Origin of the sequence: Sphingomonas sp. CFBP 13733 (assembly GCF_014841795.1) — a bacterium.
In the GTDB taxonomy this organism is placed as follows: Bacteria; Pseudomonadota; Alphaproteobacteria; order Sphingomonadales; family Sphingomonadaceae; genus Sphingomonas; species Sphingomonas aerolata.
Map to the genome: position 1 here is coordinate 283,979 of NZ_JACYUP010000003.1, position 56,266 is coordinate 340,244.

General features: G+C 67.8%; 54 protein-coding genes and 1 tRNA gene (2 of these 55 cut by a window edge). 24 read left to right on the forward strand and 31 right to left on the reverse strand.

From position 1 onward, the window contains the following. From IFT71_RS09835 to IFT71_RS09850, 4 genes are all read left to right on the forward strand, one after another. Nucleotides 1-951: the 3' end of a RelA/SpoT family protein gene (locus IFT71_RS09835; RefSeq protein WP_031394869.1), read on the forward strand. Its footprint begins 1,170 nt before the window's first position; only the last 951 of its 2,121 coding nucleotides appear in the window; the start codon falls outside the window, past its left edge; the stop codon is at nt 949-951. A 517-nt stretch (nt 952-1,468) separates the two neighbouring features. Continuing rightward, nucleotides 1,469-3,280 (forward strand): DUF885 domain-containing protein, encoded by a 1,812-nt coding sequence (locus IFT71_RS09840; protein WP_192140592.1) that lies wholly within the window; start codon nt 1,469-1,471, stop codon nt 3,278-3,280. A 62-nt stretch (nt 3,281-3,342) separates the two neighbouring features. Then, nucleotides 3,343-4,335, forward strand: coding sequence for a glycosyltransferase family 2 protein (locus IFT71_RS09845; RefSeq protein ID WP_192140594.1), 993 nt, complete (start codon nt 3,343-3,345; stop codon nt 4,333-4,335). A gap of 213 nt (nt 4,336-4,548) precedes the next feature. Beyond that, nucleotides 4,549-4,788 carry a hypothetical protein gene (locus IFT71_RS09850; RefSeq protein WP_056406931.1) on the forward strand — a complete coding sequence of 80 codons (240 nt, stop codon included), beginning with the start codon at nt 4,549-4,551 and terminating at the stop codon, nt 4,786-4,788. A 38-nt stretch (nt 4,789-4,826) separates the two neighbouring features. On the opposite strand, the gene IFT71_RS09855 is transcribed toward IFT71_RS09850, so the two are convergent. Together IFT71_RS09855 and IFT71_RS09860 are read right to left on the reverse strand one after the other, a co-directional pair. Beyond that, nucleotides 4,827-5,555 carry a class I SAM-dependent methyltransferase gene (locus IFT71_RS09855; protein WP_183936134.1) on the reverse strand — a complete coding sequence of 243 codons (729 nt, stop codon included), beginning with the start codon at nt 5,553-5,555 and terminating at the stop codon, nt 4,827-4,829. A 16-nt stretch (nt 5,556-5,571) separates the two neighbouring features. Next, the gene (locus tag IFT71_RS09860; protein ID WP_192003263.1) at nt 5,572-5,997 is read right to left on the reverse strand and encodes a GtrA family protein; all 426 of its coding nucleotides are present in this window, start codon (nt 5,995-5,997) and stop codon (nt 5,572-5,574) included. A gap of 91 nt (nt 5,998-6,088) precedes the next feature. Between IFT71_RS09860 and IFT71_RS09865 the strand changes: the two genes are divergently transcribed. Beyond that, on the forward strand, nt 6,089-7,879 hold the full coding sequence (locus IFT71_RS09865) for an AcrB/AcrD/AcrF family protein (protein WP_192140598.1): 1,791 nt from the start codon (nt 6,089-6,091) through the stop codon (nt 7,877-7,879). Nucleotides 7,880-8,186: 307 nt separating this feature from the next. Here IFT71_RS09865 and IFT71_RS09870 read toward each other — a convergent pair whose 3' ends face one another. The 6 genes from IFT71_RS09870 to IFT71_RS09895 form a co-directional block, all read right to left on the reverse strand. Next, nucleotides 8,187-8,807, reverse strand: a complete 621-nt coding sequence (locus IFT71_RS09870; RefSeq protein ID WP_192140600.1) for a MarC family protein — start codon at nt 8,805-8,807, stop codon at nt 8,187-8,189. Next, entirely contained in the window at nt 8,804-9,694 is an 891-nt protein-coding gene (gene folD / locus IFT71_RS09875) for a bifunctional methylenetetrahydrofolate dehydrogenase/methenyltetrahydrofolate cyclohydrolase FolD (RefSeq protein WP_192140602.1), read from the reverse strand. Before folD ends, IFT71_RS09870 begins: the two co-directional genes overlap by 4 nt. Before the next feature lie 10 nt (nt 9,695-9,704). Next, complete coding sequence (locus tag IFT71_RS09880; RefSeq protein WP_192140604.1) at nt 9,705-10,001, reverse strand: DUF167 family protein; 297 nt, start codon at nt 9,999-10,001, stop codon at nt 9,705-9,707. Then, on the reverse strand, nt 9,998-10,300 hold the full coding sequence (locus IFT71_RS09885; protein ID WP_031395935.1) for a YggT family protein: 303 nt from the start codon (nt 10,298-10,300) through the stop codon (nt 9,998-10,000). Before IFT71_RS09885 ends, IFT71_RS09880 begins: the two co-directional genes overlap by 4 nt. Nucleotides 10,301-10,588: 288 nt before the next feature. After that, nucleotides 10,589-11,506, reverse strand: a complete 918-nt coding sequence (argB, locus tag IFT71_RS09890) for an acetylglutamate kinase (RefSeq protein WP_056406920.1) — start codon at nt 11,504-11,506, stop codon at nt 10,589-10,591. Between the two features lie 132 nt (nt 11,507-11,638). Next, the gene (locus IFT71_RS09895) at nt 11,639-12,283 is read right to left on the reverse strand and encodes a queuosine precursor transporter (RefSeq protein WP_031440508.1); all 645 of its coding nucleotides are present in this window, start codon (nt 12,281-12,283) and stop codon (nt 11,639-11,641) included. Between the two features lie 174 nt (nt 12,284-12,457). Between IFT71_RS09895 and IFT71_RS09900 the strand changes: the two genes are divergently transcribed. Further along, nucleotides 12,458-13,723 carry a NupC/NupG family nucleoside CNT transporter gene (locus tag IFT71_RS09900; RefSeq protein ID WP_192140606.1) on the forward strand — a complete coding sequence of 422 codons (1,266 nt, stop codon included), beginning with the start codon at nt 12,458-12,460 and terminating at the stop codon, nt 13,721-13,723. A 249-nt stretch (nt 13,724-13,972) separates the two neighbouring features. On the opposite strand, the gene IFT71_RS09905 is transcribed toward IFT71_RS09900, so the two are convergent. The 3 genes from IFT71_RS09905 to IFT71_RS09915 form a co-directional block, all read right to left on the reverse strand. Further along, complete coding sequence (locus IFT71_RS09905) at nt 13,973-14,527, reverse strand: fasciclin domain-containing protein (RefSeq protein WP_031395557.1); 555 nt, start codon at nt 14,525-14,527, stop codon at nt 13,973-13,975. Between the two features lie 84 nt (nt 14,528-14,611). Beyond that, nucleotides 14,612-15,559: a diaminopimelate epimerase gene (gene dapF, locus IFT71_RS09910; protein WP_192140608.1), complete on the reverse strand. Its 948-nt coding sequence runs from the start codon at nt 15,557-15,559 to the stop codon at nt 14,612-14,614. Next, a complete protein-coding gene (locus IFT71_RS09915; protein WP_244654902.1) occupies nt 15,544-16,107 on the reverse strand; it encodes a DUF6456 domain-containing protein in 564 nt (187 codons plus the stop codon). Before IFT71_RS09915 ends, dapF begins: the two co-directional genes overlap by 16 nt. A 144-nt stretch (nt 16,108-16,251) precedes the next feature. Between IFT71_RS09915 and IFT71_RS09920 the strand changes: the two genes are divergently transcribed. Genes IFT71_RS09920 through IFT71_RS09930 form a run of 3 tightly spaced genes read left to right on the forward strand, consistent with a single transcriptional unit; the run spans nt 16,252 to nt 17,970 of the window. After that, complete coding sequence (locus IFT71_RS09920) at nt 16,252-16,815, forward strand: helix-turn-helix domain-containing protein (protein ID WP_107930744.1); 564 nt, start codon at nt 16,252-16,254, stop codon at nt 16,813-16,815. A gap of 49 nt (nt 16,816-16,864) precedes the next feature. After that, complete coding sequence (locus IFT71_RS09925; RefSeq protein WP_192140610.1) at nt 16,865-17,563, forward strand: EI24 domain-containing protein; 699 nt, start codon at nt 16,865-16,867, stop codon at nt 17,561-17,563. Continuing rightward, entirely contained in the window at nt 17,563-17,970 is a 408-nt protein-coding gene (locus tag IFT71_RS09930) for a hypothetical protein (RefSeq protein WP_192140612.1), read from the forward strand. The genes IFT71_RS09925 and IFT71_RS09930 overlap by 1 nt, the downstream gene beginning before the upstream one ends. Nucleotides 17,971-17,975: 5 nt before the next feature. Here IFT71_RS09930 and IFT71_RS09935 read toward each other — a convergent pair whose 3' ends face one another. Both IFT71_RS09935 and queG read right to left on the reverse strand, forming a co-directional pair. Further along, on the reverse strand, nt 17,976-19,025 hold the full coding sequence (locus IFT71_RS09935; RefSeq protein ID WP_244654858.1) for an MlaA family lipoprotein: 1,050 nt from the start codon (nt 19,023-19,025) through the stop codon (nt 17,976-17,978). Nucleotides 19,026-19,150: 125 nt separating this feature from the next. After that, nucleotides 19,151-20,302 carry a tRNA epoxyqueuosine(34) reductase QueG gene (gene queG, locus IFT71_RS09940; protein WP_192140614.1) on the reverse strand — a complete coding sequence of 384 codons (1,152 nt, stop codon included), beginning with the start codon at nt 20,300-20,302 and terminating at the stop codon, nt 19,151-19,153. Nucleotides 20,303-20,340: 38 nt separating this feature from the next. Between queG and IFT71_RS09945 the strand changes: the two genes are divergently transcribed. The 4 genes from IFT71_RS09945 (at nt 20,341) to msrB (ending at nt 24,398) form a co-directional block, all read left to right on the forward strand. Then, complete coding sequence (locus IFT71_RS09945; protein ID WP_037528830.1) at nt 20,341-21,258, forward strand: ABC transporter ATP-binding protein; 918 nt, start codon at nt 20,341-20,343, stop codon at nt 21,256-21,258. Next, nucleotides 21,255-22,484 (forward strand): ABC transporter permease, encoded by a 1,230-nt coding sequence (locus IFT71_RS09950; RefSeq protein ID WP_192140616.1) that lies wholly within the window; start codon nt 21,255-21,257, stop codon nt 22,482-22,484. The genes IFT71_RS09945 and IFT71_RS09950 overlap by 4 nt, the downstream gene beginning before the upstream one ends. Nucleotides 22,485-22,626: 142 nt before the next feature. Then, on the forward strand, nt 22,627-23,829 hold the full coding sequence (locus tag IFT71_RS09955; protein ID WP_342212648.1) for a cytochrome P450: 1,203 nt from the start codon (nt 22,627-22,629) through the stop codon (nt 23,827-23,829). Nucleotides 23,830-23,891: 62 nt separating this feature from the next. Then, nucleotides 23,892-24,398 carry a peptide-methionine (R)-S-oxide reductase MsrB gene (gene msrB, locus IFT71_RS09960; RefSeq protein WP_192141230.1) on the forward strand — a complete coding sequence of 169 codons (507 nt, stop codon included), beginning with the start codon at nt 23,892-23,894 and terminating at the stop codon, nt 24,396-24,398. A gap of 13 nt (nt 24,399-24,411) precedes the next feature. On the opposite strand, the gene IFT71_RS09965 is transcribed toward msrB, so the two are convergent. Further along, a complete protein-coding gene (locus tag IFT71_RS09965; RefSeq protein WP_192140618.1) occupies nt 24,412-25,026 on the reverse strand; it encodes a CHAP domain-containing protein in 615 nt (204 codons plus the stop codon). 345 nt (nt 25,027-25,371) lie between these two features. Here IFT71_RS09965 and IFT71_RS09970 point away from each other — a divergent pair, with 345 nt between their 5' ends. Continuing rightward, complete coding sequence (locus IFT71_RS09970; protein ID WP_159512323.1) at nt 25,372-26,160, forward strand: SDR family oxidoreductase; 789 nt, start codon at nt 25,372-25,374, stop codon at nt 26,158-26,160. A gap of 160 nt (nt 26,161-26,320) precedes the next feature. Here the strand turns inward: IFT71_RS09970 and IFT71_RS09975 are convergent, their stop codons facing one another. Continuing rightward, complete coding sequence (locus tag IFT71_RS09975; RefSeq protein WP_031394701.1) at nt 26,321-28,579, reverse strand: NADP-dependent malic enzyme; 2,259 nt, start codon at nt 28,577-28,579, stop codon at nt 26,321-26,323. A gap of 151 nt (nt 28,580-28,730) precedes the next feature. On the opposite strand from IFT71_RS09975, the gene mutS reads away from it, so the two are divergent. From mutS to IFT71_RS09990, 3 genes are all read left to right on the forward strand, one after another. Beyond that, entirely contained in the window at nt 28,731-31,310 is a 2,580-nt protein-coding gene (gene mutS, locus IFT71_RS09980; RefSeq protein ID WP_192141232.1) for a DNA mismatch repair protein MutS, read from the forward strand. A 127-nt stretch (nt 31,311-31,437) separates the two neighbouring features. Beyond that, nucleotides 31,438-32,406 (forward strand): cation diffusion facilitator family transporter, encoded by a 969-nt coding sequence (locus tag IFT71_RS09985; RefSeq protein WP_244654859.1) that lies wholly within the window; start codon nt 31,438-31,440, stop codon nt 32,404-32,406. A 52-nt stretch (nt 32,407-32,458) separates the two neighbouring features. Next, nucleotides 32,459-32,887: a glycine zipper 2TM domain-containing protein gene (locus tag IFT71_RS09990; protein WP_192069485.1), complete on the forward strand. Its 429-nt coding sequence runs from the start codon at nt 32,459-32,461 to the stop codon at nt 32,885-32,887. A 78-nt stretch (nt 32,888-32,965) separates the two neighbouring features. Here IFT71_RS09990 and IFT71_RS09995 read toward each other — a convergent pair whose 3' ends face one another. Next, a complete protein-coding gene (locus tag IFT71_RS09995) occupies nt 32,966-33,994 on the reverse strand; it encodes a polyprenyl synthetase family protein (protein WP_192140622.1) in 1,029 nt (342 codons plus the stop codon). A 101-nt stretch (nt 33,995-34,095) separates the two neighbouring features. On the opposite strand from IFT71_RS09995, the gene IFT71_RS10000 reads away from it, so the two are divergent. The 4 genes from IFT71_RS10000 to IFT71_RS10015 all read left to right on the forward strand — a co-directional run bounded on the left by IFT71_RS10000 (nt 34,096) and on the right by IFT71_RS10015 (nt 38,988). Then, nucleotides 34,096-34,374, forward strand: coding sequence for a chorismate mutase (locus tag IFT71_RS10000; RefSeq protein ID WP_031439230.1), 279 nt, complete (start codon nt 34,096-34,098; stop codon nt 34,372-34,374). Nucleotides 34,375-34,514: 140 nt separating this feature from the next. Further along, nucleotides 34,515-35,174, forward strand: a complete 660-nt coding sequence (locus tag IFT71_RS10005) for a dTMP kinase (RefSeq protein ID WP_192140624.1) — start codon at nt 34,515-34,517, stop codon at nt 35,172-35,174. Between the two features lie 21 nt (nt 35,175-35,195). Next, nucleotides 35,196-36,500 carry a nicotinate phosphoribosyltransferase gene (pncB, locus tag IFT71_RS10010; protein WP_192140626.1) on the forward strand — a complete coding sequence of 435 codons (1,305 nt, stop codon included), beginning with the start codon at nt 35,196-35,198 and terminating at the stop codon, nt 36,498-36,500. 52 nt (nt 36,501-36,552) lie between these two features. Further along, entirely contained in the window at nt 36,553-38,988 is a 2,436-nt protein-coding gene (locus tag IFT71_RS10015) for a hypothetical protein (protein WP_192140628.1), read from the forward strand. Nucleotides 38,989-39,010: 22 nt separating this feature from the next. Here the strand turns inward: IFT71_RS10015 and IFT71_RS10020 are convergent, their stop codons facing one another. The 7 genes from IFT71_RS10020 to IFT71_RS10050 form a co-directional block, all read right to left on the reverse strand. Beyond that, complete coding sequence (locus IFT71_RS10020; RefSeq protein ID WP_192140630.1) at nt 39,011-40,330, reverse strand: M20/M25/M40 family metallo-hydrolase; 1,320 nt, start codon at nt 40,328-40,330, stop codon at nt 39,011-39,013. Between the two features lie 66 nt (nt 40,331-40,396). Then, nucleotides 40,397-40,472, reverse strand: a tRNA-Val gene (locus tag IFT71_RS10025). 75 nt (nt 40,473-40,547) lie between these two features. Then, nucleotides 40,548-41,498 carry a hypothetical protein gene (locus tag IFT71_RS10030; RefSeq protein ID WP_192140632.1) on the reverse strand — a complete coding sequence of 317 codons (951 nt, stop codon included), beginning with the start codon at nt 41,496-41,498 and terminating at the stop codon, nt 40,548-40,550. A 100-nt stretch (nt 41,499-41,598) separates the two neighbouring features. Then, on the reverse strand, nt 41,599-43,032 hold the full coding sequence (locus IFT71_RS10035) for an NAD(P)(+) transhydrogenase (Re/Si-specific) subunit beta (RefSeq protein WP_056673591.1): 1,434 nt from the start codon (nt 43,030-43,032) through the stop codon (nt 41,599-41,601). 28 nt (nt 43,033-43,060) lie between these two features. Then, entirely contained in the window at nt 43,061-43,354 is a 294-nt protein-coding gene (locus IFT71_RS10040) for an NAD(P) transhydrogenase subunit alpha (RefSeq protein WP_031394789.1), read from the reverse strand. Between the two features lie 69 nt (nt 43,355-43,423). Then, a complete protein-coding gene (locus IFT71_RS10045) occupies nt 43,424-44,545 on the reverse strand; it encodes an NAD(P) transhydrogenase subunit alpha (RefSeq protein ID WP_056406884.1) in 1,122 nt (373 codons plus the stop codon). Between the two features lie 4 nt (nt 44,546-44,549). Then, nucleotides 44,550-44,672, reverse strand: coding sequence for an aa3-type cytochrome c oxidase subunit IV (locus IFT71_RS10050; protein WP_031396100.1), 123 nt, complete (start codon nt 44,670-44,672; stop codon nt 44,550-44,552). Between the two features lie 207 nt (nt 44,673-44,879). On the opposite strand from IFT71_RS10050, the gene IFT71_RS10055 reads away from it, so the two are divergent. Further along, a complete protein-coding gene (locus tag IFT71_RS10055) occupies nt 44,880-46,295 on the forward strand; it encodes a sigma-54-dependent transcriptional regulator (protein ID WP_031439238.1) in 1,416 nt (471 codons plus the stop codon). A 42-nt stretch (nt 46,296-46,337) separates the two neighbouring features. Here IFT71_RS10055 and IFT71_RS10060 read toward each other — a convergent pair whose 3' ends face one another. From IFT71_RS10060 to glmM, 7 genes are all read right to left on the reverse strand, one after another. Then, nucleotides 46,338-47,222: a bestrophin family protein gene (locus IFT71_RS10060; RefSeq protein WP_031396098.1), complete on the reverse strand. Its 885-nt coding sequence runs from the start codon at nt 47,220-47,222 to the stop codon at nt 46,338-46,340. A gap of 104 nt (nt 47,223-47,326) precedes the next feature. After that, nucleotides 47,327-48,382, reverse strand: coding sequence for a dihydropteroate synthase (folP, locus tag IFT71_RS10065; RefSeq protein ID WP_192140634.1), 1,056 nt, complete (start codon nt 48,380-48,382; stop codon nt 47,327-47,329). Nucleotides 48,383-48,540: 158 nt separating this feature from the next. Further along, complete coding sequence (locus IFT71_RS10070; RefSeq protein WP_056675158.1) at nt 48,541-49,683, reverse strand: site-specific DNA-methyltransferase; 1,143 nt, start codon at nt 49,681-49,683, stop codon at nt 48,541-48,543. A gap of 177 nt (nt 49,684-49,860) precedes the next feature. After that, entirely contained in the window at nt 49,861-50,499 is a 639-nt protein-coding gene (locus tag IFT71_RS10075) for a ribonuclease HII (protein WP_192140636.1), read from the reverse strand. Further along, nucleotides 50,487-51,278: a bifunctional hydroxymethylpyrimidine kinase/phosphomethylpyrimidine kinase gene (thiD, locus tag IFT71_RS10080; RefSeq protein WP_192140638.1), complete on the reverse strand. Its 792-nt coding sequence runs from the start codon at nt 51,276-51,278 to the stop codon at nt 50,487-50,489. Before thiD ends, IFT71_RS10075 begins: the two co-directional genes overlap by 13 nt. Nucleotides 51,279-51,490: 212 nt before the next feature. After that, complete coding sequence (locus IFT71_RS10085) at nt 51,491-51,706, reverse strand: DUF1272 domain-containing protein (RefSeq protein WP_031439763.1); 216 nt, start codon at nt 51,704-51,706, stop codon at nt 51,491-51,493. Next, on the reverse strand, nt 51,706-53,046 hold the full coding sequence (gene glmM / locus IFT71_RS10090) for a phosphoglucosamine mutase (protein WP_192140640.1): 1,341 nt from the start codon (nt 53,044-53,046) through the stop codon (nt 51,706-51,708). Before glmM ends, IFT71_RS10085 begins: the two co-directional genes overlap by 1 nt. Nucleotides 53,047-53,115: 69 nt before the next feature. Between glmM and IFT71_RS10095 the strand changes: the two genes are divergently transcribed. Beyond that, on the forward strand, nt 53,116-54,390 hold the full coding sequence (locus tag IFT71_RS10095; RefSeq protein ID WP_056406869.1) for a dicarboxylate/amino acid:cation symporter: 1,275 nt from the start codon (nt 53,116-53,118) through the stop codon (nt 54,388-54,390). After that, on the forward strand, nt 54,365-55,357 hold the full coding sequence (locus IFT71_RS10100; protein WP_192140642.1) for an aldo/keto reductase: 993 nt from the start codon (nt 54,365-54,367) through the stop codon (nt 55,355-55,357). The genes IFT71_RS10095 and IFT71_RS10100 overlap by 26 nt, the downstream gene beginning before the upstream one ends. 151 nt (nt 55,358-55,508) lie before the next feature. Here IFT71_RS10100 and IFT71_RS10105 read toward each other — a convergent pair whose 3' ends face one another. After that, nucleotides 55,509-56,266: the 3' portion of a peptide MFS transporter gene (locus tag IFT71_RS10105; RefSeq protein WP_183936093.1), read on the reverse strand. It continues 1,036 nt past the right edge of the window; 758 of the gene's 1,794 nt are visible here — the last part of the coding sequence; the start codon falls outside the window, past its right edge — the gene reads right to left on this strand; its stop codon occupies nt 55,509-55,511.

Consider the following 56,266-nt stretch of genomic DNA (forward strand, 5'->3'; position numbering starts at 1 on the left):
TTCGCCTTCACCCCCAAGGGCGAACTGATCCAGCTGCCCAAGGGCGCGACGCCGATCGACTTCGCCTATGCGGTCCACACCGATCTCGGCGACCAGGCGGTCGGCGCGAAGATCGACGGCCGCGTCGTGCCGCTCTCGACCGTGATTGAAAACGGCAACCAGGTGCAGATCCTGCGCTCGAAGGGCCAGTCGCCGCAACCCCACTGGCTCAACGTCGCCACCACCGGCAAGGCGCTCGCCGCGATCCGCCGCCATCTGCGCCACAAGGAACGCGTCGAGCAGGAGGCGCTTGGCCGCACGCTGTTCGACGACATCGCCTCGCGCCTCCCCGCCCCGATCGGCCCCGACGCGACCGAGCCCGCGCTCAAGCGGCTCAAATTCGCCGACGAGGGCGCGCTGATGGTCGCGATCGCGCGCCGCACCGTGTCCGACGAACAGGTGATGGAGGCGCTGATGCCCGGCTCGACCGGCGCCGATCTCGGCCATGCGGTCGCCCCGCAGTCGAGCGCGATCTCGATCAAGGGGCTGACCCCGGGCGTCGCCTATGACCTCGCCACCTGCTGCCACCCGGTGCCGGGCGACCGCATCGTCGGGCTGCGCCGCCCCGATGCGGGGATCGAGGTCCATGCGATCGACTGCCGCGTGCTCGCCGAACTCGCCGAGCGGACCGAGAACGAGACCGACTGGGTCGACGTCGCCTGGGGCGAAAAGACCGAAGGCGCGGTCGCGCGCATCTCGGTGATGGTCAAGAACGAGCCCGGCTCGCTCGGCGTGGTCGCGTCGATCATCGGCACGCACATGGCCAACATCATCAACCTCCGCCTCGACACGCGCGACACCAGCTTCCACACCAACGAGATCGACGTCGAGGTCCACGACATCCAGCAACTCATGCGCCTCATGGCCGGCCTCCGCGCCGCCGACGCCGTCAACACCGTCGAACGCGTGTAAGGGGAAAGCGGCCCGCCCCCCGCCGTCCTCACCCCAGTCCCCGACCCCCTCGCCGTCATCCCCGCGGAGGCGGGGATCCAGACTGGCGACCGCCGGCGATCCATCACCAACCGCATAGCCTATGGATCCCCGCCTCCGCGGGGATGACGGCGCGGGCAGACACTCCCTCACCCCGCCCCCGCCGACGAAGCGCGCGAACGTGCCCCCCACCCCACCGTCATCCTGACGAAAGTCAGGATCCAGAGCCAAGCAGCGCGACGCCCGTAACCCTGGATCCTGGGTCGAGCCCAGGATGACGAAAGGGGAGAGCCACCCCCCCCCGTCATCCCCGCGCAGGCGGGGATCCAGACTGGCGACCGCCGGCGATCCATCACCAAACGCATAGCCTATGGATCCCCGCCTCCGCGGGGATGACGACGCGGCAGGACACGCCCCGCATCCCCCACACGCCCCCCCGCGCTTGCCCCGCACAGATCCCCGGCTACTATCCCCCGCAACACCCCGGGGGACCCATCACATGAACCGTCGCGCCTTCCTCTCGTCCGCGAGCATGCTCGCCACGCTCGCCCTCGTCCCCCGCGCCGCCCTCGCCGCCGGCGCCACCCCCGGCGACGCCAAGCTCGACGCGCTGCTGACTGCGATCTTCGACGCGAACCTCAAATACGCCCCCGAATTCGCCACCCAGCTCGGGCTCGACAAGGGCGCGAACGCCGCGCTGAAAAGCCGGCTCGGCGATTACACCCCCGGCGCGGTCAGGGCGAACCTCGCGCGCACCACCCGCACGATCGCGCAGATCGAGGCCGTCGCCCCCGCCACGCTCTCCGACGCCGGCCGCCTCAACCGCGAGGTGGTGCTCTATTCGCAAAACCAGCAGCGCGCCGCCGCCGAGCGGTTCGGGCTCGGCTCCCCCACCAACCCCTATGTCATCAGCCAGCAGGACGGCGCCTATTTCGACGTCCCCGACTTCCTCGACAGCGCGCACGTCATCAGGACCGCCGCCGACGCCGACGCCTATTGCGCGCGGCTCGACGCGTTCGCGACCGCGCTCGACGGCGACACCGCGACGCAGGCCGAGCGCGCGAAACGCGGCCTCGTCGCCCCCGGCTTCTCGCTCGACCTCGCGCTCGGCCAGATGGCGGCGCTCCGCGCGCCCGCGCCCGCGCAGAGCGGTCTCGTCACCTCGGTCGCGACGCGCAGCAAGGCCGCCGGGCTGACCGGCGACTGGGACCGCCGCGCCACCGCGCTCGTGACGGACAAGGTCTATCCCGCGCTCGACCGCCAGATCGCGCTGGTCAAGCAGCTCCGCACCACGGCCCGCGCCGAGGCCGGTCTCTGGGCGGTCCCCGGCGGCGACGCGATCTACGCCGCCGCGCTCGCCCAGGCGACCACCACCAACTTCACCCCCGACGAGGTCCACAAGCTCGGCCTCGACCAGGTCGCGCAGATCGGCGCCGAACTCGACACCATCCTCAAGGCACAAGGCCTGACCAAGGGCAGCATCGGCGCACGCCTCGCCGCCTTCAACGCCACCCCGGCACAGCTTTATCCCGACACGCCCGCCGGCCGCACCGACCTCATCGCCGGGCTCAACACCGGGCTCGCCGCGATGCAGGCCAAGCTCCCCCAGGCGTTCATAAACCCGCCGTCCGCCCCGCTGCAGATTCGCGCGGTCCCGACCGATATCCAGGACGGCGCCTCGAACGGCTATTACCGGCTCGCCGCGCTCGATGGGTCGCGCCCCGCCATCTACTTCATCAACCTGAAAAGCGTCGCCGACTGGCCCAAATACACGCTCCCCTCGCTCACCTATCACGAGGGCGTGCCGGGGCATCATCTCCAGCTCAGCCTCGTCGCCGGGCTCGACACGCCGCTGCTGCGCAAATTCTCGTTCTTCGGCGCCTATGTCGAGGGCTGGGCGCTCTATGCCGAACAGCTCGCCGACGAGCTCGGCGGCTATGCCGGCCCGATCGAACGCGCCGGCTATCTCCAGTCCTTCCTCTTCCGCGCCGCGCGCCTCGTCGCCGACACCGGCCTCCACGCCAAGCGCTGGACGCGCGAACAGGCGACCGACTATTTCGTCGACACCGTCGGCTTCGCCCGCCCCCGTTCGCAGCGCGAGATCGAGCGTTACTGCACGATGCCGGGCCAGGCCTGCAGCTACAAGCTCGGCCACATCAGCTGGCTCCGCGCCCGCGACACCGCGAAGAAGATCCTCGGCGACAAGTTCGACGTGAAGCAGTTCCACGAAGTCCTGCGCGACGGCGCCGTCCCCCTCACGATCCTCGAACGCCTCGTCGAAGCCCGCGCCACCGCGCTGGCCAAGGCCTGACGCTTAATCCTCCCCCAAGAACAAACGATGACGCCGCGCGCGGGGGCGGCTAGAGAGCGGGGATGCACCGTCCCGCGCTCTCCGTCGTCGTCCCCTGCTACAACGAGGCCGCCTGCCTCGACCTCCTCCACGCGCGCATATCGGGCGCGGCGCAGAGCGCGGTCGGCGAGGATTACGAGATCGTCCTGATCAACGACGGCTCGCGCGACGACAGCTGGTCGGTGATGCAGCGTCTCGCCGCCGCCGATCCGCGGCTCGTCGCGATCAACCTGTCGCGCAACCACGGACATCAGCTCGCGCTCACCGCCGGGCTCGATCTGTGCGCGGGCGAGCAGATCCTGATCATCGACGCCGATCTCCAGGATCCGCCCGAGCTCCTTCCCCAGATGCGCGCCGCGATGGCCGAGCAGCAGGCCGACGTCGTCTACGCCGTCCGCCGCCAGCGCGCGGGCGAGACCGTGTTCAAGAAGGCCACCGCCGCCGCCTTCTACCGGCTGCTGACCAAGATGACCGACACGCCGATCCCGGTCGACACCGGCGATTTCCGGCTGATGAGCCGGCGCGCATTGGACGCGTTCCTGTCCTTGCCCGAACAGGCGCGCTTCATCCGCGGCATGGTCGCCTGGATCGGCTTCCGCCAGATCCCCTTCGCCTATGACCGCGCCGAGCGGCATGCGGGCGAGACCAACTATCCGCTCGCCAAGATGATGCGGCTCGCCTTCGACGCGGTCACCGGCTTCTCGACCGCCCCCCTGCGCTTCGCCAGCCATGCCGGCCTCGCGCTCACCGGCGTCTCGCTGCTGCTGTTCGTCTACATCGCGATCGGCTGGCTCTCGGGCAGCGCGGTGCAGGGCTGGACCTCGACGATGCTGGTGACGGTGTTTCTGGGCGCGGTGCAGATGTTCGTGCTCGGCATGATCGGCGAATATCTCGGCCGGCTCTACGTCGAATCCAAACGCCGCCCGCTCTACATCGTCGCCGACATCGCCGGCCCCATCCAGGGCAAGGCCACCCTAGGCTTCCGCGCCGAACCCCCAGAAACCCCCGTTACTTAAAAAAGCCCCTCCCCTTCAGGGGAGGGGTTGGGGTGGGGCCCCACCCCGCAAGCACCGGCTCGCAAAGTCCCCGTTCGTGCTGAGCGAAGTCGAAGCACCGCCCCCCGGCACCCACCCTCCGACGCCGCTCAGGGCGAACGAACATGGGGCGGCGCGTCGCCCGATTGCGGACAGAAGACCATCGTGACATGTCTTCTCACAGAGGAGATTGGGATGGCGACGGTAACGGCACGGTTGGCGAACAGGCTCCCTCCGCGGCTGCGTATGGCCATGACGCCATTTCTGTCGTTCGCGATCGGTTGGCTCGCACTGACCGGCCTGATCGAGACCGTGCAGAACGGCGACTCTTTCGACCTGGTGAAGCTCGGCGCGCTGATCGTCGGGTGCGTCCTGGCGGCGTTCGTCCGTCCGATCCCGGACAGATATCGGCAATCACCCGACCAGCAGGAGTGATGGAGAGCGCAGACACGGTGTCGCGCTCCCCTCACCCCCTACCCCGGCACCGCCAGCGTCACGATCGAAACCCCCGGCGTCATCGGCACCCGCCCGACCAGATGCCGCTCCAGCCGGAAGATCCGCTCGAACAGCGCATTCAGCGGCTTGGCGGGCGGGGAATCGTCGCTGTCGTCGCGACCCGACAGCCGCCCGGCGATCCGCGCCGCCGCCGCCAGCGGGAACAGCAGCGAGTTGAAATAGCCGAGCTTGTCGGGCTTCAGCCCCGCCGCCGCGATCGCCGTCTTCAGCGTCGCCTTCGAATAGCGCCGGTGGTGATGGTTGACCGTGTCGTGCGCGCTCCACAGCCACTGGTGCGCCGGCACCGCGATCAGGATCTTGCCCCCGGGCGCGAGGCACTGCGCCATCGCCTTCAGCGCCGCGACGTCGTCCTCGATATGCTCGACCACGTCGAGCACCGCGATCAGGTCGTAATGCCCGCGCGGCACCCCCGGCAGCTCGGGCAGCGGCGCCGCCCCGACCGGCTTGCCGAGCCGTGCACTCGCGATCTCGCGCGCCGCCGGGTCGATCTCGATCGCGTCAATCTCGCCGAACCCCGCCAGCATCGGCAGGTTATGCCCCGTCCCGCAGCCGATCTCGAGGATCTTCGCATCCGCCGGCAGGCCGCCATAGCGCGTCAGATAATCCGCCAGGATGTCGCGGCGCGCGCGGTACCACCAATGCGTGGAATCATGCGCGGCCATCCGGTCGTAAACGATGCGGTCCATCAGCAATCGGCCATAATCAAGAGAATACCCAGAAGCGGTTGAGCACGAACGTCACGATCGCGGCAAGGAACACCGCAGGGACCAGCGGCACCCAGGGATGCAGATGGAGGAACGCGGTCCCGACCCAGGTGATCAGCGCGTTGAGCGCGAGCCCGGTCCCCTGCACCAGCACGAACTTGACGTGCTTGGCCCCGCCCGGCTCGGCGGCATGCCCCTTGAAGCTCCACCGACTGTGCAGGAAATAGCCCGCGGTCACCGCCACCGCAAAGGCGAACGGCACCGCCGCGACCGCCTGCTCGGGCGGAAACACGAACTTGGTCAGCGGCAGATAGACGAGCGAATAGATCACGCTCGACAGCCCGCCCGCAATCCCGAAGCGGAAGAGCTGGCCGAGCACGCCGCTCGCCCGCATCTGGTCCATCTGTCGCCTGATCGCCTGCATGCCCGCCTTGTTCTTTACACGCGCGTCGATACAGCGGCGCTCAACGTCACGCCCCGCGCATTAGTCCGCGCGCGGTCAGGAGGAAAGCGTTTTGGATCAGCCCCACCAGTCCCCATGGCAGCGGGGGCGCGACCTGCTCGATCGCCACTGGGTCGCGTTGACGCTGCTGGCATGGCTCGGCGTCGCCGCCTGGTCGCTGGCCGACCGCTGGGGTCAGGTCCGCTGGCTGTCGCTCGGCGATACCGACGACAATATGCGCCTGATGCAGGTCCGCGCATGGCTCGACGGCCAGGGCTGGTACGATCTGCGCCAGTACCGGATGAACCCGCCCGCGGGCTTCGACATCCACTGGAGCCGGATCGTCGACCTGCCGATCGCCGGCCTCATCCTCTTCTTCCGCCTGTTCACCAGCAACAGCTGGGCCGAACGGCTCGCCTGCGGGATCGCGCCGTTGCTGCCGCTGTCGATCGCGATGCTCGGCATCGGCGCGACCGTGCGGCGGCTGATCCACCCGCTCGCCTGGCCGCTCGCGATCCTGTTCCTCGTCGGCGCGACCGCGACGATGCTGATGTACATGCCCGAACGCATCGACCATCACGGCTGGCAGCTCGCGATGCTCAGCCTCACGCTCGCCGGGCTGTGCGACCCGCGCGCGCGACGCGGCGGCGCACTCGTCGGGATCGCGAGCGCGGTGTCGCTGTCGATCGGGCTCGAACTCCTCCCCTATGCCGCGATGGCGGGCGCGATCATCGCCCTGCGCTGGGTCTGGGACCGCGCCGAGGCGCCGCGGCTCGCGGTCTATGCGCTGACCCTGGGTGGCGGCAGCACGCTCGGTTTCGCGCTGTTCGCCTCGAACGCGAACCAGGCGATGCGCTGCGACGCGCTGACGCCCGTCTGGCTCAGCGTCATGATCGCGGCCGGGATGCTCCTCTTCCTGCTCGCGCGCTTCGGCCCGGCATCACGCGGGGTGCGTCTCGCGCTCGCGGTCGCGGCGGGCGCAGCGATCGTGATCGGCTTCGCGCTGATGTTCCCGCAATGCCTCGCCCGGCCCGAGGGCGTCTCGCCCGAGCTTCAGCGCAACTGGCTGAACAATGTCCGCGAGGCCAAACCAATCTACAAGCACAGCTGGCGCACCGGCGTCGCGATCGCGACGCTGCCGGTGATCGGCCTGCTCGGCGCGCTGTTCGCCGCATGGCGCGCACGCCGCCGCCCGAGCGCGATCGGCTGGGTCGCGGTCGCGCTGTTCACCACCTTCGCGGTGCTGATGCTGTTGTGGCAGGTCCGCGCGGGTCCCGCGGCGCAGATGCTCGCGGTCCCCGGCGGCGTCGCGCTCGCCTGGGTGATCGTCCCCCGGCTGCTCGGCCACCGCTCGATGCTGGTGCGCGTGCTCGGCACCGCGGGCGCGCTGGTGATCGTCTCGGGCTTCTTCGTCGGCATCGCGCTCAAATACGTCCCCGTGGGCAAGCCCAAGGGCTATGAAAAGCGCGTCAACATGGCGACCGGCAACTGCCTGCGCACCACCGTGCTGCTCGCGCTGAACAAATACCCCGCGCAGACGATCTTCACCTTCGTCGACATGGGCCCGCGGCTGATCACGATCACGCACCACAACGCGATCGCCGGCCCCTATCACCGCAACGGCGCCGCGATCCTCGACGTCCAGCACGCCTTCGGCCGCACCCCCGACGAAGCCCACGCGATCATCAAACGCCACGGCGCGACCCTGTTGCTGCTCTGCCCCAACGCCGCGGAATCGACCAACTACAAGGCCCGCAGCCCCAACGGCTTCTACGCGCAGATGGCGAAGAACCAGGTCCCGGCATGGCTCACCCCGCTCCCCCTACCGGCAAAATCCCCCCTCCGCCTCTTCAAGGTCGACTAAGGTCCAGGCACCCACGCACGACGGACGCGCACGCGCACGCGCACGCCCACCGTCATCCCCGCCCCCCAACCGTCATCCCCGCCACCAACCGTCATCCCCGCGAAGGCGGGGATCCAGACTGGCAAAGGCTGCGATTCATCGGCAAACGCATAGACTATGGATCCCCGCCTCCGCGGGGATGACGAAGGGGGCTGCGACACCGTCACCACCCCCCGTCATCCTGACGAAAGTCAGGACCCAGAGCCCAGCAGCAGCACCGCCCGAAACCCTGGGTCCCGGGTCCAGCCCGGGATGACGGACAGGGAACCTACCGCAACACCACCGACAACCCATCCAGCACGAACTGCACCGCCAGCGCCGCCAGCAGCACGCCGAGCAGCCGCGTGATCACCGCCTCGATCTTCGCGCCCAGGATCCGCATGATCGGCCCCGCCGCGAGCAGCGCGACCAGCGTCAGCAACAGGATCGTCACCATCGCCGCCAGCACCACCGCCGAGCGCTCGATCCCGCTGTTGCGGCTCATCAGCAGCATCACCGACGCGATCGAACCCGGCCCCGCGATCATCGGCATCGCCATCGGGAAGATCGACACGTCGTCGGCTTCGGGATCGCTCGCGACCTTGGCGGCGCGGTCCTCGCGGCGTTCGGTGCGCTTTTCGAACACCATTTCCAGCGCGATCAGGAACAGCATGATCCCGCCCGCGATCCGGAAGCTCGCGAGACTGATCCCCAGCCCTTTCAGCAACGCCTCGCCGAACAGCGCGAACACGAACAGGATCGCCGCCGACACGCCGACCGCGCGGAACGCCATCGCGCGCTTCTGCGTCGCCGACGCGTTCGCCGACAGCCCGGCATAGATCGGCGCGCAGCCCGGCGGATCGATCACCACGAAGAAGGTGATCAGCGACGAGATATAGAGCTCGATCATGCGCCGGCCCGGTCGAGCGCCGCCTCGTCGATCGCCACGCCTTCGCGTCGCCCGGCGGACACCAGCGTATTGCGCAACAGGCACGCGATCGTCATCGGCCCGACGCCGCCCGGCACCGGCGTGATCGCGCCCGCGACCCCGACCGCGCTCGCGAAATCGACATCGCCGACCAGCCCCGCCTCGGTGCGGTTGATGCCGACGTCGATGACGGTCGCGCCGGGCTTCAGCCAGTCGCCCTTGATCATCTCCGGGATCCCGACCGCGGCGACGACGATGTCCGCGGCGGCGACATGCGCGCGCACGTCGCGTGTCCGGCTGTGCACGACGGTCACGGTGCAGCTCTCGCGCAGCAGCAGCTGCGCCATCGGCTTGCCGACGATGTTCGACCGGCCGACGACCACCGCCTCCATCCCGCTCAGGTTCGGTACGACGCTTTTGAGCAGCATCACGCAGCCGAGCGGCGTGCACGGCACGAACCCCGCCGAGCCCGTCGCGAGCCGCCCCGCATTGATCGGGTGGAATCCGTCGACATCCTTATCGGGATCGATCGCCGCGATCACCGCCTGCTCGTCGATATGCTTGGGCAGCGGCAGCTGGACGAGGATCCCGTCGATCGTCGGATCGGCGTTCAGATCGGCGACCAGCGCGAGCAGCGCCTCGGCCCCGACATCGGCGGGCAGGCGGTGCTCGACGCTCACCATCCCCGCCTCGCGCGTCGCCTTGCCCTTCGACCGGACATAGACGTTGGACGCGGGGTCCTCGCCGACCAGCACCACCGCGAGCCCGGGCGCGCGGCCCGCCGCTGCGGCAAAGGCGGTGACGCCGGTGGCGATACGGGCCCTAAGGCCGGCGGCGAAGGCCTTGCCGTCGATGATGGTCGCACTCATGCCCGCCGTCCTAAAGCGCGGCGGCGATTTCCGCCAGCGCAGGCGTGTCGCCCGCGACATGCAGCCGTTTCAGCCGCGCGGTCTCGCCGGCGACGATAGTGACCGCGCGTTTGGGCACGCCGAAGCTTTTGGCGACCAGCGCGATCAGCGCGGCGTTCGCGGCACCATCGACCGGCGCCGCCGCGAGCCTTGCGGCCAGATGCTCCGGCGTCCCCGCCATCAGCGCATCCCGCCCGCCGCGCGGCGTCACGCGGACCGCGATCGCCAGACCGCCGTCCACCGCACGCCAGGCGGCCGGTTCGCTCACAGCCCGGGGGCGAGCAGGCTCTGTGCGATGTTGGGCACGACGATGTTGGTCAGGATGTACAGGATCAGCAGCACGACGAGCGGCGACAGGTCGAGCGTGCCGAAATCGGGCAGGATCCGCCGGATCGGCCGATAGAGCGGCTCGGTGATCCGCTGCAGCGCCTCCCATACCGACCGGACGACATTGCTCTGCGTGTTGATGATGTTGAACGCGATGAGCCACGACATCACCGCCTGGATCATGATGACCCACCAGACGAGGTTGAGCAGCAACTGGACGATCTGAAGAAGGGCGAGCAAGGCAAGGGTCTCCGCTGGTGTATGCCTTATATAAGGCAGCGGACCGACAACGAGAACCCCGCGCCCTCCAAACAACCCCACCCGTCATCCTGACGAAAGTCAGGACCCAGAGCCAAGCAGCGTCATCCCCCGTAACCCTGGATCCCGGATCAAACCCAGGATGACGAAAAAGGGGGCGACCCTGCCCCCACTCCGTCATCCTGACGAAAGTCAGGATCCAGAGCCAAGCAGCGTCATCCCCGTAACTCTGGATCCCGGATCAAGCCCAGGATGACGGCAGAAAGCCCCCTAACGCGCCCGCCCGTTCGCACTCACCAGCGTCCCGGCCCCCTGCCGCGTGAAAATCTCCAGCAGCATCGCATGCGGCACGCGCCCGTCGATGATCACCGCCGCGTCGACGCCCGACCCGACCGCCGCGACGCACGTCTCGAGCTTGGGGATCATCCCCCCGGTGATCGTCCCGTCGGCACGCAGCTCGGCGATCTTCGCCGGATCCAGATCGGTCAGCAATTCGCCCTGCTTGTCGAGCACGCCGACCACGTCGGTCAGCAGGAAGAACCGCGCCGCGCCCATCGCGGCGGCGATCGCGCCCGCCATCGTGTCGGCGTTGATGTTGTAGGTGTGGCCGTCCGCCCCGATCCCGATCGGCGCGATCACCGGGATGATGTCCGCGGCGATCAGCGTGTCGAGGATCGTCCGGTCGACCGCGATCGGCTCGCCGACGAACCCCAGGTCGACATGCCGCTCGATCCCCTGCAGCTTGTCCGGCTCGCGCCCGTGCCCGACCTTCTGCGCGAGGACGAGGCCGGCGTCCTTCCCCGAAATCCCGACCGCGCGGCCGCCCGCCTGGCCGATCCAGCCGACGATTTCCTTGTTGATCGATCCCGCCAGCACCATTTCGGCGATCTGCGCGGTCTCCTTGTCGGTCACGCGCAGCCCGTCGACGAACCGCGATTCGACCCCCAGCCGCTTCAGCATCGAGCCGATCTGCGGCCCGCCGCCATGCACCACGACCGGGTTGATCCCGACCGCCTTCAACAGCACCATGTCCTCGGCGAAGTCGCGCTGCAGCTCGGGATCGCCCATCGCGTGCCCGCCATATTTCACGACGAAGGTCTTGCCGGCATAACGCTGCAGATAGGGCAGCGCCTCGGTCAGCGTCTCGGCCTTGGCGAGCAGGGCGGGATCGGGCGTATGATCGGTCATCCCGCCCCCTTAGCCAGTTGAGGGAGGGAGTGAAAGCCGCCGGGGGCCCGCCTGCCTCCCTGTTCTCCCGCGAAGGCGGGAGCCCAGTCTGGGTCCCCGCCTTCGCGGGGACACATCAGGTGGCCGGCCCGCTCAAACCCGGTCCAGCCGCCGCCCCAGCCGCACGAAGAACGTGATCGCAAACGGCACCAGCACCACCGACAGCACCACCTTGGTCAGCATCTGCCCCGCCATCAGCTCGACGATCGGCCGCGCGCCGAGGAACGAGATGGTGATGAACAGCACCGTGTCGATCACCTGCGACACGATGCTCGCGATCATCCCGCGCAGCCACACCAGCCGCCCCTCGCCGCCGACCGGCCCCGCCAGCCGCGCGAAGATCAGCACGTTGAGCGTCTGCGAGATCCCGTAGGAGATCAGCCCCGCCATCATCATCCGTGCGCCCTGCCCGACGACGACCGGGAAGGCGTCGACCGCGGGCGGGTACATCCCCGGATCATGCGGCAGCGCGAGCACCAGCTGGATCAGCGCCGCGGACACCAGCAGCGGGATGAACCCCAGCCGCACCAGGAACGTCGCGGTCTTCTGCCCGTGCAGTTCCGAAATCGCGCTGCTGATCACCACCAGCAGCAGGAACGCGAAGATCCCCGCCTCGACCGCGAGCGGCCCGAGCGCGACCTGTTTCACCCCCAGCACGCCGGCGATGCACACCATGCCGCCATAGAGGACAGAGAAAATGAAGAGCGAACGCGGGAACGCGGGAAGGTCTGTGGTCATCGCGCCGGACGCTAGCGAAATGCCGCGCGCCGTCAAATGCCTAGCCCCCATGAAACCGCGCCGCGAAAGCGTGCAGGCGTCAAATGACTGGCGAGCACGGCGTACCCGTGTCATGTCGGCCGCTTGCGCAGCCGGGGGGCCGCGTGTGTCACCGTACCAAAACGCAGGGCGTCCATGGAAAGACTAGTCATCGGCCTTGCAGGCATCGCCGTCATCCTCGGCATCGCGGTGCTGCTGTCGAGCGACCGCCGCGCGATCCGGCTGCGGATCGTCGGCGCCGCCTTCGCGCTCCAGGCGGGCATCGCGATCCTCGTGCTCTATTCAAGCTTCGGCAAGGTCGTGCTCGGCAGCATGTCGGGCGGCGTCGCCAATCTGCTCGGCTATTCGCAAAAGGGCACCGAATTCCTGTTCGGCAAGATGGCGACCCCCGAGATCGGCGGCCAGAGCTTCGCGATCGCAGCCCTCCCCGTCATCATCTTCTTCGCCAGCCTCGTCTCGATCCTCTATTATCTCGGCATCATGCAGTTCGTGGTGCGCTGGGTCGGCGGCGGCATCGAAAAGGTGATCGGCGTGTCGAAGGTCGAATCGCTCTGCGCGGCGGCGAACATCTTCGTCGGCCAGAGCGAATCGCCGCTCGTCATCCGCCCCTATCTCGCCGGGCTCACCCCCGCCCAGCTCTTCACCGTGATGACCAGCGGGATGGCGGGCGTCGCCGGCACGATCCTCGCGGCCTATGCCTCGATGGGCATCCGCATCGACTATCTCCTCGCCGCCAGCTTCATGGCCGCGCCCGGCGGGATCCTGATGGCGAAGATCATCATGCCCGACCGCGTCACGCCGCCCGAGGGCGAACTCGCGCTCGGCGACCTGCCCGGCGAATCCTCCGCGGGCGAACCCATGCCGCAGGCGACGCATGACGAGGAAAAGCCCGCCAACCTGATCATGGCCGCGGCACAGGGCGCACAGACCGGCGTCCGCCTCGCGGTCGCGGTCGGCGCGATGGTGCTCGCCTTCGTCGCACTGGTCGCGCTTGCCAACGGCCTGCTCGGCGGGCTCGGCAACATGATCGGGCTGCCCGGCCTCAGCTTCCAGGGTCTGCTCGGCTATGTCTTCGCGCCGATCATGTTCCTCCTGAACGTGCCGTGGAGCGAGGCGGGGATCGCCGGCGGGCTGTTCGGGCAGAAGATCGTGCTGAACGAATTCGTCGCCTATATCTCGCTCGGCACGCAACCCGGGCTCAGCCCGCGGACGATCGCGGTGATCACCTTCTCGCTGTGCGGCTTCGCCAATTTCTCGTCGATCGCGATCCAGATGGCGGTGACCGGCAGCCTCGCCCCCAACCAGCGCCCGATGATCGCCAAACTCGGCCTCCGCGCCCTCGCCGCCGGCAGCCTAGCGAACCTCATGTCCGCCGCCTTGGCCGGCCTCCTGATCAGCTGAACAAACCCCTCTCCCCCCGGGGGAGAGGGAGGGGCCCACGCGAAGCGTGGGAGGGTGAGGGCACGAGAGGCTCGAGACCGCTCATCCCAACCACCCCTCACCCTCCCGTCGCCTAAAGGCTCCTCCTTCCCTCTCCCCCAGGGGGAGAGGGACCCCAAAACCCCTCTCCCCCCGGGGGAGAGGGAGGGGCCCACGCGCTCTTGCGCGTGGGAGGGTGAGGGCACGCGAGGCTCGAAACCGCTCACCCCCTCACGGCAGCATCACCGTATCGATCACATGGATCAGCCCGTTCGACTGGCGCACATCGGCGATCGTGATCCGTCCCTTGTGCCCCTTGCCGTCCATGATGCCCCAGCCGCTGCCCGACTTCATGAACATCAGCGGCTCGCCCTGCACGGTGGTGTAGCTGGCCGTCCCGCCATCCGCCTTGGCCTTCGCCGCGATGTCGGCGGCCATGATCGTCCCCGGCACGACATGATAGGTCAGCACGCCCGCCAGCTGCGCCTTGTTCTCGGGCTTGAGCAGCGTGTCGACCGTCCCCGCGGGCAGCTTCGCAAACGCGGCATTGGTCGGCGCGAAGACCGTGAACGGCCCCGGCCCCGACAGCGTCTCGACCAGGTCGGCGGCCTTGACCGCGGCGACCAGCGTCGTGTGATCCTTCGAATTGACCGCATTCTCGACGATCGTCTTGGTCGGGTACATCGCGGCGCCGCCGACCATCGGGTTGGTCTGCGCGGCGACCAGCGCGGTGCCGCTGACGGCGACAGCGGCGGCAATGATCGTGGTACGAAACAGGGGGGTCATGACAGTCTCTCCTGATCGGCGCCGATGATCCGGCTGCCGCGGCGAAGATACGGCCACCCCGGCCGCAACGATGCACACGCTTTTTTACATTCCAGTACGCAATGTTTCCCAGGCGGCAATCTCTTCGTCATGCCGCCGCGCGATCACCAGGTCGCGCGCACCCGGCTCGCCCGGATCCAGATCGACCATCACCGACCCGCTCCATTCGACCGTCGCATTGCCCGACAGCGTCACCATGCCGTCCGCCCCCGCCTCGGCGCGGACCAGCCCGCCGCGGTTGAACACCGTCGTCGGCGTGTCGTACGCAATCCGCCCCGTCAGGCATGCGGCAAAGGTCGACGCCGCCATCGCGCTGCCGCAACTGTCGGTCAGCCCGACCCCGCGCTCATGCGTGCGGACGAACAGGTCGGTCCCGCGCAGCTCGACAAAGCTCACATTGGCGCGGTTGGGCAGCCAGTCGGGCGCCGCCTCGCACGCCATGCCGACGCGGACCAGTTCGGCATCGTCGACCGCCTCGACGAACGCCACCAGATGCGGGTTGGGCATCGCCACCGCGGTGAACGCGCGCGTCGAGGGCAGCCCGGCAAGCGCCGTCTCGACGATCTGCCCCGCATCCACGTGCATCGGCCAGGCGGCAACGTCGAGCGACGCCGGCCCCGCGGTCTCGCGCACCGTGAACACCCCCGGCGCAATCTCCGCGTCGCGCACGACCAGCGCGTCGCTCGTCTTCAGCCGCGCGGTCGCGTGCGTCAGCCCGGTCGCGGCGAACCCCGCGCGCGCGACACAGCGCAGTCCGTTGAGGCACGTCTCCGATTCGCTCCCGTCCGAATTGAACATCCGCATCCCGAACGCCCGCCCGTCCTCGTCACCCGCGGTCAGCAGCAGCAGCCCGTCGCCCCCGACCGGCCCCGCGCGATCCGCCAGCGCGCGCGCGACCCGCGCCCAGTCCGCATCGCCCAGCGACAGCGCGCGCGCGTCGATCAGCGGGAAATCGTTGCCGGAGCCATGACATTTGATCAGATCGAAGCGCATGCCGCGCCCTTACCCGCGTCGCCGCGCAAAGGCGAGCCGCCGCCCCTCTCGCGTCCTCCAACGTCCCCGCCCTCATAATGTGTCGCCAGCCGGTCGAGCGCGAGCGTCAGCACCAGCCGCCCCGCGCGCGCCGGCCAGGACAGCGCGCGCTCCGCCGCGGGCAGCCCCTCCCCCGCGCACACCACCCGCCACGCTATATCCGCGAGCCCCGGCCCCGCCGCCGCGATCGCCGCATCGAACCGCCGTTTCGCCGCGATCTGCGCGACGGTCGGGTCGAGCGCGTCGTGCCCGCCGCCATCGACCCGCGGCGTCCAGCGCATCGTCACGCTCGGCGCGATCGACGCGGTCTCGTACGCCGCGCGCAGCCGCTCGCCCGCCGCAAACTGCCGCGCATCGATGAGCCCGCGCGACCGCAGCCAGGTCAGCGGCGACTCCGCGCGGTTGACCGTCACACTCCGCCCGCCCCGCGCGACACCTTCCCTCTGCACTTCCCGGCCAAGGTCCCGCTCAACCACCCTGTCAGCTTCCCTGTCAGGCTCCCGCCGCATGCCCCGCCCGTCGATCGCGACCTCGATCAGATCCTGCATGCGCCGCCCTTTCCATTTGCCGAGTCCCGTTTATCTTGCCATATTCGACGAGAAATTGCAAGAGAAACTAACCTATCTGGTTTGTGCAAGCGACGGAGCCTGTCGATGATCACTGCTATCCGTGCCGTCCGCCGCGCCAAGGGATTGACGCTCGACGACGTCGCAAGGCGTTGTGATCCCCCGACAACCGCGCAGACGATCGGCCGGCTCGAGACGGGGACCCGGACCGTGTCGGTCGGCTGGCTCAACCGGATCGCCGCCGCGCTCGACGTCGCCGCGGTCGATCTGGTGACGATGCCCGAACGCGCCGATCTGCCCGTCGTCGCGATCCTGGATTCGACCGGAATTCAAGCCCCTACCCGCCCAAACCTCGCCACCCCGCCGCAGGTCGAGCCGGGTCAGGTCGCGGTCACGGTGGCCGCCGGCGTCGGCGACTACCGCACGGGCGACGTGCTCTGGTGCACCACGCTCGGCCCCGACGATTTCGAAAGCGCGCTCTACCGCGACGTGCTCGTCCCCCGCCCCGCCGGCCGCTTTGCCTTTGGCCGTCTGGTCGCGCTAACCGACGGCAGCCCCACGCTTATTCCGGTCGGCGACGATGCCGCGCCCCAGCAGATCGAGCGCCCCGTCTGGATCGCCCGCGCCGTCCGCCTGATCCGCACGCTCTGAGTCGCAGCCCAACGTTGACGGCCCGGAGGCGGCGGGCCATCGCTGGCGCATGATCCGCGGCTTTTTCCTCTCGCTCGGCCAGCTCGGCGATCCGCCGGTGCTGCGCGTCTTCGCCAAGTCGATGGCGGTGACATTGCTCGTCTTCGCCGCGCTCGGCCTGCTCATGTGGCTGGGCGCAAAGGCGATTTTCGCCGCCTGGCTCGGCAGCGACCAGGCCGGGATCGCCGCCGCGGTCGCGCTGTTCCTGACCATCCTCGCGGTCTGGATCCTGTTTCGCGCGGTCGCGATCGCGGTCGTCGGCATCTTCGCCGACGATGTCGTCGCTGCGGTCGAGGCGCGGCATTATCCCGCCAGTCTCGCCACCGCGCGGCCCGTGCCGTTCGCGCGCAGCCTCGCCATGGGATTGCGCTCGGCGCTGCGCGTCCTGCTCGTCAACCTGTTGATGGTGCCCGTCTATATCGGCCTGCTCGTCACCGGGGTCGGGACCGCGGCGGCGTTTTTCGTGGTCAATGGCTGGCTGCTCGGGCGCGATCTCGGCGACATGGTCGCGGCGCGCCACATGGACGCCGCGGCGATGCGGGGCTGGCGTGCGACGACGCGGGCGTCGCGGTTCGTGCTGGGTCTTGCGAACACCGCGCTGTTCGTGGTTCCGATTCTCAACATCGCCGCCCCCGTACTGGGCGCGGCGATGGCGACGCATTTTTATCACGGGACGCGCGCAGCGGTGCGCGCCCGGGGGACCAGCTGATGACGAGATCACGTGTCAACGCGTTGAAAGGCTTCGCAATCTCGCGGTCCGCCCCGGGCCTCGCGATCGCCCTAGGGCTCGCGCTCGCGGGCTGCGCCGCACCGGTCGCGACCGCGCCGGTCGGCCGTCCCGCCATCCCCTATACCAGCGTCGGGCTCGAACGCGTGATCGGCCAGACCGCCGCCGGGCTGACCCGGCTGTTCGGCGATCCCGACGCCGATGTCCGCGAGGGCGTGGCGCGCAAGCTCCAGTTCCAGAGCGGAATTTGCGTGCTCGACGCCTATCTCTACCCCGCCGGATCGGGCGAGCCCAAGGTCACCTATATCGACGCGCGCGAACTCGACGGCAGCACGATCGACCGCGCCAGCTGCGTCGCCGCGCTCACCCGCCGCGACGGCGGCCGCTAGGCCGCTCAGGGCCCGGGCGGCGGCACCGTTTCGGTCGCGCCCGCCGCGCCGACCGGGATCCGCGTCGCGGGCAGCGCCGCCTGGCATTCGGGCGGCGGTGCCGGCGGCCGGCGGTGGAGATGATCGATCTCCGCCTGTCGCCGGTGCAGGTAGAAGGCGCGCGACGATGCGTAGGGATCGCCCACATCGTCATGCAAACACTTGAGAGTTTCGTCGAAATCGGCGCGGTGGTCGAGCGCCCCGAGCACGCCGGCCGGCACCGTGTAGCTCGCATCGGTGAACGGCGACCCGATCGCAGTGGGCAGCAGCAACCGGTCGAGCGTCCCGCCGATCAGGTCGCGCACCGTCGTCGGCCCGACCAGCGGCAGGAACAGGAACGGCCCGTTGCCGATGCCGTGATAGCCCAATGTGTTGGCAAATCCGTTCGACCGGCGCGGCAGCCGGAACGGCCGCTTCTTGGCGACGTCGATGACCCCCGCCGCGCCGACCGTCGAATTGATCACGAACCGCCCGACCGTCTCCGCCGCCTTGCCCGGCTTGAACTGCAGCAGGAAGTTCACGAACACGATCGGCTCGCGCAAGTTATAGAGAAAGTTGTGAATACCCTTGCGGATCGGGCTCGGCACCTTGCGCTTGTAGACCCGCGCCACCGGCCCCACGACCGCGCTGTCGACCGCCTGCGTCGCGCCGAACGCCTGGGCATTGACCCCGCGGAGCGGATCCCCCGCATCACGCGACTGCCCGACGACGACGATGTCCTTCTGCGCAGTCGGCTCGGCAGGAACGGGCGCTGGAACCGGGGCGGTCTGGGACGCTGCAACCGGCGCTACGGGCACCACGGGCGACGATACCGGCACCACGGGCGGCGATACTGGCACCACGGGCGGCGATACCGGCACCACGGGCGGCGATACCGGCACGACGGACGATTCGGGTACGCGCTGCTCGTCCGCGACCACCGCTGACGGCGCGACCGGGACCGGCGCGACGGGCAGCGGGTCGACGGCCTGCACCGCCAGCGCGGCGACCATCGTAGCAGTGGAAAATGCCAACATATGCAATCATCGCCCCTTGGACCGCCACCGCTGTCCGCATTGCCCCCGCAAGGCAAGTCTCGAATGCGCGCCCCTACACCGCCGTTTGTGAATAATTTCCCCTGTCGCGGGTCACTTGGCCCGCGTCAGCTTAAGTTCGCCCGGTCCCATTCCGCGCGGACGCCGTCGTCATTTTCGCCGCCACGACGATCCGCTTTCTCGGCCGCGAATCGCACCGCGTCGAGTCGTGACAAGGCCCATACCGCCGTCCCGCGCACCACCGGCGCCGGATCGCCCAGCAACGCCGCGACGCCCTCCGACAAGGCCGGATCGCCGCTATTCCCCGCCGCGATCAACGCGTTGCGGACCATCTTGTCGCGCCCGATCCGCTTGATCGGCGATCCCGCAAAGACCTGGCGGAACCCCGCATCGTCGAGCGCGATCAGGTCGGCGATCTCGGGCGCAACCAGCTCGGCGCGCGGCGCAAACGCAAGATTGGCGTTCGCGGCGGCAGCGAACTTGTTCCACGGGCACACCGCCAGGCAATCGTCGCAGCCATAGATGCGGTTGCCGATACCCGCCCGGAATTCCTCAGGAATTACCCCCGCATGCTCGATCGTCAGATACGAGATGCAACGCCGCGCATCGAGCTTGTAGGGCGCCGGGAACGCATCGGTCGGGCACGCGCGCTGGCACGCGTCACAGCTCCCGCACAGATCCCGACCCGCGGCATCGCCCTTCAGCTCGAGGGTCGTGTAGATCGCGCCGAGGAACAGCCAGCTGCCCTCTGTCCGGCTGACCAGATTGGTGTGCTTGCCCTGCCACCCAAGCCCCGCCGCCTCCGCGAGCGGCTTCTCCATCACCGGGGCGGTGTCGACGAACACCTTGAGATCGAACGGGTAATCCAGACCAACCGCGTCGCTCGCCAGCCACCGGCCGAGCGCCTTCAGCTGCCGTTTGATGACGTCGTGATAATCCGCGCCCTGCGCATAGACCGAGATCCGGCCGACCTCGCCCTGCTCCGCCAGCCGCAGCGGATCGTCCTTCGGCGCATAGCTCATGCCCAGCGCGATCACGCTGCGCACCGCGGGCCACAGCCCGGCGGGGCTCGCCCGCTGCGCGCGCCGCTCCTCCATCCAGATCATGTCGCCATGCCGCCCTTCGGCCAGCCACTGCTGCAGCCGTTCGCCCGCCAGCGGCGCCGCATCCGCGCGCGCGATCCCGCACGCCGCAAAGCCCAGTTCGGCCGCCTTGGCCTTCACGCGTGATTCGAGGTCGGATGGCTTGTCGTCGGGCACGTCCGCCCGCTACCACAGCCGCTCGGCTTGAAGGAAGTTTGCGCGTGGGCGAGGAATGGGCGGTCAAGGCCAGCGGGCTGGTCAAGCGCTTCGGCGACCGGCGGGTGGTCGACGGCGTCGACATCGCCGTGCCGACCGGCGCGATCTACGGCGTGCTCGGCCCCAACGGCGCGGGCAAGACCACGACGCTGCGCATGCTGCTCGGGATCATCGAGCCCGATGAAGGCCACCGCACGCTGCTGGGCTTCGACAGCCCGCGCGACGCCTCGGATCATGTCGGCTATCTGCCGGAGGAACGGGGACTTTATCCCGCGATGAAGGCGCGCGAGGCGATCGCGTTCATGGGCGCGCTGCGCGGTCTCGACTGGAAGACCGGACGTGCGCGCGCGGTCACGCTGATGGAGGGGGCGGGGCTCGGCCATGCGGTCGACGAGAAGATCCGCAAATTGTCGAAGGGCATGGCGCAGCTCGTCCAGCTGCTCGGCTCGGTCGTGCATCAGCCCGATCTGCTCGTGCTCGACGAACCCTTTTCCGGGCTCGATCCGGTCAACCAGGAACGTCTTGAAAAGCTTATCCTTGTCGAGCGCGATCGCGGCGCGACGATCCTGTTCTCGACGCATATCATGAGCCATGCGGAACGGCTGTGCGACCGGCTGGCGATCATCGCCGGCGGCAAGCGCCGGTTCGAAGGCACCGTCGACGACGCGCGCGGCGTCCTGCCCCAGCGCGTTCACTACACCCCGCACCGTCCCGACCCCGCGATCCGCGGCGTGCTGCCCCCCGATGCGCTGCCCGATCGCGACGGCTGGCGGTTCGAACTTCCGGGCGGCGGGATCGAGACGCTGCTGGTCCGGCTGATCGACGCGGGATACGGCATTTCCGGGCTCTCGATCGAACGCCCCGGGCTGCACGAGGCGTTCGTGCGAATCGTCGGCCAGCAGGAGGCGCAGCCATGACCCGCTTCCGCCGCACGCTGCGCCAGACCTTCACCATCGCCCGCCGCGATTTCACCGCAACCGTCTTCACCCCGATCTTCCTGCTCTTCCTGTTCGCGCCGCTGATCATGGGCGCCTTCGGGGCGGTCGGCGGGCTCGGCGCAGCCAGCGTCACCGACGGCGCGCAGGACAAGGCGCAGATCATCGCGATCCTCCCCGCCGCCGAGTCGCGCATGATGGCCGAGGCGGATACGCGGCTGCGCGGCATCTTCCGGCCAGGCGAGGGACCACCCGACCTGACCACGCAGCCGGCCGCCGCCGATCCGGCGGCACAGGCGCGCAACGCCTTCGACCGCAACGATATCGACGCCGCCGCAGTGCTTTACGGCCCGCTCGCGGCGCCACAGATCCTCTATGGTCCACGCGGCGACCGCGCGGCTGGCTATCTCGCGACGCTCGCGCAGACGACGCTCGCGGCGCAACAGGCGGGCGGCACGCTGCCCCCCATCGACGTGACCAAGACCCGGATCACGCGGTCGCGCGGCTCGGTCGGCGGCCAGCATCAGTCCGCCTTCTTCGCGGTGTTCGGGATCTTCTTCCTGACGCTGTTCCTCTCCGGCCAGGTCGTCGGGACGATGGCCGAGGAGCGCAACAACAAGGTGATCGAGGTGCTCGCCGCCGCGGTCCCGCTCGAATCGGTATTCTTCGGCAAGCTGATCGGCATGTTCGGCGTCGCGGTGCTGTTCGTCGCCTTCTGGGGAACCGTCGTCGGACAGGTCACGACATTGCTTCCCGCAGGCGCGGCGGCGGCGATCGGCGATCTCCGTCCCGCAGTCGGCGGCCCAATGTTCGCGCTGCTGTTCGCGGGCTATTTCACCATGGCCTATCTGCTTCTGGGATCAGTGTTTCTCGGCGTCGGCGCGCAGGCCTCGACGATGCGCGAGATCCAGATGCTGTCGCTGCCGATCACGATCCTTCAGGTCGCGATGTTCGGCCTCTCGTCCGCCGCGGTCTCGCGCCCCGGCAGCTGGATCGCGACGCTCGCCGAGCTCTTCCCGCTTTCCTCGCCCTTCGCGATGGCCGGGCACGCGGCCAATGCGCCCGAGCTTTGGCCGCACGTCGCGGCGCTGGCCTGGCAGGCCTTGTGGGTGACGATCTTCATCGTCGTTGGCGCACGACTGTTCCGCCGCGGCGTGCTCCAGTCGGGCAGCGCGCGGCCCTTCTGGCGCCGCGCGAAACCCCACTGACACAGGTTGTTGACATCGCTGTCAGTACTTGGTCTCCTGCCCGAAAACAGGAGAGTGATGGGTGGCGACGCTTGCAGGCGAAATCACGACGGCTCCGCTTGGCGGCCCCGTAACCACCGGGGCGGCAACCGGAAAACCCCCGATCGACCCGCTCGATGTCAGTCGCGCGGACCTCTACCGCGACGATGTCTGGCACGCGCCCTTCCGCCATCTTCGCGCGCATGCCCCGGTCCACCATGTCGCGAGCTCGGATTACGGCCCCTATTGGTCGGTCTCGAACTACCGGGGGATCGTCGAGGTCGAGTCGCTGCCCGACCTCTACTCCTCCGAAGCCGGCGGCATCACGCTCGCCGATTTCGATCGCGATCGCGACGTTCGCATGCCGATGTTCATCGCGCGCGATCGCCCGATCCACACCAGCCAGCGCCGCACGGTGGCGCCCGCCTTCACCCCGAGCGAGATGACCCGCATGGCGCCCGACATCCGCCGGCGCACCGCGGAGATCCTCGACGTGCTCGACTGGAACACGCCGTTCGACTGGGTCGACCGCGTCGCAATCGAACTGACGACGCAGATGCTGGCGATCCTGTTCGATTTCCCGTGGGAGGATCGGCGCAAGCTGACCCTGTGGTCGGACTGGGCCGGCGACATCGAACTCGTCAAGAACGAGGAGACGCGCAAGCAGCGGCTCGCGCATATGTTTGATTGCGGGGCCTATTTCCAGACGCTCTGGAACGCCAAGATCGACCGGCCGCCGACCCCCGACCTGATCTCGATGATGATCCATTCGGATGCGATGGCGCATATGGAGCATCACGAATTCATCGGAAACCTGATCCTCCTGATCGTCGGGGGCAACGACACGACCCGCAATTCGATGTCGGCGCTGGCCTATGGCCTCGACGCATTTCCCGACGCCCGCGCCATGCTGGAAGCGGATCCGGCGCTCATTCCCAACGCCGTGAGCGAGATTCTCCGCTGGCAGACGCCGCTCGCGCACATGCGGCGCACCGCAACGCAGGATACCGAATTACAGGGGCAGCCGATCAAGGCCGGCGACAAGCTCGCCCTGTGGTATCTCTCGGCGAATCGCGACGAAAGCGTGTTCGGCGACGATGCCGACGCGATCCGCGTCGATCGCCCCAATGCGCGCCGTCATCTCGCCTTCGGCCACGGCATCCACCGCTGCGTCGGGGCGAGGCTCGCCGAGATGCAGCTCGCGATCCTGCTCGAGGAGATGGCGAAGCGCCGCATGCGGATCAACGTGGTCGGCCCGCCGACCCGCGTCGCCGCGTGCTTCGTCCACGGCTATCGTTCGCTCCCGGTCGAGATCAGCCGCTACTGACTTTCATCGCCCGCCTCTGCGCGCATCCTGTTCGCGGCAAAGTTCGTACTTATATCATGACCATGACACACACACCGTCCGATCGCCGCACGTTCCTCACGCTCGCCGGCGCCGGCGCGGCGGGCTTTGCCCTCTGGGGCTGCTCGTCGCAGTCCGCTCAGGCTGCCGAACGCTTCGAGGTCACGCTGAGCGATGCACAGTGGCGCAAGAAGCTGTCACCCGACGCGTATGACGTGCTGCGCAAGGAAGGAACCGAGCGGCCCTATTCGAGCCCGCTCAACGGCGAACATCGCGCGGGGATCTTTTCGTGTGCCGGCTGCGCGCTGCCCGCCTTTTCGTCGAAGACCAAGTTCGAGAGCGGGACGGGATGGCCGAGCTTCTGGCAGCCCTTGCCCAATGCCGTGCGGACCCGGGTCGATTCGACGCTCGGGATGGCGCGGACCGAGGTGCATTGCCGACGCTGCGGCGGGCATCTCGGCCATGTGTTCGACGACGGCCCCAAGCCGACGGGAAAGCGCTATTGCATGAACGGCGATGCGCTGACGTTCCGGGCGATGGCGGCCCGGTAATCGCTTAACTGGTTCAGCCCGCGTCGTTTACGAGCGTGAAGATGCCGCGCGGGTCGGTCGGGCCATGCTGCACCGTGGCGAGCTGGGCGGCGTTGGCACGCTGCGTTGCGCTGGGCACGCTGACCATCTGGAGCGACGGCTGCGCGGGGGCGTCGAGCATCTCGCCGCGCGGTGCATGGCCTGAATAGATGAAGCCCTTGGTCGGATAGGCCGAGGTACCGAGATCGCCCTGCGGCCCGTACCAGACCTTGACCATGCTCCAGTCGCCCGCGTCGGACACGTCGATCGCGCGGACATTGGTTTCGATCGCACCGCGACGCGACCAGTTGGCATGGGTCAGGAGCACTTCGCGGTCGCTGACGACCTTCGAGACCATCGCGACATGGCCGACGCGCATCCGCGAGGTCGGCGAGAAGGCGAGGACGGCACCGGCCTTTGGTGCATGGCCACGCTCGTAGCGGCCCTCGGCCTGGCTCCACCAGGTGTTGGCATTGCCGCGGATCTCGATGCCCGACACCGAGCGGGCAAAGGTCACGCACTGCCAGAACTGGGCCGCTGCCGGTGTGGCCGTCATCAGGCTGCACGATACCACCAGCGCAAAACGCGCTGCTAACGCCTTGAAATTCATCGAGACCCCCCGGTCAAAACCCGTTCGTCACAGTCTGGCTACGGGAGTGCGGATTTAATTGAAAGGCGTCGCGGAACCATATCCGACGAAGCGTGTTGCCGCGCCGACGAGCCCCTTTTTGGCCCGGCCACGCTGCCCCCTTGCCCGCTGCTCTGCCGTCGATGCCGCGGACACGCGCATGCAGGCAGGGATCCTTGTCCCGCACGGATCAAAAGAGCGCACGATCGCCGGCTTTGCGATGACAGTACGGCGCACCACCTCGTCAAACCATGCCGATTCGAAAAACGGGTTTGCGGCGCAGGCCGCGCGGCGATACCAGTCGCAAAAATCTCTGGAGGATGCCGCATGGATACGACCACCCTGTTCCGTCTCGACGGCCGCGTCGCGCTGATCACCGGCGGCAGCCGCGGCATCGGCAAGATGATCGCGGCGGGCTTCATCGCGCAGGGCGCGAAGGTCTATATCTCGTCGCGCAAGGCGGATGTCTGCGAAGCCGCCGCGGCCGAACTCGGCCCCAACTGCATCGCGCTGCCGCAGGACGTCTCGACCGTCGCCGGTTGCAAGGCACTCGCGGCGCAGTTCGCCGAGCACGAGAGCCGGCTCGACATCCTCGTCAACAATGCGGGTGCGGCCTGGGGCGTGCCGTTCGAGGAGTTTTCGGAAGTTGGCTGGGACAAGGTCATGGACCTCAACGTCAAATCGCCCTTCTTCCTGACCCAGGCGCTTCACGCAGCGCTCAAGGCGTCAGGATCGCGCGATCGGCCGGCCAAGGTCATCAACATCACCTCGATCGACGGCCAGCGCCTAAACCCGTGGGAAACTTACAGCTATCACGCGTCGAAATCGGCGCTGATCTACCTGACCAAGCGCATGGCCGCGCGGCTCGTGACCGATTCGATCAACGTCACCTCGATCGCCCCCGGCGCGTTCGCCAGCGACATGAACAAGGCGGCCCGCGATCACGGCGACGCGGTTGCGCAAGGGATCCCCGCTAAGCGGGTCGGCGTCGACGAGGACATGGCCGGCGCCGCGATCTACCTCGCGAGCCGCGCCGGCGATTACGTGATCGGCGAAACCATTACCGTCGACGGCGGCCTCGTCCACGCCTCGCTAGGCACCAGCATCGACGCCTAAGCAAAGCCCCTCCCCCCCCGGGGGAGAGGGAGGGGCCCGCCGCGAAGCGGTGGGAGGGTGAGGGGCGGTTGGGACGCGCCGTCCGAGCCTCAAAACCCTCACCCTTCCCACGGCAAGTGCCGCGGGCCCCTTCCCTCTCCCCCAAGGGGAGAGGGAGAGTTCACCGAGCAATCCCACCCGCCGCGAGCACCGCCAGCGTCACCAACTCGCTCGCCGTGCTTGTCATCGGCGCAACCTGCACCGGCTTCTCCATGCCGATCAACATCGGCCCGATCACCGAATCGCCACCCAGCTCGCGCAGCAGCTTGGCCGAGATATGCGCCGACTGAAGACCCGGCATGATCAGCACGTTCGCCGGCCCCGACAGCCGCGCGAACGGATAGTTCGCCAGCTGCTTCGGGTTGAGCGCCACGTCCGGCGCCATCTCGCCCTCATATTCGAACCCGACCTGACGACCGTCGAGCACGGTCACCGCGTCGCGGATATTGTCGAGCCACTCGCCCTTCGGATTGCCGAAGTTCGAATAACTCAGGAACGCGACGCGCGGCTCATGCCCCATGCGACGTGCGACCGCCGCGGTCTGCTCGGCGAAATCGGCGAGCTGTTCGGCGGTCGGACGTTCGTTGACCGTGGTGTCGGCGATGAACACCGTGTGGCTCTGCCCGACAAGCAGATGGATACCGAACGGCGTCTTGCCCGCGGCCGGATCGATCACGCGGTAGATCTGGCGCATCGTCTCGCCATAGGTACGCGTGATGCCGGTGATCATCGCATCGCCCTCGCCGAGCTGCAGCAGCAGCGCACCGAAGATGTTGCGATCCTGGTTCACCATCCGCTCGCAGTCGCGCCGCAGATACCCACGACGCTGGAGCCGGGCGTAGAGCAGCTCGACCATCTTTGGCACGAGCGGCGAGACGCGGCTGTTGTGCAGCTCGAAGCTCTCGGGGTCGGTGACGCCCAGCGCGCGCAACCGGTCGGGCACGTCGTCGCGGCCGACCAGCACCGGCGTACCATAGCCGCCCTCCTTGAACGCGATCGCCGCCCGCAGCACGACCTCTTCCTCGCCCTCGGCGAAGATGACGCGCTTGGGATGCGCCCGCGCGCCCTCATAGGCCATCGATAGCACCGAGGTGGTCGGGTTGAGACGCGCGCGCAGCGACTGGCGATACGCCTCGATGTCCAGGATCGGCTTGGTCGCGACGCCCGATGCCATCGCCGCCTTGGCGACCGCGACGGGAACGACCTCCATCAGCCGCGGATCGAACGGCGCAGGGATGATATAGGCGGGGCCAAAGCTGTGGCTGACGCCATAGGCCAGCGCGACCTCCTCGGGCACACGCTCGCGCGCCAGCTCGGCGATCGCATTGGCCGCGGCGATCTTCATCGCGTCGTTGATCCCCGTCGCGCGGACGTCGAGCGCACCGCGGAAGATGAACGGGAAGCACAGCACGTTGTTGACCTGGTTCGGATAATCCGACCGTCCCGTCGCGACGATCGCGTCGGGGCGCGCAGCCATCGCCAGTTCGGGGCGGATTTCGGGCTCGGGATTGGCCATCGCGAAGATGATCGGCGCGGCCGCCATGTCCTTGACCATCTCGGGCTTGAGCGCGCCTGCCGCCGACAGGCCGAGGAACACGTCCGCGCCGACCAGCGCCTCGGTCAGCGTCCGCGCGCTGCTGGTCGTGGCATGTGCCGACTGCCACTGGTTCACATCGTCGCGACCCTGGTAGATCACGCCGGTACGGTCGCACATGATGACGTTGTCGGGCCGTACGCCCATCGCCTTCATCAGCTCGGTGCACGCGATCGCCGCCGCGCCCGCGCCGTTGACGACCAGCTTGATGTCGCCAAGCTTGCGCCCGGTCACGAGGCAGGCGTTGATCAGCCCGGCTGCACAGATGATCGCCGTGCCGTGCTGATCATCATGAAATACGGGGATATTCATCCGCTCGCGCAGCGTCTGCTCGATGATGAAGCATTCTGGCGCCTTGATGTCCTCGAGGTTGATGCCGCCGAAAGTCGGCTCCATCAGCTCGACCGCGTCGATGAAGCGATCGACATCCTCGGTCTTCAGTTCGATGTCGATCGAATCGACGTCGGCGAAGCGCTTGAAGAGTACCGCCTTGCCCTCCATCACCGGCTTCGACGCAAGCGCGCCGAGATTGCCCATGCCGAGGATCGCGGTCCCGTTCGAGATCACCGCGACCAGATTGCCCTTGGCGGTATAGTCATAGGCGGTCGAGGGATCGTCGGCGATCGCCTGCACCGGAATCGCCACGCCGGGCGAATAGGCGAGCGCGAGGTCGCGCTGCGTCGCCATCGGTTTGGACGCAATGATCTCGAGCTTCCCGGGACGGCCTTCCGAATGGAACAGCAGCGCTTCGCGTTCGGAGAACTGGAGATTATTGTCGTCGGACATAAGCGGGGCCTCGGGGGTATCTGCAGGGGGAGCCCCTGCCTTTACGGAACGCGTGGCTGTTCGTCACCCCTTGGGAACCCTTCGCAGTGCTATTGGACGTGCGGACGGTTTTCGCTACCCCGCGCCGATGTCCACTCCCGCCGCTACCCCGATGATGACGCAGTATCTCGGCCTCAAGGCCGAGGCGCAGGATTGCCTGCTGTTCTACCGCATGGGCGATTTTTTCGAGCTGTTCATGGACGATGCGCGCATCGCCGCGGCGGTGCTCGACATCGCGCTGACCGCCCGCGGCGAGCATGAGGGCAAGCCGATCCCGATGTGCGGCGTACCAGTCCACGCGGCCACCGCCTATCTCCAGCGACTGATCAAGGCCGGGCACCGCGTCGCGATCGCCGAACAGGTCGAGAGCCCGGCCGAGGCGAAGGCGCGCGGCGGATCGAAGGCGCTGGTCGCCCGCGCGATCGTGCGCGTCGTGACCGCGGGCACGCTGACCGAGGAAGCCTTGCTCGACGCGCGCAGCGACAATTGGTGCGTGGCGATCGGTGAAGCCGGGGGATCCGTCGCGATTGCCGCGGCCGACGTGTCCACCGGCCGGTTCGAGGTCATCGACGTCGCCGATGACGCGATCGGGGCCGAACTTGCGCGACTTGCCGCGGCCGAGATCGTCGTCGCCGAGGCGAGCGGTTTCGCAGAGGCCGCCACGACGCTGCGCCCCAGGAGCGATTTCGATAGCGGTGCGGGCGAGGCACGGCTCAAGCGGATCTACGGCGTCGCGACCCTCGACGGCTTCGGACAGTTCGGGCGGGCCGCACTGGCCGCGGCGGGCGGTCTGATCGCGTATCTCGAACATAATGCGAAGGGCGCGCTGCCCTTCCTGCGGCCGCCGCGAATCGGGCGGGCAGCACAGGTGATGGCGATCGACGCCGCGACGCGGGAAAGCCTCGAACTGACCTGCACCACCGGCGGCGTCCGCAAGGGAAGCCTGCTCGACGCGGTCGATCGTACCGTCACCGGTGCCGGTGCGCGGCTTCTCGGTGCCGATCTCGGAGCGCCCCTGATGGACAAGGCCGCGATCGACGCGCGGCTCGACCTTGTCCGGCTGTTCCATGACGATCAGGCGCTGCGCGAACGGTTGCGCGCGACGCTGCGCGCGCTGCCGGACATCGGCCGGGCGCTCGGCCGCCTCGCCGCGGGTCGAGGATCACCGCGCGATCTTGGCCAGTTGCGCGACGGTCTCGACGGCGCCTGGAACCTGGGGGAGCGGCTCGATGCACTTACCGATCCGCCGCGCCTGCTCAGCGACGTCGCACCGCTGTTGCGCGGGCATGGCAGCCTGATCGACCTACTCAAGCGTGCGCTGGTACCATCGCCACCGATCGAAGCGTCTGACGGGGGGTATATCGCGGCGGGATATGACGCCGCCCTCGACGACCTGCGCGATACCGGCGCTGGGGGACGCCGCGCGATCGCCGCACTGGAGGCCGAGTTTCGCACCTCGACCGGCGTGTCCGCGCTCAAGATCCGGCACAATGGCGTGCTCGGCTATCATGTCGAAGTCCCTGCACGGGCTGCCGATTCGCTGATGAAGCCCGACAGCGGTTTCACACACCGCCAGACGCTCGCAGGTGTCGTACGCTTCAACACGCCCGCGCTGCACGATGTCGCAACGAAGGTGTCGCAGGCGGGTGCGCATGCCACGGCAGCGGAGTCGGCCCATCTCGAGGATCTTACCGCACGGGCGCTCGCCGGCCGCGAGGCAATTGCCGCGACCGCCGACGCGCTCGCTCGGCTCGATGTCGCAGCCGCTCTGGCCGAGCGCGCGGCCGAGGGGCAGTGGTCGCGCCCGATCCTGGTCGACCATGCCTGTTTCGAGATCGAGGGAGGCCGGCACCCGGTCGTCGAGGCCGCCGTCGCCAAGTCTGGCGACCGGTTCGTCGCCAACGACTGCAACCTGTCGGAATCCTCGCGACTGTGGCTCGTCACGGGCCCGAACATGGGCGGCAAATCGACCTTCCTGCGCCAGAACGCACTGATCGCGGTCCTGGCGCAGGCCGGAAGCTATGTGCCGGCGACCAAGGCCACGCTGGGTCTCGTCGACCGATTGTTCAGTCGCGTCGGCGCGTCGGACAATCTCGCGCGCGGCCGCTCGACCTTCATGGTCGAAATGGTCGAAACCGCCGCCATCCTCGCACAGGCGACGCCGCGGAGCTTCGTGATCCTCGACGAGGTCGGTCGTGGCACCTCCACCTATGACGGCCTCGCGATCGCCTGGGCCGTGGTCGAGGCGATCCATGAGGACAATCGGTGCCGCTGTCTGTTCGCGACGCATTATCATGAGTTGACCCGGCTCGCCGAACGCTGCGAGGCGCTGTCGCTGCATCATGTGCGCGCGCGCGAGTGGAAGGGCGAACTCGTCCTGCTCCACGAACTCGCCGACGGGCCGGCGGATCGCAGCTACGGCCTGGCCGTCGCGCGCCTCGCTGGCATGCCGCCGGTCACTGTGCAGCGTGCGAAAGCGGTGCTTGCCAAACTGGAAGCCGGGCGTGCCAAAACTGGCGGTCTGGCGGCGGGGCTGGATGATCTTCCGCTGTTCGCGGCCGCCGCGCAGATCGAGGAGGTGGCCTGCGACGTGCTGCGCGAAGACCTGGCGAAGCTCGACATCGATGCGATGAGCCCACGCGACGCGCTCGACGCGCTCTACCGGTTGAAGGCGCTCGCGACCGAGGGCTGAGCGCAAACCCGGCGAAAACCACAGTATCGTCGATACTTGCCCCCGGTCTGCAATCCCATCGCGCGGCGTCCTAGTATCACATGCAATACGAATGCTACGCGCCGGCCGAATCATTGGAGCATGGGCTTTGAGCGGACACGGGCACGGGCATGCGGGACACGGGCACGGGCATGCACACGGGCATGCGGGACATGGCCACGGACATGCACACAGCCATGCGCCGGCATCGTTCGACCGCGCGTTTGCGATCGGGATCGGGCTCAACGTGGCGTTTGTCGCGGTTGAAGCCTTGGTCGGATTGCGGATCGACTCGGTTTCGCTGCTCGCGGACGCCGGGCATAATCTATCCGATGTACTTGGCTTGGTCGTCGCCTGGGGGGGGACGATGCTCGCGCGAACCGAGCCGACCAAGCGCTTTACCTATGGGCTGAAGGGGTCGACGATCCTTGCCGCGTTGACCAATGCGCTGCTGTTGCTCGTCGCGCTCGGGGCGATCCTGCTCGAGGCGACACAGCGTTTCGCAGACCCAACGCCCACGGCGGGCCTGACCGTATCGATGGTGGCCGGGATCGGCATCGCGGTGAATGCGATCACCGCCTGGATGTTCGCGCGCGGTCGCAAGGGGGACGTCAACATCCGTGGCGCCTATCTGCACATGGCCGCGGACGCGCTGGTATCGGCGGGGGTCGTGATCGCGGGCGTGCTGATCTGGCAGACCGGGATCTCATGGATCGACCCGGCGGTCTCCATCGTCATCGCGGTCCTGATCTTCTGGCAAACCTGGGGATTGCTGCGTGAGACCGTCGAAATGGCGCTGTCTGCGGTGCCGCGCGGGATCGAATTCGACCAGGTCGACGAGGCGCTATGCACCCTGCCCGGCGTGACGGCGATCCATGATCTGCACATCTGGCCGATGAGCACGACGGAGCCCGTCCTGACCGCGCACTTGGTCATGCCGGGCGGCCATCCCGGCGATCCGTTCCTCACCTCCACCCGCACGATGCTGCAGGAGCGTTTCGGGATCGGCCATGCCACGTTGCAGGTCGAGACGGGCGACGGTCAGCCATGCTCGATGACGCGCCACGCGGTGATATGAACCTTTGGGGCGTTGCGGGGGTTATCCTAGTATAGTTCTGGAGTAATACCCGATGAAGAAGCATTTTATCGCTGCGCTCATGTCCGTTGCCGTCGTCGCCCCCGCAATGGTGCCTGTCGAAGCCGCCGCTCAGCGTCATGACGACCGCCGGGGCCATGACGACCGCCGGGGGAATGATTCGCGCCGCGGCAACGACCGCAATTGGCGCGGTGACGATCGCAACTGGGATCCGTCGCGCAGCTATCAGAACGGCAATTACCGCGAGCGTCGTCTCGGCCGCAATGATCGCATCTATCGCGGCAACGATGGCCGGGCCTATTGCAAGCGCAACGATGGCACGACCGGGCTTGTGATCGGCGCGCTCGGTGGTGGCGTTCTTGCCAATCTGATCGGCGGCGGCACGCTCGGAACGCTGGCGGGTGCCGGTGGCGGCGCACTGCTCGGACGGTCGGTCGACCGCGGTAACGTCAAGTGCCGCTGAGCTTTATTGCTCGGTAAACGAAGATGCGGCGGCCGAGCGATCGGCCGCCGTTATTGTGTCTGCCTCAGCCGGTTGAACTTAATAAGCGCGAGCCACCGCAAACTCGACGGCCTCGATCATCGCGTCCTTCGCCTCGCCACTGGCAAAGCCCGCAATCGAATCGATCGCCCGCTGACCATAATGCCGCGCCCGCGCAAACGTGTCGTCGATCGCGCGGGTTGCCCGGATCAGACGCACGGCATGCTGCAGGTCGGCATCGGTGTCGCGACGCCCCTCGACCGCATCCTTCCAGAATTGACGATCCTCGACCGATCCGCGCGCATAAGCGAGGATCACCGGCAGGGTCATCTTGCCTTCGCGGAAATCGTCGCCCGCATCCTTGCCCATCGTATCCGCATCCGAGACATAGTCGATCGCGTCGTCGACAAGCTGGAAGGCGATCCCGAGGTTGCGGCCATAGGCGTCGAGTGCCGCCTCTTCATTCTCGGGCCGATCGGCCACCACGGCAGCGATTCGGCAGGCGGCAGCGAACAGCGCCGCGGTCTTCGCGCCGATGATGTCGAGATAGCGCTCCTCGCCCAGATCGACGCGGCGGGCCGCCGTCAGCTGGTTGACCTCGCCCTCGGCGATGACTGCGCTGGTCGATGAGAGGATCTTGAGCGCCTTCAGGCTGCCCGCCTCGACCATGAGTTCGAAGCTGCGGCTGAACAGGAAGTCGCCGACCAGTACGCTCGCAGGATTGCCCCAGATGATGTTCGCGGTGCGGTTCCCACGCCGCAGGTCGGAGCCATCGACGACGTCGTCATGCAGCAACGTCGCGGTGTGGATGAATTCGACGGCTGCCGCGAGCAGGTGATGCTGCGTCCCGGCATAGTCCAGCAGCTGTGCACTCGCGAGCGTCAGCATCGGGCGCATCCGCTTGCCCCCGCCCGCGATCAGATGACCCGCCAGTTCGGGGATCAACGGAATATCGGAGGTCATGCGCGCGACGATCACCGCATTGACCTGGTCCATGTCGGTGGTGACGAGCTTGACCATCGGGTCCAGCGAAGGCTGTGGCCCGGGATTCGAACGAGGGGAGTCGAGGCGGTGGACGGTGGCGCTCATCTGCCCGTGCCTCTGACGGCTACCGCCTCGCAAAGCAACCCTTGCCGGCTCGGCAAACCCTCACCAAAAGGCAGGCGACGGCAATAGGTGGAGGTTACACGATGCCCGACGACCTGCTGAGCGGCTATCGCCAGAGCATCGACAACATTGATGCGGCACTGATTCATATGCTTGCCGAACGGTTTAAGGTGACGCAGGCGGTTGGCCGGCACAAGGCGGAGCATGGGCTGCCGGCCGCCGATCCCGGACGTGAAGAGCGTCAGATTGCGCGGTTGCGTCGGCTTGCCGAGGAAGCCCAGCTCGATCCGGAATTCTCCGAAAAGTTTTTGCGGTTCATCATCGACGAGGTGATCCGCCACCACCAAAAGCTTTGCGAATGACACGCTCGGCAGTGGTGGCCGATTGAGAGGTTCACGGCATCGCCAAGGGCGGCCGACATCTCCGCCAGGCCGCACTTCCCGTATATTTGCGTCAGCACAGCTTTATCGACCTGCACGCGCCGGTCGGTTAGGGGAGCGCGATGAGCTTCCTCCTCGCTATCGAAGGCGCCGACGGCGCCGGTAAGGCCACGGCCTCCGCACTGGTCGTCGAGCAGTTGCAGGCCGCCGGGCGCAGCGCCGCGGTCATTTCGTTCCCGCGCTACACGGACACAGTCGGCGGCTGGGCCCTGGGGGCGATGCTCGCGGGCACGCTGCCACGCGGCACGTCGCCAAAGGCCGCCGCCGTTCTCTACGCGCTCGACCGGATGGAATCGCGCGATCACCTGATGGCGACGATGGCGGCGAACGACGTCGTCGTGTTCGACCGTTATATCGCGTCGAACATGGCGTATCAGGCGGCGCAGGTGCCCGTCGACGAGGCGGATACGATGATGGCCTGGATCGCGAATCTCGAGACGCGCAGCTTCGCCCTGCCGACGCCTGATCTGTCCGTCTATCTCGATACGCCGGCAGACATTGCACGCGGGCTGATCCGCCAGAAGCGCAAGCGATCCTATACCGACGATGCGTTCGACGCGTATGAAGCGGATACCGGGCTCCAGGACCGCGTTCGCGTCAACTATGCCGCGATGGCGGCGGCAGGGCTGCTCGGCCGCTGGGCGACCGTATCGACGGTCGAGGCCGGCGCTTCGCGACTGCCAGCGGACATTGCACGCGATATTGTTGCATTGCTGCGCTGAACGCCCCGGAAGGAGATCGGCATGGCCGTCACCGATATTGCCACGCGTACCTATGATCACGGCTTCCGGCTCGATCCGATCGTCCGCAGCCTGCTCGATACCGATTTCTACAAGCTGCTGATGTTGCAGATGATCCGTCACCTGCATCCCAAGGTGCAGACGACCTTTACCCTGATCAACCGCACGACGAGCGTGCGGCTGGCGGACATCATCGACGAAGGCGAACTGCGCGCGCAACTCGATCATGCGCGTACAGTGCGGTTCGGCAAGAAGGAACTGATCTGGCTCGCGGGGAACAGCTTCTATGGCCAGGATCGTATGTTTGCGCCCGAATTCCTGCAGTGGCTCGCCGCCTTCCGGCTGCCCGAATACGAGCTGCGGACCGTCGACGGACAGTTCGAACTGCGCTTCGAGGGCTTCTGGGCGGAAACGACGATGTGGGAAATCCCCGCGCTTGCGATCATCAATGAATTGCGCGCGCGCGCGGCGGTCCGCGATCGCGGACGTTTCGCGCTCGACGTGATCTATGCGCGCGCGAAGGCCAAATTATGGGACAAGGTCGAACGACTTAGGGATCTGCCCGATCTGGTCCTGTCCGACTTCGGCACGCGCCGCCGCCATGGCTTCCTGTGGCAACGCTGGTGCGTCGAGGCGCTCAAGGAAGGGCTTGGCAGCCGTTTCATCGGCACGTCGAACGTCTTGCTGGCGATGGATAACGATCTGGAAGCCATCGGCACCAACGCGCATGAATTGCCGATGGTCTATGCCGCATTGGCCGACGACGACCGGGGGATAGCGGATGCGCCCTACCGGGTGCTCGATGACTGGCGACGCCATTATGGCGGCAATCTGCTGATCGCGTTGCCCGACGCGTTCGGAACGAGCGCCTTCCTCGCCAACGCGCCCGACTGGGTCGCCGACTGGACGGGCTTCCGCCCCGACAGTGCGCCGCCGATCGCCGGTGGCGAAGCGATCATTGCCTGGTGGAAGGCACAGGGTCGCGACCCTAAAACGAGACTGCTGATCTTTTCGGACGGCATGGATGTCGACACGATCGAAGAGACCTATCGGCATTTCCACGGCCGGGTGCGGATGAGTTTTGGCTGGGGGACTAATCTGACCAACGACTTCCGAGGGTGCGACCCCGATGGCATGGCCGGACTCGAGCCGATCTCGCTGGTCGCCAAGGTGACGCAGGCCAATGGACGCCCGGCGGTCAAGCTGTCGGACAATCCAGCCAAGGCGACCGGCGATCCGGGCGAGATTGCCCGGTACCTGAAAATCTTCGGCGACGAGGGCCGCACGAACGCGAAGGTCGCGGTCTAGACCCGTGCGACCGCCCTAAAATGGCCATGCCCTGCCGCCACGGGTAGCGCCCATGGCTGTTTCGCGATTCCCCCTCGGCGCGTCGATTACCCGGTCGGGACGCATCGCGCTGCTCTTCGCCGCGCTGCTTCCCCTTACCCCGGCCCAGGCCGACCCGGCGGCCTTCGACCTGTCTGGTCCGGCGCTGAACGTCATGGTGACGCACGGCGCGACGACGTTGCCGATCGGGCAAGTGCCCAATCTCAGCGAAGGCGACCGGATCACGGTGAGTGCGGATTTACCCCGTGATCAGGGTGTCCATTACCTGCTGGTGGCCGCATTCCTGCGCGGCGCGACCAATCCGCCCCCCAAAAACTGGTTCACGCAGGCCAAGACGTGGGAGCGGAAGAAAAACACTCTCGACCTGACCGTGCCCGCAGGCGCACGCCAGCTGATCCTCTTTCTCGCCCCGGAAACCGGCGGGGGTTATGACTCGATCGTCGACGCCGTCCGCAAACAGCCCGGCGCGTTCGTCCGCGCCTCGCAGGAACTCAATCAGGCGTCGCTCGACCGCGCGCGGCTCGACACGTTTCTGGATTCGATCCACCGCCTCGAGCGCACGCATCCCGAACGCATCGAGACCGTATCACCCGTCCTGACCCGCAGCCTGTCGATCACGCTCAAGGCCGAATGCCTCGAACAGGCGATCGATCTTCAGGCGGCCTGCCTGACGCAAAGCCGGAGCTCGCTACTGCTGGCCGACAGTCACAGCGCATCGCTGACCGAAACCCTCGTCGGCGCCCCCACCGATCTGGCCTTGCAACTCGCCGCAACACCCGAGGCCGGATACGGCTATTACAGCTCCTATATCGGTGTCGTTCGCGATCTTGCCCGGATTTTCGGCGCATTCCAGTCGACCCAGTTCCAGTATATCCCCGCCCTCGGCCGCGCGGCAGAGTCGCGCTTGTCACTGTTGCTGAACGCGGCGCCTTCTTTTGCAAAGCCCAAGTCGGTCATGGTCGCGGCACTTCCGGCGATCGAGGCGCCCGAGCCGCCACCGCTGCGCACGATCGCGCCCGGTCGCGCGCTGTGTCGAGCACGAGAAGGTGTGCTGCTTCCGGTCGAAGGCGCGCCGCTGATCTATGCCACGCGCTACGCGCATGCCATGGCGGTCCGCGTGACGCGGGCCGACGGCAGCACGCTCGATCTGCCGGTCAGCGCCGATGTCGAACGCGGGGGTTTCCTTCTCGCCGGCCCGGGCAGTGACGGCGGCGACCTGCGAGCCGGTTTTGACGCCACGCTTCACGGCGTATGGGGCTTCACCCCGTTCGACGGTCCACGCTTTCGCATCCAGAGTCCGCGCGCGAACAGCTGGCGCGCGATCGAGGGCACCACGGTGATCGCCGGACGCGATAACAGCCTGACGATCGAGGGCGGAGCAGCCGCCTGTGTCGAGGACATCGCACTCGCCCGCACGTCCGGCACGACCGAGCCGCTCAAATGGGCCGCATTGCCGGATGGCCGGATCACCGCAACGATCCCGAAGGCGCAGATCGCGGCGGGGCAATTCAACCTGCTTATCCGCCAGCAAGGAATCGCAGACGTCGACACTATCGCGTTGACGGCCTTGACCGAGACGGGGCGGATCGACGCGTTCACGCTGCACGCCGGCGATCTCTACGGTGTCCTGACGGGCACGCGGCTCGACACCGTCGCCTCGCTGAGCGTCGATGGCGCGGTATTCAGCCCTGGTGCGGTGGTACGGACCGGCAAGGCCGACGAACGCGTCATGACGGTCGACACGCCTGCTCCGGTCGCCGCCTGGACCGCAGGCCAGGATCGATCCGGGCGGGTGACGCTGAAAGATGGGCGCGTGCTGCCGGTCGCCGTGCATGTCGCTCTAGCGCGGCCTTCGGTCACACTCATCGACAAGACCATCGCCCCGGCGGCGCACGCAGCGTCGCTGCCGATCACATTGCCGTCGAGCACCGTGATGCCGCTCGATGCCAGCCTGACCTTTTCAATCCGCGGCGCGGGGGCGACCCGTTTCAGCGGGCGCGAACAGGTCGAGATCGCCACGGTCGACGGACGCGCGTCGACGGTCATCGCCGCCGCGAACGGCTACCGCGTCCAGAGCGCACAAGTCGCAATTGCGACGATCGAACCGGCCAAGGCGCTGGGCGTATCGGCCTATGGCCCGCTGCGATACCGCCTCCTGCAGGACGGTGTGGAAAGCGACTGGGCGCCACTCGTCACCCTTGTCCGCCTGCCGACCATCACGGGCGTGACATGCGACAAGGGCGCGCCGCGCTGCCTGCTGACCGGTGACGCGCTGTATCTGCTCGCCGCGGTTGGCGGAGACGCGCAGTTCACCGGCGCTGCGGCAATTCCCGACGGCTATACCGCCAGTACGGTCGCAATTCCGCGTCCGACCGACACGCTGTTCCTCAAGCTGCGCGACGACGATTCAGTCTTTGCGACCGCCAAGCCGAACCTCGTCGACCGCTAGCCCAGCGAGGCGTAGAGCCTTGTCACCGATCCTTTGGCTCGCGTGAGAGGCGGGCCATCAGGATCGCGGCGCGCTTGGCCTGGCGGCGAATGCTCGCAAGGTCGACCGTCTCCCCCGGTGCATGATCGCCGCTGCTCGCGGTTCCGAGCCCGATCAGCCCGTCGACGTCACCCGCGACGAACGCAATGTCGCCCGCACCCCGCTTGAGCGGATCGAGCGCCGCCATCTCGGGGAATCCCATGTCGCGATTGACCAGATTCAACCGGTCGAGCAGCGCGCGATTTCCCGCCGTCGGCGGCATGGCGGGATACCCGCTTTCGAACCGGATCGTCGCATTCGTACCGGGCGCATGCGCCGCGACGATCCGCTCCATCTTCGCACGGACCCGCATGGTCTGATCTTCGCTCAGGGTTCGGAAGTCGCCACGGGCGACCGCGGTTGCAGGGATGATATTGCCCTTGCCCGTTGCGCTCGCCCGGACGCCGTCGCTGTCGAGCGCCGCCGTCGCACCGCCCGCGACCACGCCCGTATTGAAGGTCAGGTTGGGTTCGGGCAGATCCATGCGAAATGCCGCCAGGATCCGGGCCATCTCGTTGATGGCGCCGTCACCATAGGCGTCCGAAAAGATCAGCGACGAATGCCCGGTCTTGCCCGACGTGGTCAGCACCCATCCGTTCGACGACCGTCGCGCGATCGATCCCATGTCGCGACCCTCGACGACCGACAGGCCTTCGAAGTCGAGCGCGATGTCGGCGCGCTTGCCCGCTGCGATCAGATCGCCCCGCGCGATCGCCACCGGGTCGCCCGCATCTTCCTCATCGCCGGTCAGTACGATCTCGATATCGGCGGCGTCCAGCAGGCCGGCGGCCTTCATCGCGCGCAGCGCCGACAGCATCACGACGATCCCGCCCTTGTCGTCGCCCGCACCTGGCCCCGTCGCGCTCTCGCCTTTGCGTTCGAACCGTTGAAACGGCGAATCCTGCTCGAAAACGGTGTCGAGATGACCGATGAGCAACAGGCGTTTGGCGCCAGGCTTGCCCGGGTGCCGCGCGATCAGATGTCCCGCCCGCTGCGTCTGCTGCATCGGTTTCCAGGTCACCGCAAAGCCGAGTGGTTCGAGCTCAGCACGGACCATCGCACCGACCTTGGCGACCCCTGCGAGGTTCATCGTGCCGCTATTCTGGTCGACGAGCGTCTTGAGCAGTCCGATCGAGCGCTCGTGCTCGGCATCGACGGTCGCGACCGCCCGCATCTCCGCCGGCGTGAGGCGAGCCTGTGCCGCCCCTGCCAGAAGGATACCCCCGGCCACCGTTGCGACCCACCGGAATTTCTGTCGTGCCATAAGCGTCTCAACTCCCTTGGCAGCATGAAAGCGGGGTTCGACCGCCGCGTCCAGTGTCGGGAGATATGGTGGGCGCTGACGGGTTCGAACCGCCGACCTACTCGGTGTAAACGAGCCGCTCTACCAGCTGAGCTAAGCGCCCTCTCGGGATGAGGCCCTGAGGTGAGGGTCCGATGCCAAAGCTGCGGCGTCGGGGCAAGCCCCAAAGCACATGCGTTCAGGCGATCCGCAGTTCGTTGCGCAGGACTGCCCCGAAATAGCCACGCATTGCGTCGCGCGCGGGCGGCGACAGCGCCATATAGGCGCGGCGGCGATCATGCGGATCGGGCTGGCGTTCGAACAGCCCGCTATCGGTCATGCGTGCGATCCAGCGCAACGCCGTCGTGGGCGCGACGGCCGCGGCGATGCACAGGCTCGACACCGACACACGGCGCCGCTCGAGATCGGCGGCGTAGAGATCGAGCAGCATGTCCCAACCCGGATCCTCGAACAGCGTGCCGCCGAAAAACTGGTCGCGCAGGCGCCGCGCGCGGATCGCGCGTCGAATGTCGGTCGCGTCGTGTTGCGTCGCCCCGGGTGCCGCCTGATAGGCGACCGATCGATCGCCGACGATCGCCGGGGGATCGGACGGTCGATCATGATCCGCCTGTGTCAGCCGGGCAAGCGCCTCGGCAATGCGCCCGACCTCCGCGCTCAGACGCTCGAGCCGGGCCCCGTCGCTTTCGCGGGTGACGTCGAAGACCCCAGCAGGCTGGCGCGATCGTTCGATCGCGATCGCCACCGCGGCCACGCACTCGCCGATCCCGGGATCGACGAGCAGCGATGTCGCACCGCCAAGCGTCAGCGCGGTGATCGCGTCGATCTGGTCCGCCCGCAGCGCGACCACCAGCGCAGCATCGGTATCGGCGGCCCAGCCCACGATCTGCGCCATCCGCTCGGCGAGCAGCGGCGCGTTGATCCCCACCGTATCGACCAGAATGATACGCGGTGTCGCGGACCGATCGAGCGGGACGTGCCAGTCGATCCGGGCAATCAGGCGTCCGCCCAGCGCGTCCAGCGCGGTCGCGAGCCGATCCCCTGCCCCCGCACCGCCAAGGTCCGAAATCAGAACCGCAGCGGCACCGCCATCATAGCGTATGTCCGCCGATAGCGCGTCGATCGCCGTCATTGCCGCATCCCCCGCCAAACGCGATTAGGCCATGGATCGTACCGGATTCACACGCCAAATGGGTCGGTTCTCGGCGGATCCGGCGGACAGGCGGACGCCGTCAGTCGAGCGCCTTGACGATGTCTTCGACCATCTTCTTCGCATCCGCCAGAAGCATCATCGTATTGTCGCGATAGAACAAGTCGTTGTCGACCCCGGCATAGCCGACCCCGCCCATCGACCGCTTGATGAACAGCACCGTCTTCGCCTTCTCGACGTCGAGCACCGGCATGCCATAGATTGGCGACGATTTGTCGGTCTTGGCCGCCGGATTGGTGACGTCGTTCGCGCCGATCACGAAGGCCACGTCGGTCTGCGCGAATTCGCTGTTGATGTCCTCAAGCTCGAACACGTCGTCATAGGGCACGTTCGCCTCTGCCAGCAGGACGTTCATGTGGCCTGGCATGCGCCCCGCGACGGGGTGGATCGCATATTTCACGCGCACCCCTTCCGCCTTCAGCTTGTCGCCCATCTCGCGCAGGACGTGCTGCGCCTGGGCGACCGCCATGCCGTAGCCGGGCACGATGACGACCTGTTCGGCCTGGCTCATCAGGAAGGCGGCGTCCTCCGCCGAGCCGCGCTTCCAAGGGCGGTCGCTGGCGGCCGCGGGGCCGCCGGCATCGGCGGACTGTCCGAAACCGCCGGCGATCACGCTGATGAAGCTGCGGTTCATCGCCCGGCACATGATGTAGCTGAGGATCGCGCCCGACGAGCCGACCAGCGCGCCGGTGATGATCATCGCGGTGTTGTGGAGCGTGAAGCCCATCGCCGCCGCCGCCCAGCCCGAATAGGAATTGAGCATGCTGACGACCACCGGCATGTCGGCGCCGCCGATCGGCACGATCAGCAGGAAGCCGATCACGAAGCTCAGGGCCGTGATCGTCCAGAAGATCCACGGCTCCTGATTGGTGACGAAATAGGCGATCAGCCCGAGGATCGCGGCAAGCAGCGCGATGTTGATGACGTGGCGACCGGGCAGCATGATCGGCTTGCCGCCCATGTTGCCGTTGAGCTTCAGGAAGGCGATGACCGAGCCCGAGAAGGTGATCGCGCCGATCGCGACGCCCAGCCCCAGCTCGATCCGGCTGACCGGCCGGATGATCGCGACCGGATCGCCAAGCAGCGGGATCATCAGGTCCGAGATCCCGAATGCCTGCGGGTTCAGATAGGCCGCGACCCCGACCAGCACCGCGGCAAGCCCGACCAGCGAATGGAAGGCGGCGACGAGCTGCGGCATCGCGGTCATCGCGATCCGCCGGGCGGTCACGAGCCCGATCGCGGCACCGATGCCGATCGCGACGACGATCTCCCAGATGCCGACGTTGAGGTGCGTGACCAGCGTCGTGACGACCGCGATCGTCATGCCGATCATGCCGAACCGATTGCCGCGCTGGCTCGTCGCCGGGCTCGACAGGCCGCGCAGCGCGAGGATGAAGCACATGCCGGCGACGAGATAGGCCAGCGCGACCCAGGGGTTCACGGCTACGTCATGCATCACTCAGTTCCCCTCGGATCCGTGACGGTCACTTGGCGACCGGCCGTTCCTTTTTCTTGTACATCGCCAGCATCCGCGCGGTGACCGCAAAGCCGCCGAAGATGTTGACGCTCGCCAGCACGACCGCGAGCAGCCCGAGATATTTCGCGACCGGCGATCCCGCCGCGGCGGACGCGATCAGCGCGCCGACGATGATCACGCTGGAGATCGCGTTGGTCACCGCCATCAGCGGCGTGTGGAGCGCAGGCGTCACCGACCAGACGACATAATAGCCGACAAAGCAGGCCATGACGAAGATCGACAGGATCGCGATAAAGTCCATCTCAGCCCTCCTGAGCCCCGCGAATGTTGCGAATGTTGAGACGCAAACGGGGTTTTGTATCGTGCCGGGTCATGGCTGCAAACGCGGATTGACGACCGCGCCGTCGCGGGTCAGGCGGATCGCGTCGCCGATTTCGGCATCGAGCACCGGCCGCCCCGTCTCCTTGTCCCAGAAGGCACTGAGAAAGTTGAACAAATTGCGGCTGAACAATGCACTGGCGTCGGCAGCGAGGCGGCTGGGGACGTTGCGATGGCCGACGATCCTGACGCCGTTCACCTCGACGATCTCGCCCGCGACCGCACCCTCGACATTGCCGCCCTGTTCGACCGCGAGATCGACGATCACCGAGCCGGGCTTCATGCTCGCGACCTGCGCGGCCGAGATCAGCCGCGGCGCGGGACGGCCGGGGATCAGCGCGGTGGTGATGACGATGTCCTGCTTGGCGATGTGCCCGGAGACGAGCTCGGCCTGCGCGGCCTGATATTCGGGGCTCATCTCGCCCGCATAGCCGCCCGTCCCCTCACCCTCGATCCCCGCGACGCTTTCGACGAAGATCGGTTTCGCGCCGAGCGACTGGATCTGTTCACGCGTCGCGGCGCGGACGTCGGTGGCAGAGACCTGTGCCCCGAGCCGGCGCGCAGTCGCGATCGCCTGGAGCCCGGCGACGCCGACCCCCATCACGAACACGCGCGCGGCGCTGATCGTCCCCGCCGCGGTCATCATCATCGGAAAGGCCCGGCCATATTCGGCCGCGGCGTCGAGCACCGCCTTGTAGCCCGACAGGTTCGACTGCGAGGACAGGATGTCCATCGACTGCGCGCGCGTGATCCGCGGCATGAACTCCATCGCCAGCGCCTCGAGGCCCGCCGCGGCATAGGCATCGACCCGGGCGCGCTCGCCAAAGGGATTGAAGCTCGCGACGACCCAGGCGCCGGGCGCGGCGCCCGCCAGCGTTGCCGGATCCGGCGCCTGCACGCCGAGCACGATGTCCGCACCCGAAATCGCCGCCGCCCGGTCGGTGACGCTCGCCCCCGCATCGGCATAGGCGGCGTCGGCGATCGACGCGGACTGGCCGGCCCCCGCCTCGACCGCGAGCGTCGCGCCCAGCGCGACGAACTTGCGGACGGTTTCTGGCGTCGCGGCAACCCGCCGCTCGCCGTCCACCTGCTCCTTGAGGACGGCGATCTTCATCGGATCAGGAAATCAGCCAGATGACGATCGCGACGATCACCGCACAGGCGATCGCGCCGATCTTCATCACACCGATGACGCTGTCATAGGTCGCAGCATGACCCTTGATGTTTGCATCGTCCGCCATGATCCGTCCCTCGCCATTCTGTTATCGGTGCGACCTTATCGGGCCGGTGCCCCAGCCTCAACCCCCGCGCTTCCAAACCCCGGCTTCACGCCGTCGTGCAGCCGCGGCGGCACGATCGGAGCACTTCGCAACCGCTCCAAAGCGATATTTAAGTCGCCCTTTACCTGAAAAGGCTAAAGACTGTCCGCAAACGGGACAGGATTCGCCATGACGCGCAACGGGCAGCGCCTGCTATTACTGATCGACAACGAGCCTGCACAACGGCGGCTGGTGTCCGCACTGGCGTCGCGTGGCGGCTGGCGGACCGTGTTCGCGAGCGACGGCGAGATGGCGATCGCCACGCTCGGCACGCAGGACGGGATGCAGCTCGACGCGATCATCCTCGACCATTCCGCACCGCATGAGGACGCATCGGCGGTGATCGCCGAGCTGCGCAATCGCCGCCCGGCACTGCCGATCCTGATGCTGACCGCGAACGGATCGGTCGAGCATGCGGTGAACGCGATGCGCGCGGGCGCGACCGACTTCCTGGTCAAGCCGCTCGCGCCCGACCGGCTGCTCGCCTCGCTCGACGCGGTCGTCGCCGGCACGACCGCGGGCGAGCTGCGCCCGCTGACCGAGAAGATCCCCGCGCTGCTCGCCTTCGACGAGATCGTGGGCTCGTCGCCCGATTTCCGCGCCGCGCTGGCGATCGCCGCCAAGGCCGCGCGCGGCCGCGTCGCGATCCTGCTCGAAGGCGAAAGCGGGGTCGGCAAGGAGGTCGTGGCCGAGGCGATCCATGCGGCGTCGCCGCGTGCCAAACGCCCCATGATCAGCGTCAATTGCGGCGCGATCCCTGCCAATCTTGTCGAGAGCGAGCTGTTCGGCCACGAGGAAGGCGCGTTTACTGGCGCGTTCGAGCGCAAGATCGGCCGGTTTCGCGAGGCGGACGGCGGCACGCTGTTCCTCGACGAGATCGGCGCGATGCCGATCGACGCGCAGATCAAGCTGCTCCATCTGCTCGATACGGGCGACGTCCATGCACTCGGTGCGCGGCATCCGCAGCAGGTCGATGTCCGGGTGATCGCCGCGAGCAACACGACGCTGATCGACGAGGTCGAGGCGGACCGGTTTCGCGAGGACCTCTATTACCGGCTGAACGCGGTGCAGGTGACGATCCCGCCGCTGCGCGAGCGGACCGGCGACATCCCGGCGCTTGCCCGCCACCTGCTCGCGCGGATCGCGCAGCAACCGGGGCTGCGCCCGCTCGGGATCACCGACGATGCACTGGCGCTGCTGGTCCAATATGACTGGCCGGGCAATGTCCGGCAGATGCAGAATGCGCTCTTCCGTGCCGCGGTGCTGTGCGAGAGCGACGCGCTGACGCGGGCCGATTTCCCGCAGATCGCGGCGCTGGGCAGCCGTCGCCGGCCCGAGCCCGCGACCGCGGCCGGTGGCGGCGGGGTGACGCTGTTCAGTGCCGACGGCCATCTGCGCACGCTGGAGGAGATCGAGTCGGACCTCATCCGGCTGGCCATCGGTCATTATCGCGGGCGGATGACCGAGGTCGCGCGGCGGCTCGGGATCGGGCGGTCGACGCTGTACCGCAAGCTCGCGGAGCTTGGGATCGACAACGTCGCCTGACCCTAGGCGACGTTGTGCTGGAGCCGGATTAAAGGCAGCGACCTACCAGAGCACGCCCTTGACCGGCTTCAGCGGCTCGGGGGCCTCGTCACCGATCGCCTGGAGCAGGTCGATCTCGATCGTGCGGCACATCGCGTTGAGCGGCACGTCGTGGATCGTGTCGGCGAACGGATCGACGAGATCGTCGCCGATCTGAAGCACCGCGAGGAACATCAGCCCTGCAATCGTCGAGCCGATCGGGGTTGCGAAGCCGAGCGTCTCGACCAGCCCGATCGGCAGCAGGATGCAGAACAGCCGGGTGAAGAGCGTCGGGAAGAAGCGGTACTGGTTGGGCAGCGGCGTGTTCTTGATCCGCTCCATCCCGCCCTGTGCATTGGCGATATCGACCAGCAGCCGTTCGAACGAGGCCTGCTGGATCGTGTCGATCCAGCCGTTGCGGCGGGCGATGTCGATCCGCCGGCCGGTACCGTCGAGCAGGCCGTTGGCGGGATTGGTCCGCGCGAGGGCGAACGACGCCTCGTCCTCCGACAGGAACCGCAGGACATCGGGCGCGACCGGCTGGCGGCGCAACTGACAGCGCAGCGCGTTCACATAGGCGATCTGGCGCAGGACGATCGTCCGCTTGAGATCATGGCCTTCGGGTTCGGGGAGCAGGTTGCGCGTCATGCGGGCAAGGCTGCGCGAGGCGTTGGTCATCAGCCCCCAGAGGCCGCGGCTTTCCCACCAGCGCTGATAGGCGGAATTGTCGCGAAAGCCGAGGAACAGCGCGAGCGCGGTGCCGAACAGCGTCAGCGGCAGCGACGGCGCGTGAAAGGGCAGGACATAATAGGTGATGGTCACCACGACGTCCCAGACAAAGAGCCCGAGCAACGGGCGCCACACTTCGCTGAGGATCTGGCTGAGGCGCGGTGTTGCGGTAACGATCAAACGAAAGGCTCCTTGCTGACACCTTGTCTAATGCGCGATCGCGCATTTCGCTGCAATGCGGCGATATTCCGCCCCGAACATGTGACCAGAAGATCGGCGCCGGGTCAGCCGCCGACGAGTGCGAGGTCACGCATCCCGCGCCAGACGCGCAACGCCTGAACGGTCTCGGCGACGTCGTGGACGCGCAGGATCTGGACGCCCGCCTCGACGCCCTTAAGCGCGAGCGCGAGCGATCCGGCGAGCCGGTCGCCGACCGGGGCCTCGTTCGACAAAGCGCCGATCAGCCGCTTGCGGCTCGCCCCGAGCAGGATCGGGCAGCCAAGCCCGTGAAACATCGCCAGGCCGTTAAGCAGCGCGAGATTGTCGGCGAGCGTCTTGCCGAAGCCGATGCCGGGATCGACGATGATCCGCGTGCGATCGACCCCGCCCGCGACGACCGCGGCGATCCGCGCCTCGAGCCAGTCGAACACGTCGGTGACGACGTTTGCGTAGCCGGTCCGCCCGTGGCCGCCCTCGCGCGGGTCGGGCGAGTGCATCAGCACGACCGGACAGCCGCTCGCCGCGACCACCTCGAGCGCGCGATCGTCCCACAGCAGGGCGGCGACGTCGTTGACGATATGCGCGCCGGCGGCGAGCGTCGCCGCCATCACGCCGGCCTTGCGCGTGTCGACCGAGACGATCGCGCCGGCGCGGGCGAGCCGCTCGACGACGGGGACGAGCCGGGCGATCTCGTCGCCTTCCCAGACCGCCGCCGCGCCGGGGCGGGTCGATTCGCCGCCGACATCGATCATCGTCGCGCCCGCCGCGGCCATGTCGATCCCGGCGGCGGCGGCGGCGGCGGGGTCGTCGACATGTTTGCCGCCGTCGGAGAAGCTGTCCGGGGTGACGTTGAGAATAGCGGCGACGAGCGGCTGGTCGAAGCGCAGCATGCGCTCGCCGAGCGGGAGGGGGGCGCGGGGCGCGGTGATGAGCGCGTGAAGATGCGCCGCGCGCTCGCCCTGCGTGGCGACGTCGGCGACGGTGATCGTGCGACGGGTCCCGCGCTCGATCACCTCATAGGCGGCGAACCACTGCATCCCGCCCGCAAGCCGCGCGACGCTGCCATCGGGATGGCCGATCGGGGTGTCGACGAACTGGACGGGGCGGAGGTGGAAGGTCATCGAGCTACTCCGTCAGCGGGGCGTGCCGGATATGACCGTTCCCACTATTGGCCAAGCGCGATTTGTTTCCCCGCGAAGGCGGGGACCCAGCCTGGGCTCCCGCCTTCGCGGGAGAACAGGTTCAAGCAGGACCTATCGATACCGCCGCACGGTAAAGCTCAGACCGTCGTCGCCAGCAAATAGGTCTGGCGGAGGTCGTCGATCGGTTTCAGGCCCTTATCGCTCTCATAATGCCAGAAGCTCCAGCCATTGCAGGCGGGCGCGTTCTGGAGCGTCGAGCCGAGCTTGTGGATCGAGCCGATCGTGCCGCAATCGCTGAGCAGCGAGCCGTCCGCGCGGATCGTCGCGCGCCAGCGGCGCTTGCCGTCGGTCAGCACCGTGCCAGGCGCGAGATACGCATTCTCGACGAGCACGCCGAACGCGACCTTGGGCTGCGCGCGCGGGCTCATCATCGTCGCCAGCGCGGATTCGTCGAGCGGCAGTGCGGCCTCGATGCGCTCCTGCGCCGCCTCGATATACTCGCCCTCGCGGTCGATCCCGATCCAGCTGCGCCCCAACCGCTTGGCGACCGCGCCGGTCGTGCCGGTGCCGAAGAACGGATCGAGCACCACGTCGCCGGGCTTGGTGCACGCGAGCAGGATCCGGTAGAGCAGCGCCTCGGGCTTCTGCGTCGGATGGACCTTGGTGCCGTTCTTCTTGAGCCGCTCGGGGCCGCCGCAGATCGGGAATTCCCAGTCGCTGCGCATCTGCAGCTCGTCGTTGAGCGTCTTCATCGCGCGGTAGTTGAAGGTGTATTTCGCCTTCTCGCCCTTCGACGCCCAGATCAGCGTCTCGTGCGCGTTGGTGAAGCGGGTGCCGCGGAAATTGGGCATCGGGTTGGTCTTGCGCCAGACGATGTCGTTGAGAATCCAGTAGCCGAGATCCTGCACCGCCGCGCCGACACGGAAGATGTTGTGATAGCTGCCGATGACCCAGATGCTGCCATCGTCCTTGAGGATCCGGCGCGCTTCCTTCAGCCAGGCGCGGGTGAAGCGGTCATAGGCGGCGAAGGTGTCGAACTTGTCCCACTCGTCGGTGACCGCGTCGACATGGCTGCCATCGGGGCGATAGAGCTCGCCGCCGAGCTGGAGATTGTAGGGCGGGTCGGCGAAGATCATGTCGATCGAGTTCGACGGCAGCGCCTTCATGCGCTCGATACAGTCGCCGCGCAGGATCTGGTCGAGCGGCAGCGCGGGCTGCACGGCCGGCGCCGCTACCTTCTTTACCGCGCGCGGCCGCGCGATCGTGTCGATCAAACCCATGTTTTTGCGCCCCTTGTCGACCCCCATAGCTGCGGAATTGTCCGACTCCGTCAAGCAGAGTTTGATGAACGGCGCGCGGGCGCGAATCCGTCGGTGCGACCAAACGAGTCGCCGTCGCCCAGATGTTGAGTCGTGACAGACTCGCGCCTCAAGCCCTTGGGGTGTGGCGCGAAAGACTCAGCTCGTCGTTTCCTTCGCGAAAAGGCCCTCGCGCGTCAGATAGGCCGCCGCGACGGGGGCGAAACTGCGGCGATGAATCGGTGTGGGACCGTGATCGCGCAGCGCCTTCATGTGGTGCGCGCAGCCATAGCCCTTGTTCGAATGCCAGTTGTACTCGGGGTGAATGTCGGCGGCGGCGATCATGATCAGGTCGCGCGTGTGCTTGGCGACGATCGAGGCGGCGGCGATCGACAGCGATTTCGCATCGCCGCCGACCAGCGGGGTGGCGGGGTAGCTCCAGCGCGGCAGGCGGTTGCCGTCGACCAGCACATGGCCCGGCGCGTGGCCGAGTTCGGTGGCGAGCGCGTCGACCGCGAGCGTCATCGCCTTCATCGTCGCCCAGTAGATGTTGAGCGTGTCGATCTCGTCGGGCTCGACGATGCCGATGCCGACGATCGCACAGCCCTTGAGCCGCGCGCAGAGCCGTTCGCGCTCGGAGGCGGAGAGCTTCTTCGAATCGTCGATCCCACGGGGCACGCCCTTGACGGGCAGGATCACCGCGGCGGCGACGACCGGACCGGCGAGCGGACCGCGACCGGCTTCGTCGACGCCGGCGACGGGGCCGACGCAGAGCTTTTCGTGTTTCATGCCGGGCATGTGCGGTCTTTCAGCTGGTCGAACGGGCTGACGCCGAGCGCGTGCCCCATCGGCCCGTGCCCTGCGCCAAGCCCCGGCGGCTGCGCAAGTGCGGCGCGAACGAACGCGATCGCGCGCGCGATGGCTGCGTCGAGCGGCATGCCCTGGCCGAGCCCGGTGGCGATCCCGCTGGCGAGCGTGCAGCCGGTGCCGTGCGCGTGACGGGTTTCGATGCGGGGGTTGGTCCAGAGGGTTTCGCCGGCGTCGGTGACGAGGCGATCTGTGACGAGCGGGCCTTCGGCGTGGCCGCCCTTGATGAGCACGGCGGGCCCGAGTGCGCGTACCGCAGCCTCACCGCCCAGCGCTGCGAGTTCGGGGAGGTTGGGGGTGACGAGCGTGGCGATCCGCATGAGGCGGGCGAAGGCGGCGATCGTGTCGGGGTCGGCGAGCACCGAGCCGCTGCTGGCGATCATGACCGGGTCGAAGATGATCGGTATCGGGTCGCGGGAGAACAGGGTGGTCAGGCGGTCGGCGACGGCGTTGGCAGTTTCTGCCGAGCCGATCATGCCGATCTTCACCGCGTCGACGCCGATGTCGGACACGACCGAGTCGATCTGCGCGAGGACGATGTCGGTGGGCACCGGGTGGACCGCCTGCACACCGAGCGTGTTCTGCGCGGTGATCGCGGTGATGGCGGTCATCGCGTGGCCGCCGAGCATCGTGACGGTCTTGATGTCCGCCTGGATGCCGGCGCCGCCGCCTGAATCGGAGCCGGCGATGATGAGGAGTCTCGCGGTCATTGGCGGTGCCGGGCGGGGTTGGAGGTCATGGGTCGGGCTATGGCATAGTCGGTGCGGTGCGGGACAGGGAAGCGCGACATATGCGTGCATCCTCCCCGGCGGAGGCCGGGGCCCAGTTGGGTACTGCTCCTGACGGAGGGCAGCGATCCGTTACCTCGACCTTTCCAACTGGGCCCCGGCCTTCGCCGGGGTGGTAGAGGTTTCGAGAGGGTCTAGTGCCGCCGGCCCGAGGCCGGTCTCTGTGGCGGGGCGTCGCCGAACCGGGTCGGGCGGTCGAGGAGTTCGCCGCCGCAATTGGGACAGCGCTCGTCGAGCGCGTCGGCGCAGGAGGCGCAGAAGGTGCATTCGTACGAGCAGATGAACGCGCCGGGCGCGTCGGCGGGAAGCTCGGCGGCGCAGCGTTCGCAGGTGGGGCGCATCTCGAGCATCAGGCGGCGACCTTGCGGACGGCGTCGCAGATCCGGTCGACGACGCGCCCGACCTGACCCGGATCATCCCCTTCCGCCATCACGCGGATCACGGGTTCGGTGCCCGACGGGCGGATGACGAGCCGCCCCTTGCCGGCGAGTTCGGCCTCGGCCTGCGCGATCACCGCTTTCACCGCCTCGTCGTCGAGCGGCTTGCCGCCGCCGAACCGGACGTTCTTCAACAGTTGCGGCAACGGCTCGAACCGGTGGAGCACCTCGCCCGCGCGCGCGCCCGAGCGCTTGACCTCGGCGAGGATCTGGAGGGCTGCGACCAGGCCGTCGCCGGTCGTGGCATAGTCGCTGAGGATGATGTGCCCCGATTGCTCGCCGCCGACATTATAGCCGCTCGACCGCATCTTTTCGAGCACGTGACGGTCGCCGACCTGGGTGCGGACCAGCCCGAGCCCCTGCGCGGCAAGATGGCGTTCGAGGCCGAGATTGGACATCACGGTGGCGACGAGGCCGCCGCCCTTGAGCCGCCCCTGCCGCGCCCAGCTTGCCGCGATCGTCGCCATCAGCTGATCGCCGTCGACGATCGTGCCGGTCTCGTCGACGACGATCAGCCGGTCGGCGTCACCGTCGAGCGCGATGCCGATATCCGCGCCGCTCGCGACCACCGTCTCGGCAAGCGCCTGCGGTGCGGTCGAGCCGACGCCGTCGTTGATGTTGGTGCCGTCGGGCGTGACGCCGATCGCGACGACGTCCGCGCCGAGTTCCCACAGCGCCGAGGGGGCGACCTTGTAGGCGGCGCCGTTCGCGCAATCGAGCACGATCCGCATCCCGTCGAGCCGCAGATTTTCCGGGAAGGTCGACTTGGCGAAATGGATGTAGCGCCCCTGCGCATCGTCGATCCGGCGCGCGCGGCCGATCTTGCTCGACGTGACCAGCGGCACGTCGCCGTCGATCAGCGCCTCGATCGCGGTCTCGGCCTCGTCGGACAGCTTGAAGCCGTCGGGGCCGAACAGCTTGATCCCGTTATCGGCATAGGGATTGTGGCTGGCGGAGATCATTACGCCGATATCGGCGCGCATCGACTGGGTCAGCATCGCGACCGCAGGCGTCGGCATCGGCCCGACCATCACCACGTCCATGCCGACGCTGGTGAAGCCTGCAACCAGCGCGGATTCGAGCATATAGCCCGACAGCCGCGTGTCCTTGCCGATCACGACCCGGTGGCGGTGATCGCCGCGCAGGAAATAGGCGCCCGCCGCCATGCCGACCTTCATCGCCATCTCCGCGGTCATCGGCGATGCGTTGGTGGCACCGCGAATGCCGTCGGTGCCGAAATATTTCCTTGCCATCGTCAATGCTTTCCGTCCGGTATCGCTCTCTGGCATCGCTGATAGCGCGGTGGAACACGAAGGGCGAGCATGTCGCAGACTACACGGATACTCGCAGCGCTGTTCGGCGGCATCGGGATCGGCATCGCCGCGGCCGCCTGGTCGCCGGCCCACGCGCTCGCGGCGACGGCGGTGACCCAGCCGATCGGCGCGGCCTGGCTGCACGGGTTGCAGATGGTGATCGTGCCGCTCGTCGTCGGGCTGCTCGTCACCGGGATCGGCGCGACGACCGAGGCGGCACGCGCCGGGCGGATCACGATGCGGGCGATGGTGATGATCGTCGTCATCCTGTGGAGTTCGACGATCATGTCCGCGCTGGTCATGCCACTGATCCTCGATGCCTTCCCGCTGCCACGCGGGCTCGGTGCCGCTCTGCGCGCCGCGCTGACCGGCGCCGCCCCGGTCGGGCCGGTGCCGGGGATCGGCGCGTTCTTCGACACGATCGTGCCGACCAACATCGTCGCCGCGGCATCGAGCGATTCGTTCCTGCCGCTCACCGTCTTCGCGCTGACGTTCGCGTTCGCCGTCACGAAACTGCCCGATGATCGCCGCCGGGTGCTGACCGGCTTCTTCCAGGCGGTCGTCGACGCGTTGCTGATTATCATCAAATGGGTGCTAAAGCTGGCGCCAATCGGCATCTTCGCGCTCGCCTACGGGGTCGGTGCGCGCACCGGGACGGCGGCGTTCGGCGCGTTGCTGCACTATATCGTCTGCGTCTCGGCGATCGGCTTCATCGTCCTGCTGAGCGCCTATCCGATCGGCATGATCGGCGGCCGGGTCAGCCTGGGCCGGTTCGCGCGCGCGGTCGCGCCGGCGCAGGCGGTGGCGATCAGCACCCAGTCGTCGCTCGCCTCGCTGCCGGCGATGCTGAAGGCCTCGACCGAGCTCGGCGCGTCGCCCGCCACCGCCGGGATCGTCCTGCCGCTGTCGGTCGCGGTGTTCCGCGCGACCAGCCCGGCGATGAACCTCGCGGTCGCGCTCTATGTCGCGCACTGGCTGGGGCTGCCGATCGGGCCGGGGCAGATGGCCGCGGGCGTCGCGACCGCGGCGATCACGACGATGGGATCGATCTCGCTACCCGGCACGATCAGCTTCGTCGCCTCGGTCGCGCCGGTCGCGCTGGCGATGGGCATCCCGCTCGAGGTGCTCGGCCTGCTCATCGCGGTGGAGACCATTCCCGACCTGTTTCGCACGGTCGGGAACGTGACGATGGACACCGCCGTCACTATCTCCGTCGCGGCGCGGTCCGATCACGGCGGCGGCGCCGAGGAGATTCCGCATGAAGTATCGCACGCTCGGCCCTGATTTCGAGGTTTCCGCGCTCGGCCTCGGTTGCATGCCGATGGCCGGGGTCGGCAAGGACATGTACGGCAGCGCCCCCGCCGACGAGAGCATCGCGACGATCCACCGCGCGATCGAACTGGGCGTGACTTTGTTCGACACCGCCGAAATCTATGGTCCGCTGATCAACGAGGAGCTGCTCGGCAAGGCGATCCGCGGCAAGCGCGACGGCGTCGTGATCGCGACCAAGTTCGGCTTCCGCTATGACGAGAACGGCATGACCGGCGTCGACTCGACGCCGGCCAATGTGCGGCGCGCGTGCGAGGGGTCGCTGAAGCGGCTCGGCGTCGAGACGATCGACCTGCTCTACCAGCACCGCGTCGATCCGGGCGTGCCGATCGAGGATACGGTGGGCGCGATGGCGGAGCTCGTCCGCGAGGGCAAGGTGCGGCATCTGGGGCTGTCGGAAGCCGGGCTCGACACGATCCGGCGTGCCGCGGCGACGCATCCGATCGCGGCATTGCAGAGCGAATATTCGCTGTGGGAGCGCGGGGTCGAGGACGCAATCCTGCCGCTGTGCCGTGAGCTGGGGATCGGGTTCGTGCCCTATTCGCCGCTGGGGCGCGGGTTCCTGACCGGGCAGATCACCGCGCGGTCGGACCTGCCCGAGGGCGATTACCGCCGCAACGACCCGCGCTATTCGGAGGAGAATTTCGCCACGAACATGGCAATGGTCGCGGTGGTGAAGGGGATCGCCGACACGCATGGCGCGAGCCCGGCGCAGGTCGCGCTGGCGTGGCTGCTGGCGCAGGGCGACGACATCGTGCCGATCCCGGGGTCGAAGCGCCGCGTCACGCTGGAGGACAGCATGAAGGCGGACGACGTCACGCTGTCGGCGGACGATCTGGCGAAGCTTGATGCGGCGGCGCCGAGGGGCGGCACCGCGGGGCCGCGCTACGGTGAGAAGGCACTGTCGATGACGCGGATCTGACAGGGTCTACTGCCTCATAATCGTCATCCCCGCGCAGGCGGGGATCCAGACTGGCAGGCCGTGGTCTATCACGAACTGCAGAGTGTCTGGATCCCCGCCTCCGCGGGGATGACGGATTATTGGGGATGATGCGTCGGCAGGTCCAGCGGCCTTACTGGACCCCGTGCATCCACTTCTTGATCAGCGGCGAGATCAGCAGCAGCAGCACGCCGATCCCCGCCGAGACCAGCCCGATCGTCCAGAACACGCCGGCATAGGTGTCGAGGCTGACCTTCAGATTGGTCACCTGACCGCCGACCGTCTCGACGCTGGCGACCTGCGCGACGATGCCCGCGACATATTGCGCGACCGAGATCGACAGGAACCACACGCCCATCATCAGCCCGACGACGCGCGCGATCGACAGCTTGGTGATCATGCTGAGCCCGACCGGCGAGATGCAGAGCTCGGCGAAGGAGTGGATGAAGTAGAGCCCGGCGAGCCACCAGATCGCGACCTTGAACGTCGGCCCGACCATGCTCGCGCCCCAGACGAGGAACAGGAAGCCGACGCCGACGCCGATCAGCGCGATGCCGAACTTGACCGGGATCGACGGCTCGATGCCCCGGGCGGCGAGCTTGGTCCACAGGATCGACATCACCGGCGCGAGCGCGACGATGAAGAACGCGTTGAAGAACTGCGTCTGCCCGGCCGAGATGCTGAACAGGCCGAACACGCTGAGATCGGTGTTGCGATCCGCGAACAGCGTGAGGCTCGAGCCGGCCTGCTCGAACAGCGTCCAGAACACGACGTTGAACACGATCAGCACCATCGCCGCGAGCATCATCTGGAACTCGCGCCGCTCGCCATTGACGAACGACCAGATCAGGATGCCCGGCACCGCGACCAGGAACGTGCCGAACAGCAATT

What these genes read in the sequence shown, in the direction of transcription:
- IFT71_RS09995 (WP_192140622.1), bottom strand. Translation starts at nt 33,994, where the DNA reads ATGAGCGCCACCGTCCACCGCCTCGACTCCCCTCGTTCGAATCCCGGG.
- IFT71_RS10030 (WP_192140632.1), bottom strand. Translation starts at nt 41,498, where the DNA reads ATGACGGCGATCGACGCGCTATCGGCGGACATACGCTATGATGGCGGT.
- IFT71_RS10100 (WP_192140642.1), top strand. Translation starts at nt 54,365, where the DNA reads ATGAAGTATCGCACGCTCGGCCCTGATTTCGAGGTTTCCGCGCTCGGC.
- IFT71_RS09965 (WP_192140618.1), bottom strand. Translation starts at nt 25,026, where the DNA reads ATGAATTTCAAGGCGTTAGCAGCGCGTTTTGCGCTGGTGGTATCGTGC.
- IFT71_RS10085 (WP_031439763.1), bottom strand. Translation starts at nt 51,706, where the DNA reads ATGCTCGAGATGCGCCCCACCTGCGAACGCTGCGCCGCCGAGCTTCCC.
- IFT71_RS10020 (WP_192140630.1), bottom strand. Translation starts at nt 40,330, where the DNA reads ATGGCACGACAGAAATTCCGGTGGGTCGCAACGGTGGCCGGGGGTATC.
- IFT71_RS10040 (WP_031394789.1), bottom strand. Translation starts at nt 43,354, where the DNA reads ATGGACTTTATCGCGATCCTGTCGATCTTCGTCATGGCCTGCTTTGTC.
- IFT71_RS10055 (WP_031439238.1), top strand. Translation starts at nt 44,880, where the DNA reads ATGACGCGCAACGGGCAGCGCCTGCTATTACTGATCGACAACGAGCCT.
- IFT71_RS09935 (WP_244654858.1), bottom strand. Translation starts at nt 19,025, where the DNA reads ATGTTGGCATTTTCCACTGCTACGATGGTCGCCGCGCTGGCGGTGCAG.
- IFT71_RS09970 (WP_159512323.1), top strand. Translation starts at nt 25,372, where the DNA reads ATGGATACGACCACCCTGTTCCGTCTCGACGGCCGCGTCGCGCTGATC.
- IFT71_RS10000 (WP_031439230.1), top strand. Translation starts at nt 34,096, where the DNA reads ATGCCCGACGACCTGCTGAGCGGCTATCGCCAGAGCATCGACAACATT.
- IFT71_RS09950 (WP_192140616.1), top strand. Translation starts at nt 21,255, where the DNA reads ATGACCCGCTTCCGCCGCACGCTGCGCCAGACCTTCACCATCGCCCGC.
- IFT71_RS10005 (WP_192140624.1), top strand. Translation starts at nt 34,515, where the DNA reads ATGAGCTTCCTCCTCGCTATCGAAGGCGCCGACGGCGCCGGTAAGGCC.
- IFT71_RS09895 (WP_031440508.1), bottom strand. Translation starts at nt 12,283, where the DNA reads ATGACCACAGACCTTCCCGCGTTCCCGCGTTCGCTCTTCATTTTCTCT.
- IFT71_RS09905 (WP_031395557.1), bottom strand. Translation starts at nt 14,527, where the DNA reads ATGACCCCCCTGTTTCGTACCACGATCATTGCCGCCGCTGTCGCCGTC.
- IFT71_RS09930 (WP_192140612.1), top strand. Translation starts at nt 17,563, where the DNA reads ATGACGAGATCACGTGTCAACGCGTTGAAAGGCTTCGCAATCTCGCGG.
- argB (WP_056406920.1), bottom strand. Translation starts at nt 11,506, where the DNA reads ATGACCGATCATACGCCCGATCCCGCCCTGCTCGCCAAGGCCGAGACG.
- IFT71_RS10035 (WP_056673591.1), bottom strand. Translation starts at nt 43,032, where the DNA reads ATGCATGACGTAGCCGTGAACCCCTGGGTCGCGCTGGCCTATCTCGTC.
- thiD (WP_192140638.1), bottom strand. Translation starts at nt 51,278, where the DNA reads ATGACCGCGAGACTCCTCATCATCGCCGGCTCCGATTCAGGCGGCGGC.
- IFT71_RS09920 (WP_107930744.1), top strand. Translation starts at nt 16,252, where the DNA reads ATGATCACTGCTATCCGTGCCGTCCGCCGCGCCAAGGGATTGACGCTC.
- IFT71_RS09840 (WP_192140592.1), top strand. Translation starts at nt 1,469, where the DNA reads ATGAACCGTCGCGCCTTCCTCTCGTCCGCGAGCATGCTCGCCACGCTC.
- IFT71_RS09855 (WP_183936134.1), bottom strand. Translation starts at nt 5,555, where the DNA reads ATGGACCGCATCGTTTACGACCGGATGGCCGCGCATGATTCCACGCAT.
- IFT71_RS10050 (WP_031396100.1), bottom strand. Translation starts at nt 44,672, where the DNA reads ATGGCGGACGATGCAAACATCAAGGGTCATGCTGCGACCTATGACAGC.
- IFT71_RS09915 (WP_244654902.1), bottom strand. Translation starts at nt 16,107, where the DNA reads ATGCGGCGGGAGCCTGACAGGGAAGCTGACAGGGTGGTTGAGCGGGAC.
- folD (WP_192140602.1), bottom strand. Translation starts at nt 9,694, where the DNA reads ATGAGTGCGACCATCATCGACGGCAAGGCCTTCGCCGCCGGCCTTAGG.
- pncB (WP_192140626.1), top strand. Translation starts at nt 35,196, where the DNA reads ATGGCCGTCACCGATATTGCCACGCGTACCTATGATCACGGCTTCCGG.
- IFT71_RS10095 (WP_056406869.1), top strand. Translation starts at nt 53,116, where the DNA reads ATGTCGCAGACTACACGGATACTCGCAGCGCTGTTCGGCGGCATCGGG.
- IFT71_RS09975 (WP_031394701.1), bottom strand. Translation starts at nt 28,579, where the DNA reads ATGTCCGACGACAATAATCTCCAGTTCTCCGAACGCGAAGCGCTGCTG.
- IFT71_RS10075 (WP_192140636.1), bottom strand. Translation starts at nt 50,499, where the DNA reads ATGCCCGGCATGAAACACGAAAAGCTCTGCGTCGGCCCCGTCGCCGGC.
- IFT71_RS10045 (WP_056406884.1), bottom strand. Translation starts at nt 44,545, where the DNA reads ATGAAGATCGCCGTCCTCAAGGAGCAGGTGGACGGCGAGCGGCGGGTT.
- IFT71_RS09900 (WP_192140606.1), top strand. Translation starts at nt 12,458, where the DNA reads ATGGAAAGACTAGTCATCGGCCTTGCAGGCATCGCCGTCATCCTCGGC.
- IFT71_RS10070 (WP_056675158.1), bottom strand. Translation starts at nt 49,683, where the DNA reads ATGGGTTTGATCGACACGATCGCGCGGCCGCGCGCGGTAAAGAAGGTA.
- IFT71_RS09845 (WP_192140594.1), top strand. Translation starts at nt 3,343, where the DNA reads ATGCACCGTCCCGCGCTCTCCGTCGTCGTCCCCTGCTACAACGAGGCC.
- IFT71_RS09870 (WP_192140600.1), bottom strand. Translation starts at nt 8,807, where the DNA reads ATGATCGAGCTCTATATCTCGTCGCTGATCACCTTCTTCGTGGTGATC.
- dapF (WP_192140608.1), bottom strand. Translation starts at nt 15,559, where the DNA reads ATGCGCTTCGATCTGATCAAATGTCATGGCTCCGGCAACGATTTCCCG.
- IFT71_RS09850 (WP_056406931.1), top strand. Translation starts at nt 4,549, where the DNA reads ATGGCGACGGTAACGGCACGGTTGGCGAACAGGCTCCCTCCGCGGCTG.
- IFT71_RS09990 (WP_192069485.1), top strand. Translation starts at nt 32,459, where the DNA reads ATGAAGAAGCATTTTATCGCTGCGCTCATGTCCGTTGCCGTCGTCGCC.
- glmM (WP_192140640.1), bottom strand. Translation starts at nt 53,046, where the DNA reads ATGGCAAGGAAATATTTCGGCACCGACGGCATTCGCGGTGCCACCAAC.
- mutS (WP_192141232.1), top strand. Translation starts at nt 28,731, where the DNA reads ATGATGACGCAGTATCTCGGCCTCAAGGCCGAGGCGCAGGATTGCCTG.
- IFT71_RS10015 (WP_192140628.1), top strand. Translation starts at nt 36,553, where the DNA reads ATGGCTGTTTCGCGATTCCCCCTCGGCGCGTCGATTACCCGGTCGGGA.
- folP (WP_192140634.1), bottom strand. Translation starts at nt 48,382, where the DNA reads ATGACCTTCCACCTCCGCCCCGTCCAGTTCGTCGACACCCCGATCGGC.
- IFT71_RS09860 (WP_192003263.1), bottom strand. Translation starts at nt 5,997, where the DNA reads ATGCAGGCGATCAGGCGACAGATGGACCAGATGCGGGCGAGCGGCGTG.
- IFT71_RS09925 (WP_192140610.1), top strand. Translation starts at nt 16,865, where the DNA reads ATGATCCGCGGCTTTTTCCTCTCGCTCGGCCAGCTCGGCGATCCGCCG.
- msrB (WP_192141230.1), top strand. Translation starts at nt 23,892, where the DNA reads ATGACACACACACCGTCCGATCGCCGCACGTTCCTCACGCTCGCCGGC.